Source organism: Ruegeria halocynthiae (assembly GCF_900106805.1).
GTDB classification, from domain to species: Bacteria; Pseudomonadota; Alphaproteobacteria; order Rhodobacterales; family Rhodobacteraceae; genus Ruegeria; species Ruegeria halocynthiae.
Genome location: NZ_FNNP01000001.1, coordinates 1,019,810 through 1,076,101, shown reverse-complemented (window position 1 = coordinate 1,076,101; position 56,292 = coordinate 1,019,810). Strand labels below are relative to the sequence as shown.

The window sequence follows — 56,292 nt, the reverse complement described above, 5'->3', positions numbered from 1 at the left end:
AGCTGATACCGGCGCATCCGGGTCTGGATGCCGAAGAGGTAGAGGCAGACACCCACGAGGATGATGGCGAACATGGCCCCGGCGATGGCTGATCCCATATGCGGATCACCCAGTTGCAGCTGGAAGCCAAAGAAGGTGCGGTACATAAAGGTGCCAAGGATGTCGGTTGAGAAATCCGGCCCGGCCAGCGCGCCTTGGGACACGTAGATTAGGTCAAACGCGTTGAAATTACCCACAAAAGTCAGGATCGAGATGATCCCGATCGAAGGAATAATGAGCGGTAGTTTGATCTTCCAGAACGCCGAGGCCCCGGTGATGCCGTCGATCTCTCCGGCCTCAAGGATTTCTTCGGGGATCGATAGCAGCGCGGCATAGATCAGCATCATCGGAATGCCGACGAATTGCCAGACCGACACCAGCGCCAGCGTTGTCAGAGCGTGTTCTTCCTTGCCCAGCCACGGTGCAAACAGCGACTTCAGTCCAATGGCGTCCAGCATCGACGGGGCGATGCCCCAAAGCGGTGACAGGATCAGCTTCCACGCGAAACCGACGATCACGAAACTCATGATCGTAGGGATGAAAATCGCAGACCGATAGAGCGCGGCAAACCGCAGGCGTGGATGTGACAGAAGCGCTGCCAAGGCGATGCCGATGGGGTTCTGCACCAGCATGTGGATCAGGAAGAACCAGAAGTTGTTGCCAAGCGCGTTCCAGAACTGTTCGGACCAGATAGGGTCAAAGAACAGGGTGCGGAAATTCTGCAGGCCCACGTAGATGCGCGTCTGATCGACCTCGGTGAACAATGCGAGGCGCAGTGTGTTGAACAAAGGGAAGATCATCACTGCCGTGTAGACCAGGACCGCAGGGGCGAGGAATACGGCAATGTGCCAGCGAATGCGGCGGGTTTGCATGTGAATCTCCGGGGAAAGGTGCCGGACGCGGCGCGATTGGCCGCGTCCGGAGTGAGTGGCCTAGGTGTTACTGATGCGGTGCGTACCAGGTGGCCAGACCGTCCTGCAGTTGCTGACCCAGTGCTTCGGGGGTTTCAGCGCCCTTGATGGCGGCGACAGATGCGCCCCAGGTCTCGTTTTCAAGGTTCGGTGTGCCGCGCGACAGGATCTGATAAGTTGAACGGATCGTGCTTTCACACTCATCGCGCCAGCCAACGATTTCTTTGGCAAGCGGATCTTCCAACTCGACCGGAGTGCTGGACAGCGGGAAGAACCCGGGCAGGGCGTTGCCGAAGATGCTGGCGAATTCTGGGCTTGCAACCCAGGCCAGGAAAGTGCGCGCCGCTTCTTGATTTTCGCTGGCGGCATTCAAGCCGATGCCGATATCTGTGTGGTCCGAGATATAGCAGGTGTCGCCCGCATTCTGGACAGGCGGCTTAAAGGCGCCCATTTCGAAATCGGCTTGCGTGTTGAAGCCCGAAATTTCCCAGCTACCAGCAGGATAGACCGCCGCGCGACCCAGTGTGAACAGGTTCTGACTGTCAGGATAGGTCTGTGCCTCGTACCCGTCACCCAGATAGTCCGCCCATTTGGCCAACGTCGCATAAGGGGCAACCCACTGTGGGTCAGTCAGCTTCTGCTCGCCCTTGATCAGCGCCTGTCGGCCTTCTTCACCTTTCCAGTAGTTCGGGCCGATGTTGTTATAGCCCATTGTGGCGGCTTCCCACTGGTCGTTGGTGCCCATCGCCATCGGGATATAGGTGCCGTCCTCCTTGATCTTGTCGAGGGCGGCAAAGAACTCGGCCTCGGTGGTTGGGGCGTCGATGCCCAACTCGTTGAACGCATCCTTGTTGTAGATGAAGCCATGAATCACCGATGCCATCGGAACGCAGAAACTGGCTGATCCATCGTCGGTCTGCCAAGCAGATTTCGCAACGTCCGAGAAGTTGCCCATGGCGTCCAGATCGGACAGGTCGGTCAGGTGCCCGTTTTCGTACAATGCCAGTGAAGCATCGAACGGACGGCACGTGATCAGGTCGCCCGCCGATCCGGCCTCAAGCTTAGAGTTCAGTACAGCATTGTATTCAGCCGGGGCGGAGGGTGAAAAAATTACTTTGATGCCCGGATGTTCGGCCTCGAAAGCCGGAATGATCTTTTCCTGCCACAGGGCCAGATCATCATTGCGCCAGCTTTCGATGTTCAGCGTCGCGTCTTGCGCATAGGCGCTTGTGACCAGCGCTGTGCTCATCAGAGCAAGGCTCAGAACTTTGCGTGTCATTTGGTGTCTCCCAGATTGATGGTTTCTTGGTTTTGTTTAAGCCGCTCCAGTGCGGGGCGGAGGTGATCATCCGTACTGCGCAACATCGCCTGCGCCTCTTCCAGCACTAAAGCGCCTGCCGCCATCAGGGCAGCGCATTTAAGATTTCCGTCTGCTGCATTCAGCGCTGATGCGGCTTGTTCGGGTGCTACGCCTGTCAGCTGGCAAACAATGCCCTTAGCGCGGGCGCGCAGTTTCTCGTTGTCGGCGCGCAGGTTGATCATCATCCCGTCCTGAATATGCCCCAGCTCCATCGCCATAAGGGTGGACAGCATGTTCAGCGCGATTTTCTGTGCGGTACCCGCACCCATGCGGGTCGAGCCCGATATCAGCTCGGGCGGAGTGGATAGCAGGATGGAGTGGTCGGATAGCTGTAACAGTTCTGTTTCGCCATTGTTTGCTATGCCGATAACCGTAGCACCTTTTGCTCGGGCAATCCGGGCTGCAGCGACTGTGTAGGGCGTAGTTCCGCTGGCGGAAACGGTGATCAGAGTGTCTTTGGTCGACAGGCCGGCAAGTTCGCGGTCGAGATTGTCGGTGGCGTCTTCAACATCGCCGGGCATCTCGACGCTGGAAGGTAATCCGCCCGCCATGTGAATGCGAATTTGGTTTGCGGATATCGAATAAGTGCCGCCCAGTTCCAGCGCGTCCGAGGCGGCCATCAAGCCGGATGAGCCTGCCGCAAGATAGCGCAGGACACCGCCGGAGCGGATCGTTTGCGCCATTGCTTTCGCCCCTGTGCAAATAGGGGAGAGCGAGGAGAGGGGGGTGGTTGCAGCTTCGGATTGTGACCGGGCCAGAAGTTCGGCGACTTCGTTCAGCGGCCGGGCATCAAGCCCGATCGCATCCTGATGCAGCTGTTCTGTTACTGGCGCGGCCACGTGATTCTCTCCCTTGGTTCCGGGTATCATACCTTTTAGATACCATTAGTCTACCATTTTATTTTTATGTCAGTATGTTTCAGTATTTGGGTCGATATGGTTTGTTGTGGTCGTAATTAGGTCTTCAAAAACGATAATAGGTATTATAAAGGTATCTGCATGAGTCGTCCTTTAGATCCCATTGTTCTGGCTGTTGATGGCGGTGGTACGCGCTGTCGTATTGCTGTTTCAGATGACTCTCTTGTTCAGCAAGTTGAAGTTGGGTCGGCAAATGTCTCGACCGATTTCGAAGCGGCCTGTGTCGAACTGAAACGTGGAATTGCCTCTTTGGCAGAGCGTCTCGGATTGGATGCATCTCGGATCGCTCGGGTGCCAGCGTATCTGGGGTTGGCAGGAATCACAGGAAAAACACTGGCAGAACGACTGGCTGGTGTGCTGCCGTTTGATCATGTTCGGATCGAAGATGACAGGCCCGCCGCCTTGCGCGGTGCGTTGGGGCCGAAGGATGGGTTTGTCGCGCATTGCGGCACCGGGTCTTTCCTGGCGGCACAGAGAGGCGGGCAGAGCGTTTTTGCAGGCGGATGGGGCCCGGTCCTTGGGGATCAGGCCTCGGCGCAATGGGTGGGGCGGCGGGCACTGTCACGCACGCTTGATTGTATTGACGACCTGCAACCAGTGTCCGAGATGGCGGAAGTCCTGTTGTCTCGTTTTGGTGGCGCCGCGGGTGTTGTCAGAGCTGCGTCCGGGATGTCGCCGACTGATTTTGGCGCGCTGGCTCCTGTCGTAACGCTCCATGCAGGGCGGGGGGATGAACTTGCAGTTTCGATCATGCAGGCTGGCGCTCAGTATCTGGCGGGTCGGATGGAAGCAATGGGCTGGGCACCTGGCCTTTCGATCTGCCTGACCGGGGGCATCGGCCCGCACTATGCGGCGTATTTACCAAAAATCATGCAGCAGGGACTGGCCAATCCACTGGGTGATCCGCTGACTGGTGCAATCGCGCTGGCCCGCGCGTTTCAAGAGGAGATCGAACATGAGCGTTGCTGACTTCCTGCGACCCGAGGGTTGGCTGGGTCAGACTGCCGGGCCGCGTTATGTGCAATTGCGCCAACGGCTTGAGAAGGGGATAGAGGAGGGCATACTGCCTCCCAACAGTTCACTTCCGCCTGAGCGCGAGATTGCAGAGCTTACCGATCTGTCGCGGGTCACGGTTCGCAAGGCTATTCAGGAGCTGGTGCGTAAGGGAACGATTGAACAAAGGCAGGGGTCGGGTTCGTTCGTACGCCAGCCTGTGGCGCGCGTTGAGCAGTCACTGTCGCACCTGACCTCGTTTACCGAGGATATGGAGCGGCGTGGATTCGAGACGACCTCGACCTGGTTAGAGCGTGGTGTGTTTCTGCCGTCGCCGGATGAGATGCTGGCGCTGGGCCTGTCGGCCAATGATCAAGTCGCCCGCATTCACCGTTTGCGCGCCGCTGGGGGGCGGCCAATGGCGTTGGAACGTGCAGCATTGCCGCTGGATATTCTGCCAAATCCAACCGAAGTCACCGGGTCGCTCTATGCGTTCCTGGAACAATCCGGAAACCGTCCGGTGCGTGCGATCCAGAAGATCTCGGCCATCAACCTTGAGGCCACCGAGGCCCGCTTGCTGGATGTTGCCGAAGGCACAGCAGGTCTGCGTATTCAGCGCACCTCATACCTTGAAAGCGGGCGCGTTGCTGAACTCACCCGATCCATCTATCACGGCGATGCCTACGACTTCGTGGCAGAGCTGCGTTTGTCAACCTGAAAGGCGGGGCTCATGTCCAGCGGAACAACTCAAATGCGGCGGGAAATCAATGAGATACCCTTTGCCGTTGATCGACTTCTGACCAATGGGGCTAATGCTGTCGCAAAGACAGCGAACGCAATCCGCGAACATGATCCCGGTTTTCTGATCTCAGTCGCGCGCGGATCGTCAGATCATGCCTGCAGCTATCTGAAATACGCGTCTGAACTGCTGCTGGGCCTGCCCATGGCTTCGGTTGGGCCGAGCGTTAAATCGATCTACGGGGTGGGTATGCGTTGCCCTAACGCTCTGTGTATATCGGTGTCGCAATCGGGCCAAAGCCCCGACATCGTTCAATTGACGCAATCCCTGACAGAAGGTGGCTCTTACTCGGTTGCGATTACGAATGATACGGCGTCGGCACTGGCCAAGGTCACCTCATCAGCGCTGTCGCTCCACGCGGGTGCAGAACTGAGCGTGGCAGCCACCAAGACCTTCGTCACCTCTCTGGTAGCGGGGCTTTGGTTGTTGGCCGAGGTTAAGGGCGATGATGAATTGCTGTCTGCAATCCACAATCTGCCAGAGGTTTTGTCGCGCGCGATCACTTGTGATTGGGGGGCGGTCGTGGAGGCCGTCGATGGGCAATCCCTGTTCACGCTCGGGCGTGGGATGTCCTGGGCGATTTCAAATGAAGCGGCGTTGAAATTCAAGGAAACCTGTCAGATTCACGCCGAAAGCTATTCCTCGGCCGAGGTGCTGCATGGCCCGGTTTCGATTGTCGAACAGGGCTTTCCTGTGATTGCCTTCGCATCCAACGATGCGGCAGAAGCCAACATTGCCGAGGTCGCAGATGCACTTGCAGCCAAAGGCGCAAAGGTTTTTGCGACGACGAACCGCGTAAAGGATGCTGTTGCTTTACCTCATGTGCGCACATCGCACTGGATGACGGACCCCGTGGCCTCGATCGCGGCGTTTTATGGTATGGTTGAAACGGTTGCCACGCACCGCGGTATCAACCCCGATGCCCCGCGCCATCTTCGGAAAGTGACGGAAACGGTATGAGTGATACCTCTATCACTTTTGCCGGAGGACCGATCTTTGACGGCGAGGTTATGCTGAACGGCTATGCCGCGCGCTTCATTGACGGCGCGCTGGATAGTCTCGTGCCAGAGGTTCAGGTGCCCTCGGGGGAACCGGTCGAGGATCTGTCGGGCGATATCCTCAGCCCTGGCTATGTTGATTTGCAGGTCAACGGCGGCGGAGGCGTCATGTTCAATGATGATCCATCTATCGAGACCTTGCATCGTATCGCAAAGGCGCACCGCCAGCTTGGGGCAACCTCGATTCTGCCAACTCTGATCACGGACACGCCGGAAAAGACAACTGCTGCCATATCGGCGGCGACACAGGCGGTGCGGGACAAAACACCGGGGATCGTTGGCCTGCATCTTGAGGGGCCGCATCTGTGCCAGCGGCGCAAAGGTGCCCATGATGGTGCGCTGATCCGGTCGATGGAGGATGCCGATCTGCAGCAATTGACAGCAGCGGCAAAGGCACTGCCCGTGCTGATGGTCACGCTTGCGCCCGAGAGTGTCACGATCGCGCAGGTCGAAACGCTTGTACATGCAGGTGCGGTCGTGTCGCTGGGGCACAGTGATGCTCCGTTTGAGACCTGCGTTGCCTACGCACGGGCCGGCGCGCAGTGTGCTACCCATCTGTTCAACGCCATGAGTCAGCTCGGCAACCGCGAGCCGGGGCTGGTCGGCGCGGTTTTGTCCTGCGGTGCGATGTCAGCCGGGTTGATTGCGGATGCGATCCATGTTCACCCGGAAACGATGCGCACGGCCTTTGCCGCCAAACAGGGGCCCGGGCACCTGTTTCTGGTCAGCGATGCGATGGCGGTTGCGGGAACCGAACTGAGTGAATTCACGCTGGAAGGTCGGATCATTCAGCGCAAAAACGGCAGGCTGACACTGCAGGATGGAACGTTGGCCGGGGCTGATCTTGACCTGACCACGGCCTTGCGGGTGCTGACGGCAGACGTGGGTGTTTCATTGCCCGACGCGTTGGCGGCGGCCACGCGCATTCCCGCAGGTCTCATCTCACAAGGCGCGATCTGCCGTTTGAACTCGATCTCGCAAGCAATACGAATTTCTGCGGATTTGTCGCAAGTCCGCCCGGTGGTGGCGCTCTGATACCCAAATGCGATGAATTCTGATCTCTGCGAATTTCACATCTCGCCGCCGTAGTCACGGTTGTGTAAGACGTTAGGTGAACGCGGTTTGGGAATTTCCTAATGTTTCAGGTTATTGGCATATTCGGCATTGGGCCGACCGCCCGGGTTTCGCGATGACCCGAAAGCCCGGCGTTTTCATTGGTCAGCGCAAGGATCGGATGGGTGCGCGCCTGCTGATGATCCTGACCTGTATCCGTCTGGCCGAAGATTTCAATACTGACTACCGGGTGAATTGGTTTCCGCAAGGCGCGGATGCGCCAGAACTGGATCAGCCGGAGGAACTGTTTACCTCTGACTGGATGGACGCGCATTTCCTCAATCAAGCAGAGTTTGATGCGCTCGAAAAAAACGCCCTGCCGATTTGGGCCTTTCAGAACGACCTTTCGCCCGAGCGGTTGGTTGCTCATCTGGCATCGGGTCGGTCGGTTCTGGTCGAGGAAGGGTTCGAGGTGCTGGCGTTCCCGTGGGAGGATATTGAAGCCATCCGCCCCCGTTATCGCGACTTTATCCGCAGCGTTGGCTTTGTTGATGAGATCCTTCAAATCATGAACCGCGCGGATGACGCCCTTTCAGGGCAGGGGGTTTCGGCCTATCACATCCGACGCGGCGATATCCTGAATGGGTTGCCGTGGAAGCATTCGACATGGCCCGCTAAGATCGAGCCGGAAGAGTTTTACGAGGCTCATCTGGAGAAATCCAAAGGCCAGACTTCCATCATGTTCTCGGATCAGCCTGAACTGATTATTCGTTTCAAAAAGCGGTATCCGAAACTCATGCAAATGTCGGATATCGCGGACCTGTCGGGCCTGACTCGCGCGCAGCGGGATTTCCTGGAACTCTACACGATGTCGCGTGCTGATCAGGTGATTGCGCCTTACATATCTGCCTTCTCAATGGCGGCGGCGCGGATTTCAGGACATCAGCGCAAAGTGTTTCGCGATGTCCTGACCGAAGAGGAACTGCAAGCGGCCAACGACCGGGTTATCGAACGTGTGGCGCGGGGACCATCAGAGTTTCTGAACCCGTCGGAGGCGGCGCATATTTACGCGAAGGCGGCGCAATACCTGTCAGCCAATGACCGCTGCGAAGAGGCGTATGACAGCGCAAAGCCAATTCTGGACGCTGGCGCCGACAACGCCTTTATGCCGTTGTTGCAATCGTTGAACTGCTTTTATCTGGATAAGTGGCAGGAAAGTGAGACGCTCGCCAAGGAAGGGTTGCAGAACCCGCATCTTTGGCCCGAGGACTACGCCGTCATGTGCGCCTTGCGCGGTGCCATTTTGGGCGTGCAGGGTAAACGCTGGGCCGCAACGCGCCATTTCGCAAAAGCGTTCTGGGCCAAGCCGTTACGGCCGGATGTTGTGGTGCTTGGGTCCAGAATGCTCTACCGATCACATCTGGCACACAGACTGCTGCCGCCAGTCGACTGGTCATTGCAGCGCGTCGTCCGTCAGCGCCGGTTTCCGCCGTTCAACAACCTGTATCTGGTTCAGCACAAGGTTGTGTCGTGGCGGCCGTGCAACTTCGATTTTGTTTTGCTGGATTGGGCAGAATTGGCGTTGGATCAACGTGCAAGACGCTTGTTTGATCAGCGTAAAAGGCTCGAAACATTGAATGCGGCTCTGGATGAATTGCCCGACGTGCCAACTGATGATCCCCGGTTGTTCGGGGCCAAAGTCATTCTGCAAAAACATCTGGGCGAAATTTCAGGTGCGCAGGCCATCGACAAAACCCGCCAGATCGTCGCCGAGGTGCCTGAAAGTACGTTGTATCAAAAGCGTCTGGCCGAGCTTTGTGAAGCGGAAGGCGATATCAGGGCAGCTCACCGAACGATGACCGAGGCGTTGGACTGCGACCCGGAAAGCCCGTTTCTTCTGTTCGCTATGGGCCGCTTGCTGGAGCGGACGGGCCAAACAGGGAAAGGTGAAAAATTGATCTTGCAAGCCGCAGATCACGATGAAGTCACCGTCGCCATTCAGGGCATGGCGGGCCAGATCCACATGCGACGTGGGAACAAGAACAAGGCGCGTCCTTATCTTGAAAAAGCGCGTGACCTCTACCCACCCTACCAGCGGTTTACCAATCAGTTGAACAGGCTTGCAGGCAATAAGTAACGCTAGTCCAATGCAATCTCTTGCCGCAGTTTTCCCGTCGTCTTGTCGAATATCAATATGCGGTTGTCATCAGTAACCACCGCATACCAGTTGTTGCCTATGGTCAGCGCCTGCGCCTTTGCACCATCCGGCAGCTCTATCTGATCAGGTAAGGTTGGGGTGCGGTCCGATAGGCGGATGACAATCAGGGCGAATGTCACTAGAACCCCGCCAATCATCACCGCGGTCAATAACATGACCATGCGCCGCAGCAGCCGAAGTTGTGGTGTTTCCTGCGGTTCCTGAGGTTCGGAAGGGACAGTCATGGGCACCCGCCTGATAGAGTTTCACATCGCGGCCACGCCGCCATCCCGTCTTGATAAGGCGCTTGCGCGGGATGTGCCAGCGGAAGAGAACCTGTCGCGCACCCGTCTGGCCCGCTTGATCGCCGATGGGTCTGTTTCCATCAATGGCATCACCGCAGGCGATCCCAAGGCGAAGATTGCCGAAGGCGCATATGTCGCCATCACCGTGGCCGAAGCCGAGGACAGCCATATCGGCCCCGAGGATATCCCGTTGGTCGTTGTCTATGAGGATGACGATCTAATCGTGATCAACAAGCCTGCGGGCATGGTGGTGCACCCGGCGCCGGGTTCTCCGAATGGGACGCTGGTAAACGCGCTGCTGCATCATTGCGGGGATGATCTATCGGGTGTTGGCGGCGTCAAACGGCCCGGTATTGTGCATCGGATCGACAAGGAAACCAGTGGCCTGCTGGTCGTGGCCAAATCGGATGCAGCGCATCACGGGTTGGCGGCTCAGTTCGAGGCGCATAGTGTTGAGCGTTATTATCGCGCCGTTTGCTATGGTGTGCCGGATGCCAATGATCCCCGACTGCGCGGGATCAAGGGCGTAAGTTTCGAGCCCGGCAATATCATGCGCCTGACAACTCAGTTAGCGCGACACAAGACAGATCGGCAAAAGCAGGCCGTTCTGTTTCACGGCGGCCGCCATGCAGTAACGCGGACGCGGATTGTCGAGGTTTTTGGGATGCCCGGCGGTCTGTCGTTGATCGAATGCTGGCTCGAGACGGGCCGCACACATCAGATTCGTGTACACATGGCCCATGCCGGTCACGGTCTTGTCGGCGACCCGGTATATGGGGGTAAGCGCAAACTTGCAGCGCGCGCGTTCACGCCTGAGGCTATTGAGGCCGTGCGAGCTTTTCCTCGGCAAGCATTGCACGCGGCAGTGCTTGGGTTCAAACATCCGGTCTCGGGCGAGATGTTGCGTTTTGAGGCACCTCTGCCGAAAGACATGGCCACACTGCTTGAATCTGTCAGAAAACAGCTGAAATAATCTGCAAAGGCTTGTGAAAACGGCATTTTCAGCTTTCCTTTACATAGGGTTAATTTCAGACTGGTATCAGATCCTCTTGAATGTACCGGGTCTGGTACCCATATCCCATGTTAAGGGCTTAAACATTTGTCCAAGGGGCAGAAATAAATGGCAAATTACACAACTCTTCCAGCGCCGACACCAGAAGGTGGGCTGAACCGCTATATGCAGGAGATTCGTAAGTTTCCTCTGCTTGAGCCAGAGGAAGAATATATGCTGGCCAAGCGTTGGGTCGAGGAACAGGATACCGAAGCCGCGCATAAAATGGTCACGTCGCACCTGCGTTTGGCGGCCAAGATCGCCATGGGATATCGCGGCTACGGTCTGCCGCAGGCCGAGGTGATTTCCGAGGCCAATGTGGGCCTGATGCAGGCGGTCAAGAAATTCGACCCGGAAAAAGGGTTCCGGCTGGCGACCTATGCCATGTGGTGGATTCGCGCCTCGATCCAGGAATATGTCCTGCGGTCGTGGTCGATGGTGAAACTCGGCACCACTTCGGCGCAGAAGAAGCTGTTTTTCAATCTGCGCAAAGCCAAGGCCCGAATCGGCGCGTTGGAAGAGGGCGACATGCGCCCGGAAAATGTCACCAGGATCGCCACCGATCTGGGCGTAACCGAAGCCGAAGTTATCAGCATGAACCGCCGGATGTCCGGTGGAGATGCCTCGCTGAACGCGACCGTCGGGTCCGAAGGCGAAGGTACCATGCAATGGCAGGATTGGCTGGAAGATGAAGATGCCGATCAGGCCAGTGATTATGAGGCCCGCGATGAGCTGGAAGCCCGACGCGAGCTGCTCGCCGCTGCGTTGGATGTCTTGAACGACCGTGAGAAGGATATTCTGACACAACGCCGCCTGATGGATCAGGCCGTCACGCTGGAAGAACTGAGTACGCAATACAATGTCAGCCGCGAACGCATTCGTCAGATCGAAGTGCGCGCGTTTGAAAAGCTGCAAAAGAAAATGCGCGAGCTTGCACGCGAAAAAGGCATGCTGGGATCAAGCTGATCCAATCTTTCTATTCCGAAAACCGGCCCGACCATTGTCAGGCCGGTTTTTTCTTGTCCCGGGGGTATGACAGGTTGGTCCTGCGCTGCTAAAGGTCTGCTTGCGCTAACAATGCGGAAAGAAAGCGATCATGCACAAACCGGTTCAGTGGGGCATTCTGGGTGCTTCGAAATTCGCGCGTCAGCAAATGGGGCCAGCCATCCATGCCGCTGATGGTGCCAGACTAGCTGGGCTTGCCACGTCTGATCCGGCCAATGCCGAACCGTTTATGAGGTATTGCCCGGATCTGTACGTTTTCGACAACTATGATGCGCTGCTGACCGATCCAGAGATAGAGGCGGTCTATATCCCGTTGCCCAACCATCTGCATGTTGAATGGAGCCTGAAGGCGCTGGATGCGGGTAAGCACGTTCTGTGTGAAAAGCCGATGACGATGCGGGCGGTCGAATTTGACACTCTGATCGCAAAACGGGATCAAACCGGGTTGCTGGCTGCCGAAGCCTACATGATCGTGCATCATCCGCAGTGGCAGTTGACCCGCAAACTGATCGCTGACGGGGCGATCGGTAAGCTGGTCCATATCACCGGAGCTTTCAGCTATGACAATCGGGCAGACACCGGCAATATTCGCAACCGCGCGGAAACCGGTGGCGGTGGGCTGCGCGACATCGGCGTTTATGTCATAGGCGGTGCACGGTTTGCGACCGGACAAGAGCCGGTATCGGTCAGCGGAGCGATCCGATGGGAGAATGACGTGGACGTCTTCACCGAAATTCGCGCGCAATTTCCTGGCTTTACCTATTCCACTTACGTCTCAACTCGAATGCACCCACATCAGGAGATGGTGTTTCACGGCGAAACTGGAGTAATCCGTCTGACTGCTCCGTTCAATGCCCGCGTTTTTGGCGAGGCGCGGGTTGAGATGCATCGACCGGGGTTTGAGGTTCAAGTAACGCGGTTTCCAGCGGACGATCACTATAAGCTGCAGGTGGAGGCGTTTTGCCGAACCATCCGCGAGGGAGTTGTCTATCCCTGTCCGCTCGAATTCGTGCGCGGCACGCAGGATGTAATTGATAGCGTGTTTGACGGCGCAATCGCGCTGTAGCTTGCCACGACTACCGTGTCTCGATTAACTTGCACAGACCGGATCAGGAGGGTGCAATGGCGGGCGGTTGGGCGCGCGACGGCGCGGTGAGTGAACAGATTGAAGCGTCAATCTCGGACGAGTTGGCACGGATGCGGGCGCAAAAGCGTCCAGTAGGTGAAAGCCTGACCCATTGCGTTGAATGCGAAGAGCCGATCCCAGAGAAACGCCGCCTTGCCTTGCCGGGTGTAAAGCTGTGTTTGGAGTGTCAGCAAGACCGCGACAGCAGCTTCAAGACCCGCGGCGGTATCAATCGGCGCGGCTCGAAGGACAGTCAGTTGAAATAGCACGAGGGGCAGGGACAACTGGTGCAGGATCAATCGCAGAAGACATCAGTGCTGCAAAATGGTCTGTTCCTTGGCTTTCTGGCCGCGTTTTTGTGGGGCACGCACAGTGTCATCGTGCGGTACCTGACCAGCGATCTGGGCGGGTTACAGATTGCCGTGTCGCGCTTGTTCATAGCCGCATTTGCGATCTACTGCATGTTGCGGGTGATGGGCGCGCGGGTCTCGGTCCAGCACAGAGATTGGAATTTCCGGCTGGCGGTATTGTCGACGGTGGTGAACTATATCCTGTTCCACATAGGCCTGGAACATACTGGCGCCGCGAATGCGATGGTGCTTGAGAATACCGCGCCGTTCTTCGTGTTGATATTCCTATATTTCTTCGCGGATACCACTGTTGGCCGTACCGATGTACTGGCGACGCTACTGGCGATCCTTGGTGTGTTTCTGACCGTCTATCGGGATTTTCAAGGCGGGGGAGAGCCCCTGCTGGGCGATCTGATGGAAATCGGGGCGGGGCTCAGCTGGGCGGTGTTCCTGATTTCCAGCAGCCGCGCGATGCAGTCGTCGGAAACCACCGCCGAAAGGCTGAACTTCCTGTTTGGCATCTTTTTGTGTTCGGGTGTTTTACTGGTGCCGCTGGCGGCTTTCTCGTTCCAGATACCAACCGCAAATGATGTGATCTTCTTGATCCTTTTGGGCGTTTTGCCGACCGCGCTTGCCTACTATCTTTGGTATGAAGCCGCCGCGCGTGTGTCGACATTGACGGCGACGCTGCTATTCGCCGGCTCTGTTGTGTTTACCTTTGTCAACTCGGCACTTTTTCTGGGCGCATCGATCACACCGCTTGCGATCGTCGGCGCAGTGTTGATCGTGACGGCCATTTTCGTGACGACGATGAAATCAACCAAAGAAAAATGAGGCAGCCTGAACAGGCTGCCTCTCAACTTTAGCTTTCCATCGCTTCCAACTCGTCGATGAAGCCTGAGATCATCGACAGGCCTTTGGCCCAGAATTCCGGATCGCTGGCATCCAACCCGAATGGTTCCAAAAGTTCCTTGTGGTGCTTGGAACCACCGGCGCGCAGCATTTCGAAATACTTGTCTTCGAACCCGTTCGCACCGCTTTCATAGACCGAATACAGCGCATTCACGAGGCCATCACCAAAGGCATAAGCGTAAACGTAGAAGGGCGAGTGGACGAAGTGGGGTATATAGGCCCAGAAGGTTTCATACCCGTCCATGAATTCGAATGCGGGGCCAAGGCTTTCGGCCTGAACGCTCATCCACAGTGCGTTGATGTCATCCGGGGTCAGTTCGCCTTCGCGGCGGGCGGCGTGCAGTTTGCACTCGAAGTCATAGAACGCGATCTGGCGAACGACCGTGTTGATCATGTCCTCGACTTTGCCTGCCAGCAGTACCTTGCGCTGCTCAGGTGTCTCAGCCTGATCCAGCATTTTACGGAAGGTCAGCATTTCACCAAAGACCGAGGCTGTTTCGGCCAAGGTCAACGGGGTCGATGACAGCATCTCGCCCTGATCGGCAGCCAGTACCTGATGCACGCCGTGGCCAAGCTCGTGGGCCAGGGTCATCACGTCGCGTGGTTTGCCCAGGTAGTTGAGCATCACGTATGGATGGACTTCGGTTACGGTGGGATGGGCAAAAGCACCGGGTGCTTTGCCGGGTTTCACGGCCGCGTCGATCCAACCTTTTGAGAAGAAGGGTGCTGCGATTTCACCCATGCGAGGATCGAAGGCGTTGTAAGCATCCATCACTGTCTTCTCAGCCTCGGACCAATCAACGATGCGGGTGTCTTCCATCGGCAACGGCGCGTTGCGGTCCCAGACCTGCATCACATCGAGGCCCAGCCATTTGCGTTTCAGCTCGTAATACCGGTGGCTCAGCTTGGGATAGGCGGCCACGACCGCCTCGCGCAGGGCTTCGACCACCCCAGGCTCAACGTCGTTCGACAGGTGGCGACCGGTTTGAGCGGTCGGCATATTACGCCAACGATCGACGATCTCTTTTTCCTTGGCTTGCGTGTTATGAACGCGGGCGAAGGTCTTGATGTTGCTCTGGAAAACGGTCGCTAGTTCATGCGCGGCGGCTTCACGCTTGGTGCGATCCTGTTCGGTCAACAGGTTCAGGACGCCTTCGATATTCAGTTCTTCGCCGTCGACAGTGAATGTCAGGCCCGCGATGGTCTCGTCGAACAGGCGTTCCCATGCGTCACCAACAACGCCGAGGTCGTGCAGAAACTTTTCCAGCTCATCAGACAGCTGATAGGGCTTCATCGCGCGGACGCGACGGAAGACGGGCTCGTACCTTGCCAGATCGGCATTGGCTGCGAAATGCGCGGTCAGCGCGTCATCATCAATGCGATTTAGTTCCAGCGTGAAGAAGACCAGCGGAGTCGTAAAAACGGTGATCTTCTCCTGCATGTCCGACAGGAATTTGGCACGGTCCGCGTCTGTGGTTAGTTGGTAATAACGCAATCCTGCAAAGGACATGATCCGCCCGGCGATGGCGTTGATCTTTTCGTTGCGTTGTACACAGGTCCGCAGACCCGCGGCATCCAGTTCGGCCAGTTTGCCCGCATAATCCGCGGCAAAAGACGCGCATTCACCTTCCAGCCAGTCAAGATCGCGGGACAGTTCGGGCGCGTCTTCGGAGGCATAGAGATCCGTCAAATCCCATTCCGGCAGGTTGCCCAGATCATCGGCACCGCCGCCAGCATTTGCGTCACGGACGGGAAAGGGAAGGTCGCGCATGGATCACCTCGAATAAACTGTGTTGGCAAACATTTAGGCGCGGCGCATCTGGATCACAAGCAAACTGTCTGGATCAGCTCGACATCACGGTCTCTTTTTCGGATAAGATCTGAGCTGTGAGGAAATGGGCTGCCAGTTGATCAAAAACTGGTCCACGAACCTCGGGCGCTTCCATCAGGACTTCGTGCTCACCATCGGGAATCTCGACCAATGTACCGCTAGGCCAGTTCGCCATACGGGCACGGATCGCCTTACGGTCCACAATCTGTTCGTGACTGCCAAGGAAGGTCAAGGTTGGGTTATCAGGCGCGGTCTGCTCCATCAGCCAGGTACACTCATCCAGCGCCTCGCGCAGCCAGATCGTCGAAGGGGCGCCCAACGCCAGTTCAGGGTGCGCGACCAGTTGATCCCGCATCATCTGGTACATGTCGCGATCACGGGTCAGCACGTTTCCCTCGAAAGGTTGCGAGAGCACGTAGCTGTCCAGTGAGGTCGTTGGGGGTGTTTTTTCACCTAACCCAAGACGCGGGCCCCAATACGCGGTCAACTGGCTGAGCGGTTTCATGATCGGAGAAAAGTAGATCCCCCACATCGGCCCGGTGAAGGCGGAAGCGGCAAAATCAGCGCCTTCCAGTACAGCGCGCATTCCAATGGCTCCACCCATTGAATGGCCTATTACGTACCAAGGCTTGGGTAGGTTTAGTTGCCGTGCCAGATCCAATGTGGCACGGACATCATGCTGATAATCTGTGAAACGTTCGACATGCCCGATACGCACATCCGGCAGTAGACGATCCGCCAACCCCTGGCCACGCCAGTCGACGGAAAGGCTCGCAAAACTGCGGCTTACGAACTCTTTGGCCGCGTTGCCGTATTTCTCGATGTATTCGGTGCGACCGGGGAACAGCATCACTGTACCGTGCGCATCGCCTTCGGGCAGCCAATGCGCGATGCGAATGCGTTTGCCGTCCTGAGTGGTCAGCCAATGGGCCGAACCACCGGCAGGGCCGCCGGCCACGTCTTCAAAAAAGGGGGCCGGCGAGAACTCCATCAGGCCAACACCGAAGCAAGTTTCATGGCAATACCCATGTCTCCATCCACACTCAGCTTACCCGACATGAACGCACCGGTCGGGTTCAGGTCACCGCTGAGGATTTGTTCGAACGTATCTGCATCGGCGCTGAGGGTTACATCAGCGTCTTCGTCGCTGACGCGCGCACCGCTTGCATCCAGAACGATAGAGCCCAGATCGGCGATGGCAAATTTTGCTGACGCGTCGAAATCACCGCCCGACAGTTTCTCATTCAATGCCGCCGCGGCTTTTTCCAGAATATCGCTCATGGTCTTCCTCATATTGTTCATGCGCCGTGAATGGACTTCCCCGGTCGCAACGCTACACTGACCATTGTTATGGGTATTGCAATCAACAATCTCAAAGGTACCGTTGCGGCATTTGCAGCGATAGTCATGTTTTCCACCAGTTGTTTTGCGCAACAGGCGGATTTAAGGGACGAGGCCTCACTGCTTGAGCAACTGGCGCAAGCAACACCCGAGCAGGCCGTCGGCCTGGACCGGCAATTGCAGGCGCTGTGGTCTCTGTCAGGTTCAGCATCTGCTGATTTGCTGTTGGAGCGGGGGCGAGAAGCGCTGAATGACGGGGATGTCAAAGCCGCGCTGGATCACTTGACGGCGCTTACCGATCATGCCCCTGACTTTGCCGAAGGCTGGCATGTGCGTGCATCGGCCTTTTTCGGTGTAGAACGGTTTGGTCTGGCCGCTGCTGATCTTGAGCACGCCTTGACCTTAAACCCCAACAACTACGAAGCTATTTACGGTCTTGGACTGATCTTCGAGATTGTGGGCAAGCCCGAACAGGCGTTCGAAGCCTATTCGCGCGCACTGGCTATACATCCCCATCACGAAGAAGTAACCAATGCCGTGAATCGGCTGAAGCCTCAGGTTGAAGGCAAGGCGCTGTAAGTCTCAGGGCGCAGGGGGCAAAGGTGAGCGGGTCATCCCGAATCGTGGCTGTACTTGGCCCAACGAATACAGGCAAAACCCATTACGCGATCGAACGTATGCTGGGGTACCGAACCGGTGTCATTGGGCTGCCGTTACGGCTGCTTGCACGCGAGGTCTATGACAAGATTGTCGCCATTCGCGGCCCCTCGGTCGTTGCACTGGTGACAGGTGAAGAGCGGATCGTGCCACCCCGCACAAAATATTGGGTCTGCACTGTTGAAGCGATGCCCGAAGCCTTGGGCGCGGACTTTGTCGCAATTGACGAGATACAGCTCTGCGCTGACCCCGAGCGGGGCCATGTGTTTACAGACCGTCTGCTGCGCGCGCGTGGTACAAACGAGACGCTGTTTCTGGGGGCCGATACTGTGCGTGGTACAATTGCTGCGCTTGTCCCTGAGGCTCAGTTTGTTCGGCGCGAGCGGATGTCTCAACTGGTTTACTCCGGAAGCAAAAAGATCAGCCGGATGCCGGCGCGTAGTGCGATCGTCGGATTTTCGGTTGAAAACGTCTATGCCATTGCCGAGTTGCTCCGCCGTCAAAAAGGTGGGGCGGCTGTGGTCATGGGTGCTCTTAGCCCACGCACGAGGAATGCGCAGGTCGACCTCTACCAGAACGGTGAGGTTGATTATCTGGTTGCGACGGATGCCATCGGTATGGGGCTGAACCTTGATGTGAACCATGTGGCTTTCTCATCTCTTTCCAAATTCGACGGACGCCGAATGCGTCCATTAGCGCCCAACGAACTGGCCCAAATCGCAGGCCGGGCAGGGCGCGGCATGTCCGACGGCACCTTTGGCGTCACCGGCGAGGCACCACCGCTGGATGATGGCGTGGCGCAAGCGATCATGGACAGCCGCTTTACGCCGATGAAAAAGCTGAACTGGCGGAATGCTGCTTTGCGGTTTGGCTCTATCGATGCGCTGATCGACTCGCTTGAGGTCGGTCCAGACAATGAACATCTCGTAAAGGCGCGGCCAGCCGACGATCTGAACGCGCTAAAATCTCTGTCGCAGGTCACGGAAGTCATGGCGCGCGCCAGTGACGGCCCATCCGTCCGATTGCTGTGGGATGTCTGTCGAATCCCCGATTTTCGCGGTATCAGCCATGCCGAACATGCCAGTTTGCTTGAGGTGATCTATGGCCACCTGCACGAACGCGGATCGATCCCAGATGACTTCATGGCGCAGCAAATCCGCCGAATCGACCGTACGGATGGGGATATTGATGCGCTCTCCAAAAGGTTGGCATATATTCGCACTTGGACATATGTTGCGCAACGAAACGGATGGGTGCGTGACGAATCCCATTGGCGTGAGGAAACACGCACTGTAGAAGACAGGCTGTCAGACGCTCTTCACGATCGTTTGACCCAACGATTTGTGGACCGGCGCACGTCAGTGTTGCTGCGCCGGCTCAAACAGAAGGAGGCCCTTTTGGCCGAAGTAAATGACAAGGGTGAAGTGACCGTCGAAGGCGAATTCGTCGGTCGTCTGGAAGGGTTCCGGTTCACACCGGACAAAAGCGCGCAGGGAACCGAGGCGAAAGCTTTGAAATCGGCCTCTTTGCAAGCACTCGCGCCGCAATTCCATCTGCGTGCCGACCGCTTCTACAATGCGCCCGATACCGAAATTGATTTCACTGATCAGGGTGGCCTGATGTGGGGCGAATACGCTGTCGGCAAACTGGTTGCCGGGGCAGATTCGCTCAAGCCTATGGTCGAGGTTTTTGTGGATGAGGCCGCAGGTCCGGACGTCGAACAGAAAGTGCAGCGCCGTCTGCAGCATTTCATCGACCGCAAAGTGGCTGCGCTGTTTGAACCGCTGCTGAACTTGTCGCGCGACGAGGAATTGACGGGCCTTGCAAAGGGTTTTGCATTCCGCATGGTCGAGGCGCTGGGTGTGCTGCCCCGCGCGCAGATTGCGCAAGAGGTCAAGGATCTGGATCAGGACGCCCGTGGCGCGCTGCGCAAGCATGGCATCCGCTTTGGCCAATTCACCATCTTCATGCCGCTGCTTCTGAAACCTGCTCCGACGCGCCTGCGATTGGTGTTGTGGGCCCTCTCCAGCGGTCTGCAGGAGTTCCCCGACGCACCGCCTCCGGGATTGGTCACTGTGCCTGTCGCCAAGGATGCGCCGCAGGGCTATGACACCATGTGTGGCTACCGTGACGCGGGCGAACGCTCGATCCGGATCGATATGCTGGAACGTCTGGCCGATATGTTGCGCGCTGAAGACAGCCGGGGTGGCTTTGAGGCCAAGCCCGATATGCTCTCGATCACTGGCATGACGCTGGATCAGTTCGCCGACCTGATGCAAGGTCTCGGCTACAAGGCTGAACGCGGCGAGCGGGAAAAGGTCAAAGCGGCCCCCGTGGAGCAACCTGCAGCCGAGGCGGAGGAGCAACCAACCGGCGAAGAAACCCCCTCAGTACCAGAGGTCACACCGGAAGAGGTCAGCGCAACCACCGAGGCGCCAGCCGAGGCCACCGAAAGCACCGAGGCGGTAGCCGAGGCTCCTGCCACGGAACCCGCATCGGATGAGCCTGAGGTCGAGGTATTCTACACCTTCACCTGGGGCCGTCAGCGCCAGCAAAACCGTGGCCCGCGCCGCGAGCAGGGGCAGGGCAAAGGTAAGCCGCGCGGCAAACCTCAGGACGGTCGCAAGCCGCAGGGCAAGAAGGGTGGCAAGCCTCAGGGCGCCAAGAGCTTCTCGTCGCGCCCTCCTAAGAAGGAAAAGGCCATCGATCCTGATAACCCATTCGCCGCAGCGCTGATGGGTCTGAAGGATGGCAACTGAGTCTCGATGACCGAGGCTCAGGCCAAGCTGCGAATCGACAAATGGCTGTGGCAGGCGCGGTTCTTCAAGACCCGCAGCCTGGCCGCCAAGCAAGTGAGTGGCGGCCATGTCCGGTTAAATGCAAGCCGGGTCCTGAAACCGGCGCAAGCGGTGAGCCCCGGTGATGTTCTGACCTTTCCGCAGGGGCGGATTGTCCGGGTAGTAAGGATCGAAAAACTGGGTGATCGCAGAGGCCCGGCACCAGAGGCGCAAACACTGTACTTCGATATGACCGAAAAGCAGGACGCCCCGCCCAGAAATCCGGGATTCGAAGGAAAAGGTCGTCCAACCAAGAAATATCGCCGCGCGCTTGATCTTTCTCGCAAGCAAGATGACTGATCCCATCTTGAAGAGAGGGCCAGACTGAACTAGCTAGACGCCCAAACCGCAAACGGGATTCCAACCATGACCTATGTCGTCACCGAAAACTGCATCGCCTGCAAATACACCGATTGTGTCGAGGTGTGCCCGGTGGATTGTTTTTATGAAGGTGAGAACACTCTGGTTATCCATCCCGATGAATGCATCGACTGCGGCGTGTGCGAACCTGAATGCCCCGCCGACGCCATTCGTCCGGATACTGAGCCAGGAATGGAGCAGTGGGTCGAGTTCAACCGCAAGTTCTCGGAGCAGTGGCCGGTGATCGTGACCAAGAAAGACCCTCTGCCCGATGCCGAGGAACGCGACGGCGAAGAAGGTAAAATGGAGAAGTATTTCTCGGAAGCGCCAGGCGAGGGCGGCTGAGCGATTCGGTTGATCCCCAGCATATTCCCGATCCAGCCTACCCGTGTATATCTTTGAATTGGATAGATATTTCATTGACTACAAGGGGGCGGGCTTTTGAGTGTCGCAATTTTGTGATATACTCACTACCTGAATGATGACTGAGATTGGGATTTGCTCCGTAAGTATGCTCGCTTTGGAGTTCTAACTTTGTGAAAACGCAGCCACCTGACGGGGCCGATCCAGGCCGCGGATGGTGTGTTTTGTCGTTTCGTAACCCGGTCTCATAACCAAGGAAGAATCTGAATGTCGAAATCGAAAAAGCTTGAGTTCCGCCCGAACGATTATGTTGTCTACCCGGCGCATGGCGTAGGACAGATCGTATCGATCGAAGAGCAGGAAGTCGCTGGCTTCTCGCTTGAGCTGTTCGTGATCTCCTTTGAAAAAGACAAGATGACACTGCGTGTGCCGACCAACAAAGCAACCGAATCCGGTCTGCGTTCGCTCAGCTCGCCCGATGTGATCAGCCAGGCAATGAAAACCCTGAAGGGTAAGGCCAAGGTCAAACGCGCCATGTGGTCGCGCCGGGCGCAGGAATATGAACAAAAGATCAATTCGGGTGATCTGATCTCGATCGCCGAAGTGGTCCGCGACCTGCACCGCACCGATGACCAGCGCGAGCAGAGCTATTCCGAGCGTCAGCTATATGAGGCCGCGCTTGAGCGTCTGACCCGCGAAGTTGCTGCGGTATCTGGCGCAGATGAAATCTCGGCCGCCAAGCAGGTTGATGAGGTTCTGACCTCTCGCGCTGCCGCTGCTGCCTGATTAAAGGCGCGACCAATTCTAAAGCCGCTCCGTTGCCGGGGCGGCTTTTTTCGTGAGCCAACACTTGGTGCGGCAACAGTTTAGGGGTATTTCTTATTCATTAATAAGGGGATGTGAAATCAGGATGAAGCAGGCTGTAAAGTTCTTATACATCAGCCACGATCCGATTTCGGTCTGGTTTCGGTATGGCCTGATCCTGTTCGACATCGTGACCATCGTCTTCTTTGTTGCAACCGCGCATATCCCCCATGGCCCGGGAATCACCGCAGCCAGTATTGGTGTCGGTGTGCTCATTCTTATGGATTTTTCGGCCCGGCTTTGGATATCGAAAGATCGTTGGAAGCTATTGCGCCAGACTTACACGCTGGCAGACATCGTTGTTATCGTGTCACTTTTCCTCGATCCGTTCCTGACCGGCAACTTTGCTTTTCTGCGCATTCTGCGCGCCTTACGTCTGATCCACTCGTACCACCTGCTAAGAGATTTGCGGCGGGACAGCAGGTTTTTTCGCACGCATGAAGACGCAGTGATTGCCGCGATCAACCTGTTGGTCTTTGTCTTTGCGACCTCAACCGCTGTGCTTGTGTTCTTTATGCCCGAGGACACTCAGACGCCCTATATCGACGCATTATATTTCACGATGGCGACTCTGACGACCACCGGGTTTGGCGACATCACTCTGACAACGCCAGGCGGAAAGCTGTTTTCGGTTTTCATTATGGTCGTTGGAGTGGCGCTGTTTGTGCGGTTGGCACAAGCGATCTTCATGCCGCAGAAAGTGCGTTACAAATGCTCCAGCTGCGGTCTGTTTCGCCACGATCCGGATGCTGTGCATTGCAAACACTGTGGTGCAACATTGCGGATCGAGACGGGTGGCGCCAGTTAGATCAGAGTTATCAGCGTCAGCAAAAATACGATCTCAGATACTTGCTGCGTGGCCCCCAGAATGTCGCCAGTTTGACCTCCGATCTTGGCTTTTGCGATCTTGGCCACAATCAAACAGGAGATCATCGCAAAAAGCATTGGGGCCAACGCGAGAGACCCCAATAAACCCAAGGCTAATAGGGCCGCCAATACCAACCCAGCCAAAACGGCAGATATCGGCGGCGCGCCGACCGAATGGCTAAGCCCCGAGTGCCGGGCATTTTTGAGCAAGGTCATCAAAGCGGGCATAAGAGACCGGGAAAACACACATGCAGCCAGCACACCTGTCATCATCTCAGCACCAACAAGGGCTGCTATGGCAGTGACTCGCAGAAGCTGAGATAGCAGCAAAGCAAGCACACCGTAGGTACCGATATGGCTGTCTTTCATGATCTCGAGCCGCCGTTCTGCCGTGAACCCTCCCCAAAGACCGTCAAACGTATCAGCCAACCCGTCTTCGTGCATGGCACCCGTGGTTGCGATCAGCATGACAACAATCAGGCTCGCAATCGCAAAGGCGGGCAACTGCGCCCAGATAGCGATCCATGCGGTACCACACGCGAGGGCACCAACGATCAGTCCTGCCAGCGGAAACGCCCAAGCGGCGCGCGACTGGCGGGTAAACGTCTCTTCTGGCAAGCGCGGCAAGGGCAATCGGGTCAGCAAGACCAGAGCTAGCGGAATATCCCACACGGAAAATGGGGCGGTGTCGTTTTTGGTCACTCCCAGGCCTTTCAAGGTCTTGTTGCTTTGCCAAGTTTGGTTAAACACGCAGGACCACTCTGATGCAACGAGGCTTTCAATGCTGCCCGAACTCACCGACCTGAACAGTTTCCGCAATGCGCTGAGCGATGCACCCGGACCAGACCTGTCTGCGCTAAAAGGTGCTGAAGAGCGTAATGGCCAGTTGACCAAACCACCCGGAGCGCTGGGGCGGCTTGAGGATCTGGCGATTTGGTACGCAGGTTGGCGTGGGGACGCGCGGCCTCAGATCACTGCGCCTCAGGTCATTGTGTTCGCTGGTAACCATGGGGTAACGGCGCAAGGTGTTTCGGCTTTCCCGCCCGAAGTAACCGTGCAGATGGTCATGAATTTCGAGCATGGCGGCGCGGCGATCAACCAACTGGCCCAAGCAGCGGGTGCGAAGATGGACGTGCACGCGCTGGAACTGGATCGGCCAACTGCCGATTTTACTCAAGCCGCGGCGATGAGCGAAGAGGACTTGCTGAACGCTCTTCGCACGGGCTGGCAAGCGGTCGATCCGCAGGCCGATCTGCTGGTTGTGGGAGAGATGGGCATCGGCAACACCACCCCGGCAGCCGCCATCGCCTGCGCGTTGTTCGGCGGGGACGCCGCCGACTGGACCGGGCGCGGCACCGGCGTGGATGATGCAGGGCTTGCCAACAAAACCCGTGTGGTTGCCGAAGGGGTTGCCCTGCATGGTTCAGGCGATGGGATACACGTCTTGCGCTGCCTCGGCGGGCGCGAAATTGCAGCCATGGCGGGGGCGATTGCAGCCGCGCGCATTTTGCGTATCCCGGTCATTCTTGACGGATTCATCTGTACCGCTGCAGCAGCCTGCCTGGCGCAGCTTTCGGGCACCGCGCTCGACCACACCATCGCAGGCCACCAAAGTGCCGAAGGCGCGCATCCGGCGATGCTGCGACAGCTGGGCAAGGAACCCTTGCTGAGTCTCGACTTACGTCTGGGCGAGGGCTCTGGCGGGACGCTGGCGATCAACATCCTGAAAAGCGCCGTGACCTGCCACTCCGGTATGGCGACCTTTGCCGAGGCGGGTGTTTCGGACGGTTGAGCTTTGCGCGCAAAGGGATCAGGCTGATTTCTTTGCGTGTTCCTCTGCCAGTTCCAGCAGCGCAGTTTCAAGATCTTTCTGCAGTTTCCGCGCTCGCTCGATATATTTTTTGTTTTCGGCTGTCGGCATACCCGGTATCCACAGCTCGGCCAATTCGCGTACGGATGCCCGATCGTGGTGGTAGAAGGTCTGCTCGGCCTGCGCAGCCTCGTATTCGCTGAGACCGATGTTCTCCAGAACATAGCGACCCGCACGCAGCGATGCATCGAACATCTCTCGTATGATGTCATTCGCACCAGCCTGGTACAGCTCGTAGACATGATTGCGGTCTCTGGCGCGCGCGATGATATGCAGGTCAGGCCGCTGGCGCCGGGCATATCCGACCAGACGGGTGACTTGTTTGTAATCATCCATCGCCACGACCAGAACGGTGGCTTTTTCAATTCCAGCAGCGCGCAGCAACTCGGGACGGGTCGGATCGCCCAGGAACCCTTTGACACCGAACCGCCGCATCAACTGGATGGTTTCGATGTCATGATCCAGAACCACGGTTTTGAAGCCACTGGCCTGTACCAACCGATTGACGATCTGACCAAAGCGACCAATTCCTGCGATGATGACCGGGCCTCTTTCATCGATCTGGTCCGGTTCGATCTGCGGTTTGCTGTCTCTGGCAAAGCGGGAAAGTAGATCGTAGAGAATAAACAGAAGCGGTGTGATCAACATGGTCAAGGCAATGATCATCAGCAGTTTCTGTGACAGGCCCGGAGGGATCACATTCTGCTGCGTTGAGAATGCCAGCAGCACAAATCCGAACTCACCGGCCTGAGCCAGCCCCAGCGTAAACAGCCAGTGATCGCGCCCGCGCAGATTGAATGCCCGCCCGACGATGAACAATATGATCCCCTTGGCCAGGATCACCAGCAGGGCCAGACCGATCAGGTCAAACGGATCGGCGAAGAAGTACCCCACATCTATCCCGGCGCCGACGGTGATGAAGAAGAGACCCAGCAGCAACCCCTTGAAGGGCTCAAGGTCGCTTTCCATCTCGTGCCGGAATTCCGAGCTTGCCAGAACGACACCGGCCAGAAACGCGCCAAGGGCCGGGGACAGCCCCACCAGCGTCATCAGGAATGAGATGCCAACAACGATCATAAGTGCCAGCGCCGTATACATCTCGCGCAGGCGGGTGGCGTGGATAAAGCGAAACAGGGGGCGGGTCAGGTAGATGCCCGCCAGCACGACAAAGGCGACTGCTCCGATCGTGACCAGGGTGACGGCCCAGCCTGGCAGCCCTTCGACCAGCGACAGCGCGGCATGGTGGTCTGCGCCATGGGCGGCGTCAGAGGCCCGCTGGATTGAACCGTCATCTTCGATGTGGATGCTTGCCGGCAAAGCCAGAAGCGGAAGGAAAGCCAGGATTGGGATGACGGCGATGTCCTGCGTCAGCAGAACAGAAAAGGTTGCCCTGCCGCCATTGGTTTGCATCAGCCCTTTTTCGGATAGGGTTTGCAACACGATCGCTGTAGAAGACAGTGACAGTGTTAATCCCACGGCCAGAGATACCGACCAGGGTTGCCCCGTATAAAACGCCACTGCCGCGATTGCGACGGTGGACAGGCCAACCTGCAGCCCCCCAAGGCCCAGCAATTTGTCGCGCATGTCCCACAAGGCGCGGGGTTCCAGTTCAAGCCCGATCAGGAACAGCATCATGACGACGCCAAATTCGGCGACGTGCTGCAGGCTTTCTGTTTCGGCGCCGACAAGGCCCAGAACTGGCCCGATCGCAATTCCGGCGGCCAGATATCCCAGCACCGATCCCAACCCCAGACGCGCGGATAACGGGACCGCAATCACCGCAGCTGCCAAATAGATCGAAGCCTGATAAAGGAACTCGTTCATGAATGCTCTCTCTCGTGCGCTCAGGTCGGGAGCGGCGCATCGCGCTTTAGTTGGTCCATCACGATCTGGCTTTGCACCCGTGCAACAGCAGGATGCGGCAGGATCACTTCATGAAGCAAGCTGTTGAGTGCGGATAAGTCGTCACAATAGACATGAAGCAGGTAATCTGCCTCTCCGGTCATTGTCCAGGCGCTGGTAATCTCAGGTCGGGTATTGACCATGCGGGCAAAGCTTGCGGATTGTTCGGGGCCATGGGTGCCCAGATGCACCTGAATAAAGCCTTGCACCTGCAGACCCAGTTTCAATGGGTCCAGTCGGGCAGTGTATCCTGTGATATAACCCTCGGCCTCAAGCCTTTGTCGGCGACGACCCGCCTGACTGGCCGACAAGTTCAGCATCTCGCCCAACTGGTGTGCCGTCAGATGAGCGTCTTTCTGCAAAGCTGACAACAGCCGTGTGTCTGTTGCATCCAGCATGTGCGGAGATTCTCCAATTTTTGTCCGGTACGTGCGGCATCTCCGCACTTAAGATAAGTTTATAGGAAAACAACGCGCAGAAACAGCGCTGATTAAGGCGTATTTTTGAATCAGCAAAGAAATTCCTGTTTTCCGAGGAGACGCGCCATGGGTCCTTTCCCACATAACGCCCCGAAATCTGTGATCAGTGATGAAAACCCTGCCGGAACCGATGGGTTCGAATTTGTCGAATTCGCCCATCCCGAACCGCAGGAACTGCGCGATCTGTTTGCGCGAATGGGGTTCGAATATGTCGGCTATCATCGCGATACGCCCAAGGTCGAGCTGTGGCAGCAAGGCGATGTCACATACATCCTGAATGCAGACCCCGACAGTTTTGCAGCCAAATTTGTGGCCGAGCATGGCCCCTGCGCCCCGTCGATGGGCTGGCGCGTCGTGGATGCGCAAAAGGCCTATGAACACGCAATTGCCAAAGGGGCCGAGCCCTATAATGGCGCCGACAAGACAATGAATGCCCCGGCCATCAAGGGCATCGGTGGCTCATTGTTGTATTTCATCGATCAGTATTACGACACCTCTCCCTACAACGAAGAGTTCGAGTGGCTGAAGCAGTCTAAACCGCGCGGTGACGGGTTCTATTACCTCGACCACCTGACCCATAACGTATTCAAGGGCAATATGGACAAATGGTTCAAGTTCTATTGCGATCTGTTCAACTTCCGCGAAATCCGCTTTTTCGACATTCAGGGTAAGCATACCGGCCTATTCAGCCGGGCGCTGACTTCTCCCTGCGGTCGTATCCGAATCCCGATCAACGAAGATCGCGGCGAGACAGGGCAGATCGTATCTTACCTGAAGAAGTACAAAGGCGAGGGCATCCAGCATATCGCGGTCGGCAGCGACGACATCTATAGCTCGACCGATGCGATTGCCCAGAAAGGGCTGAAGTTCATGCCGGGCCCGAACGAGGCGTATTACGACATGTCCTATGACCGCGTGACCGGCCATGATGAACCTAAAGACCGGATGATGAAACACGGTATCCTTATCGACGGTGAAGGCGTCGTGGATGGGGGCGAGACTAAGATCCTGCTGCAGATTTTCTCAAAAACCGTTATTGGGCCGATCTTTTTTGAGTTCATTCAACGCAAGGGCGATGACGGGTTTGGTGAAGGTAATTTCAAAGCCCTGTTTGAATCGATTGAACGCGAGCAGATTGAATCGGGCGAGATATCGGCTGCCTGATCGCAGATCAATGCAAACACCAGAGCGCCCGGTTCACTGAACAGGGCGCTCTGACTCTATCCGCGCGGCATTTTGAGCGTGATGTTCTTGCCGCGTTTCTGATAACGTAACTCGCTGTCGCCGATGGCGATGACGTTTCCACCGTCGATGCGGTCCCCCACTTTCAGCTTCTTATAGCGGCCGCTGGGCAGGCGCACCAACGCGCGGCGATTGGCCGGCGTGCCGTAAACGCCGATCAGGTTGAGCTTACGCAGGTTGATCGCATTGTCGATGGTCGCCTGACGCGCAACCGAGGCGGTTGTCGGTATCTTCGGCTTCACCGCTTTCGGCTGGAACGATCCGGCCTCGTCAGCTTTGGTGGCCACATTTGCGGTTGACCCAAGCGGAGCACTTCCCGCATCGGGTTTCTTTGCAACCAATGCGGCGATATTTGCAGGGCGCGCTTTGGGTCGTGGTACGCGAACAACAGCCAGAGCGGTTGGCGTTTCGTCAACCTGCGGTTTGGTCTGCAGGCTTTCGGGCCGCAACTTGGGCCGAACAGATGCGAGCTCTTCCCGTGAGCGGCCGCCCAATTGCTGCCGTTCAAACAGGTCGACAAGGTTGTCAGGACGTGGGCGCGGGCGCCGGCCCGCCAGCCGGTCGTCGATCTGTTCCACTACGGGTTCAGTCTCGAACCGCGTTGGCGGTTCAGGAGGCACCGAGGACGGACGCCCCAGATACACCATGACACCAGCCGGGTTCAGCGTGCCCTCGGCGCTGGGTGTCACCAGTCCGCGCTCATCCAGTTCAAATCTCTGCCCCGCAGCACCTGGCAGGGCGGTCGTCTCGAATGGCTCGTCGGTATTGAGGCTGTCGACCGAAGGCAGCGCGATGGTGTCGGTTGAAAGATCAGCACGATCGACCGAGGTCAAATAGATGTCGGTGTCCTGTTGCTTTGGCGGTTCGGTCAACCCGTTTGGTTCGATAGGAGCGGTCCCGGTGAATTCCCGAAACGCCGTTTTGGAATCCGGCAAATCAGCTATCTCTTCAACCGGTTCCGGTGCGACTTTCAAGGCTTCTAGAATCGCGGCATCCGTTGCTGACAGCTCTGGTTCATCATCAGAGGGAGTGACAGCCGTCGTATCAGCAATCTTGGGCGCGTTGGGCTCAATCGTTGTTGCGACCTCGGGTTGGGGCTCGGGTTCGGGTGCTTCGGTGACCTGTGGCTCGGGCGTCTCGATCGTTGGCGCATCACGGTTCAGGGACCAGAGACCAACTACCATGCCCAAAAGGACAGAGGCTGCAACTGCCGGAATGACATATCGTTTTACGTCCACTTCGGCCGAAACAGTTGATGGCGCAGCGCTTTGAACGGGTCGGAATGCAGCAGGATCAGCCGCTTCTGCAATGGCATGAACCGGCACATCCGGTGATTCATCTGGCGCCTCTTTCGGCGCTTCTGTCATCGGTGCGGGGGTATCCATGACCGGTATTGTGTCCGGCTCGGACGTGGGCAGCTCGTGAACCGGGCCATTCAAGGCGTCGTCACCGGTTGCGCTGACCCAGAACGCCTCGGGGATGAAACCGTGTTCAATGGCGAATGAGTGTGCTTCATCCATTGTCCGTTTTGCGATGGCGGCGACATGCGTATTCGGTCCATCGGGAACCGCGACATAGGTCAGCTCGGACAGGTCATAAGGCGTGGCCGAATCCAGCGTGGTTCGTACTGTCTGTTCTACTGCGTCCAAATCCATCCCGTCGGTGTCGATCGTCAACAGGCGCACCTGATCCGGGGGGATGACAAGCTTGCAGCTCAGATCATTTTCCAGCGCGAATCCCTGATCCCGAAGGGCCTGCATCTGGTCTGCGAAATCCGGCGCATCCAGAGGAACGGTTCCAATGCAGTACCAGTCTCCATCCGACTGGTGATGCAAGGAAATGCCGTTTTCAGAAAATGACAGCGCAAAGGCGGGTTTCATAATCCGGATGAACCATAATTGTCAGGTTTGATGCAAACGCTCTGATGTCTGCCCAGCGAGATTAGAGCAGGAACCCGCCGAGGGAAAGAAAAAGGCACGTTTCCCCCTTGCCGTGTGTGGTGGCAACAACCCATCTTGTGTCCAAGCAAACAGGAGGGATCACCTTGAAGACACTTGCTTTTCTGGCTGCCATGACGGCAGCAGTCGCGGCGTTGCCTGCCCATGCGGAAGAACGTCGCATCACCGTCAGTGGGACCGGGACGGCGCTGGCAGCGCCTGATATGGCAACGATAACGCTTGGTGTGACCAATCAGGACGCGCAGGCCTCGGCGGCGATGCAGGCGACCTCGGATGCGGTGACGCAAATTCTGAAGCGACTGGATGAGATGGGTTTGGAAGCACGTGATGTGCAAACCCGTGATCTGTCGCTGTCCCCGGTTTGGTCCGGACGCAATATCTCGAGCAGCGAAGCGCCGAAGATTACCGGCTTTACGGCCTCGAATCGGGTTTCGGTCCGGGTGCGGGATTTGGGTAACCTCGGGCAAATCATGGATGCGGTCATCAAGGATGGCGCCAATGATTTCGGCGGCCTGAGTTTTGGCGTGCAGGAACCCAAGCCGCTTGAGGCGGAGGCACGTGCCAAGGCCGTGGCCGACGCGACCGAAAAGGCACAGCAACTGGCGCAGGCGTCCGGGGTTACCTTGGGCCCTGTGATATCGATCAACGATCATGGTGGCGGCGTCCGTCCGATGGCCCAGATGCGCGAGATGGCGATGTCGGATGCCGGTGGCGTTCCGGTCGCTGGTGGAGAGATTTCCGTATCCGTCAATATCGCGATGGAGTTCGAAATCTCGGATTAAGCTATGATCCCACGCGGGCTTGCAACGATTGGCGCTGCTGGCCCGCTGCATCGAAATTTCCCGGCGCGAGCCAGTTCTCGAACGCGGCCCGAATACGCGGCCATTCGCTGTCGATAATCGAGAACCAAGCCGTATCCCGGTTGCGCCCTTTATAATGCGTCGCCTGCCGGAATATGCCTTCGAACGTAAAGCCCAAACGCTCAGCAGCCTGCCGTGAAGGCGCATTCAGCGCATCACATTTCCATTCATAGCGGCGATAGCCCAATTCGTCGAACACGCGGCGCATCATCAGGTACATGACCTCGGTCGATTGCGGCTTGCGCTGGAGCAGGGGCGAGAAATGGATATGCCCCACTTCGATTGCACCCGCCGCTGGTTCGACCCGCAGGTAGGAGGCCATTCCGACCGGGATTTCATCCGCGTCAAGCACGGTATGAAACATCGGATCGGCATCCATGCAATTGGCCTGCGCCCAAGCGGTGAAATCGGCCTCGGACCCGAAAGGGCCGTAGGGCAGGTAAGTCCAGTTGTGGCCGTCGGTGTCATTGGCAAACGCCCGGTACAATCCGGGCGCATGGCGGTTAACATCAAGCGGCACGACCGAGCAGAACCGGCCCTGCATCGGCGTATAGGGCGGGGTAGGGCGAGGAAACTCGCCCCTAACTGGAAGGCCAATTGGCTGACCCAGTTGGTTTGTATCGTGTTCTGCCATCAGATCAGATGTTGGCTTTGGACAGGGCCTGATCCAGATCGGCGATCAGGTCGTCCGCATCCTCGATCCCGATTGAGACACGTACGACACCGGGTCCGGCCCCTGCGGCCTCTTGTTGCTCGGGGGTCAGTTGCCGGTGCGTAGTCGAGGCCGAGTGAATGATCAGCGACCGTGCATCGCCCAGATTGGCCACATGGCTAAATATTTCGAGCGCGTTAACCAGCTTGATGCAGGCGTCATAGCCGCCCTTGACCGCGAAGGTGAACAAGGCACCGGCCCCGCGCGGGTAGTGCTTTTTCACCCTGTCGCTATAGGGCGAAGAGGGCAGGCCAGCATAGGTCACATAATCCACGCGATCATCCGCTTCCAGCCATGCCGCAATCTTTTGCGCATTCTCAACGTGGCGTTCCATCCTCAAGGACAGGGTTTCGATCCCCATCAGCGTGTAGTGCGCCGCCTGAGGGTTCATCGTCATGCCCAGATCGCGCAGGCCGATTGCGATGCCGTGGAAGGTGAAAGCCAGCGGGCCGAAGGTTTCGTGGAACTTCAGGCCATGATAGGCGGGCTCGGGTTCGCTGAGCGACGGGAACTTGCCATTCGCCGACCAGTCAAACTTGCCTGAATCCACGATGCACCCGCCAGTGACGGTTCCGTTGCCGGTCAGGTATTTAGTGGTCGAATGTACGACCAGAGTCGCACCGTACTCGATTGGACGGCACAGGTATGGGGTTGCCGAGGTGTTGTCTACGATGAGCGGAATACCTGCCGCATCTGACACATCCGCCAGAGCGCGGATATCAGTGACATAGCCACCGGGGTTGGCAATGGATTCGCAGAACACCGCGCGGGTGTTTTCGTCGATCGCGTCCTTCACGGCGTCCAGATCATCGGTGTCGACGAACTTGGCCGACCAGCCAAAGCGTTTGATGGTCTGACTGAATTGCGTGACCGTGCCGCCGTAGAGCCGGGTTGAGGCGACCACGTTGCAGCCCGGCCCCATCAATGGGAACAGCGCCATGATCTGCGCCGCGTGACCGGACGAGCAGCACACCGCGCCAACGCCGCCTTCTAGCGTGGCGACCCGTTCCTGCAGCACCGCGACGGTCGGGTTGGTCAGGCGTGAATAGATAAATCCCACCTCCTGCAGGTTGAACAACGCGGCTGCGTGATCGGCGTCGCGGAACACATATGCGGTAGTCTGATAAATCGGTGTCTGGCGTGCGCCTGTGGCGGGGTCGGGGCGAGCGCCGGCGTGAATTTGCAGCGTGTCGAAACCATAGGTGGGGCCGTCAGACATCTTAGATATCTCCTGTTGGAACTATTGTTGCAGACTGTCTAGGACATTGATCCGTCACGCACAACGTTCGCGTCACCGCAGCCAGAGGCCCTTGGACTTGATCATTTTGCGAATGACCTGCTCGCGCGCTGGCAGGTTGTCGCGGTCAAACAGTGCCCGGATTTTTGCTCCCTTGCGCTGGATGACCAGCTTTTTGAGCGGCTCATACGCTTTGAGCACCTTTTTGATTTTGTTCGGGGTTACAACGGTTTCCAGCACCTCGACCACATGATCGCTTTCGCGTGCGTAGAGCATGGGGAACAGATGATAATGACAGCTGACAGATCCATCCAACAGGCCTTTGGGTAAAGCATCCCGGCCACCGCCAAAGGAATGGATGACCAACGGCAGGGCCACCTGATCCAGCCAGGGGTTCAGTACCTGCCCGGTCAGTTCGGGAATTTCCTCGTCCCGGATGGCGCGGGCATAGTCCAGATACCTCTCGCCGAATTGGCGGGGGCATTTGTAGAAAAAGTATCCGGCGTTGAAGTACAGGTAATGACGCCAATACCCCGTCGGCTGACCGGGATCGAGGGAGCTTTCGAAATCCAGTCCAAACCGATCATAGAGCGCGCGCCAGATACCTTCATGTCCGGGACCATAGAGCGTGGGTTTGGGCCATGTACCTTCAACCCGAAGTGAGGCTCCGGGCCGTTCGAAATCGAATGGTACATCAGCCAATTCGCCGGTGATCAGCGTGTCGGTGTCGAAAAAGACGAAGGGTTCGCCCTCGGGCATGGCCAGCAAGGCTTCGATCTTGTTTCCGATCGGGTAGTTTGCGCCAAAGGTATTACATTCGAACGGCAGTATCTCGGCGCCCAACTGCTGTAGGGCATGTAGCACATCGGCGTCGTGAATGCTTGGGTCTTGTGGCCACAGCGGGCCTTTTTGCGGCACGCCGACAAACAGTCGTCCGCTGAACTGCGGGGCGCTGTGGCGCAATGAGGCCGCGAACAAAAGCGCCTCATATTGTAGGCGGTTGTTTTGCCCGATGATGAGGATGTTGAATGTCGCCGGACTTGCCTGCATATTGTCGCACTTCCTGATCGGGCCTGAAATAGGCACCTGCCTGAACCGGAACTACAACAAGCTGTGAAGGGCGTCAAAACCCGAAATACCCGCAGTTTGAAAAACCGGTTCCAAAACCCATCTAAAGTGACAGCAAAGCAGGAGGATTGCAGATGCGTGTCAATGCAGATTTCACCCAGCGGGTCGCCGTTCACTTTGATCAGACCGAATGGGTCACGACCCCGGCTGCCGGGGTCGAACGCAAGATGCTGGACCGCATAGGCAACGAGGTGGCGCGGGCCACCACGATTGTACGCTTCGCACCCGGCAGCGCCTTTGCGGCGCATACTCATGAAGGGGGCGAGGAATATTTGGTGCTTGATGGCGTATTTCAGGATGAAACCGGAGATTTCCCGGTGGGCAGCTATGTGCGCAATCCTCCGACTTCATCCCATACTCCTTCGGCCAGTGAGGGCGCGACCATTCTCGTCAAATTGCACCAGTTTGACCCCGATGACCGAACCGAGGTGCGCCGCTCGATCAACGGCGGCGGGGATATCGATTTGTTCACGGATGCGCATGAGAATGTTCAGGTCCAAAGCTGGGCTGCGGGTGAGCGTATTGAACTGGACGCCAGCAACGGGATTGAGGTCTTTGTGATCGAGGGCAACTTTTCCGAGGCTGATGAGAAATTCGGCGTCTGGGACTGGCTGCGATTGCCGCCCGGCTCAAGCTTAACTGCCGTCGCTGGTGAAGGCGGAGCCCGCATTTGGATCAAATCCGATCACCTTGGCAGTATGATCTGACGTAGAACCTGCTGCAAAAATGCGCAGTTTCCACTGAAATCCGGGCCCATCTGCCCGGATTTTTCATTTTTTGACCAATTAATAAATTTTACCAATTGATAAAAAATCAGAATATGGCAAGCTGGAACGCATAACATATATATCTACAGGGAGTAGAGTGATGGCACAGGGCCAGATGGCACCCGGGATCGTCTCTGGGCGGCTTTCCAGCGATGAGCTGACCTCGAATTTCACCGATTTGCATCCGCCGCTGGCCCCGCATGAGGCAGCCGTGGCCGCAGATCGCTGTTATTTCTGCTATGACGCGCCATGTGTGACGGCCTGTCCGACGGATATCGATATTCCGTTGTTCATTCGTCAGATTCAGGCGGGGCAACCTCGGGCAGCTGGGCAGACCATATTCGAACAGAATATTCTGGGCGGTATGTGTGCCCGCGTGTGCCCGACCGAGACATTGTGCGAAGAGGCCTGTGTGCGCGAAGCTGCCGAAGGCAAGCCGGTTGAGATTGGGCGTTTGCAGCGTTTTGCCACCGATGACGTGATGACAAGCGGAGAGCATCCCTTTGAACGTGCCGGGCTAACGGGCAAGACAGTCGCCGTTGTCGGCGCGGGCCCAGCTGGGTTGGCTTGTGCCCACCGTTTGGCGATGTTGGGCCATGATGTGGTTATCCACGAAACCAAGCCCAAGCCCGGCGGTCTAAACGAATATGGGATCGCTGCCTACAAATCGACCAACAACTTCGCGCAGGCCGAAGTCGACTGGCTGCTGAAAATTGGTGGCATCTCGATTGAAACAGGGTCGGTTCTGGGTGAGACGGTCTCGCTTGACGGATTGCTTGAGGCTTATGATGCGGTGTTTCTTTCGATCGGACTGGCTGGCGTAAACGCGCTGCGCGCGCAGGGGGCCGAAACGGATGGTGTGCGCCATGCGGTAGATTTTATTTCGGATGTGCGACAGGCCGATGACCTTTCGCATCTGCCGGTTGGTCGCAATGTGGTGGTGATTGGTGGTGGCATGACCGCGGTGGATGCTGCTGTGAAATCCAAGCTGTTGGGCGCTGAACATGTCACCATCGCCTATCGCCGGGACCGCGAGGCGATGGGGGCCAGCCGGTACGAACAAGATCTGGCGGCTTCGCACGGTGTTCGGATCATGTGTAATGTCCAGCCGGTTGCCGTTCTTGGAAAAGGTGCAGCCGCAGAGATCGAACTGGAGTATACTGCCAGTCATGATGGGCAATTGAGTGGTGCGGGCGACACTGTTCGCGTCCCGGCCGATCAGGTCCTGAAAGCGATTGGTCAAACACTGGAAGGCGCACCCGAGGGGCTGGAGCTGGATGGCAACAAGATAGCGGTCAGCGCAGCAGGGCGAACGTCGTTGAACGGGGTTTGGGCCGGCGGGGACTGTGCCGCAGGTGGTGATGACCTGACCGTGACAGCTGTTGCCGAAGGGCGCGACGCGGCGATGGATATCCACGCGACCCTTTCGGTGTGATGGCTCAGGCTGAGAACTGGGTATTTAGGAAAAGATGAAGATGCAGGATTGCATCAGGGAGGCCGGACAAATGGCTGATTTAACGACAAACTTTCTAGGAATTTCAAGCCCGAATCCGTATTGGCTGGCGTCAGCGCCGCCAACGGACAAGGAATACAACGTACGCCGAGCCTTCGAGGCTGGCTGGGGTGGTGTAGTCTGGAAAACGCTGGGGGCTGAGGGGCCTCCGGTCGTAAATGTGAACGGGCCGCGATATGGTGCAATTTACGGAGCGGATCGTCGCTTGCTGGGCTTGAACAATATCGAACTGATCACTGACCGCCCACTTGAGGTCAACCTCGAGGAAATGGCGCGGGTCAAAGCCGACTATCCTGACCGCGCGCTGATTGCTTCGATCATGGTACCTTGCGAAGAAGCGGCCTGGAAAGCCATTCTGCCACGTGTGGCCGAGACCGACGCTGACGGGATTGAGCTGAACTTTGGCTGCCCGCATGGGATGAGCGAGCGTGGAATGGGCGCTGCGGTGGGTCAGGTGCCGGAATATATCGAGATGGTAACCCGCTGGTGCAAGCAGTATTACGACCGCCCTGTGATCGTGAAGCTGACACCGAATATCACCGATGTTCGCAAACCGGCGGCGGCGGCCAAGAATGGTGGCGCGGATGCGGTGTCGCTGATCAATACGATCAACTCGATCACCAGCGTCGATCTGGATACGTTCAGCCCTGAGCCCTCAATCGACGGCAAAGGCAGCCACGGAGGGTATTGTGGACCAGCAGTGAAGCCAATCGCGTTGTCGATGGTTTCCGAGATCGCGCGGGCTGAGGCCACACATGGTTTACCCATCTCGGGCATAGGTGGGGTGACCACTTGGCGCGATGCGGCCGAGTTTATCTCGCTGGGTTGCGGGAACGTTCAGGTTTGCACCGCCGCAATGACATATGGGTTCAAGATCATCGACGAACTGACTGCTGGGTTGTCAGAATGGATGGACGAGAAAGGCTATACCAGCATTGATCAAGTGATTGGACGCGCGGTGCCCAATGTCACTGATTGGCAATACCTGAACCTCAACTACATCGCCAAAGCCAAGATCGATCAGGATCAGTGTATCAAATGTGGTCGGTGTTACGCGGCGTGTGAAGATACTAGTCATCAGGCGATTTCGATGTCGTCGGATCGGGTATTCGAGGTGATCGATGAAGAATGCGTAGCCTGCAACCTCTGCGTTGATGTTTGTCCGGTCGATAGCTGTATCTCGATGGTTCCCATGACCGCCGGAGAGATTGATCCGCGCACCGGCAAAGCTGTTGATCCTGAATATGCCAACTGGACAACACATCCCAACAACCCCATGGCGAAGGCGGCTGAATAAGCAGAGGTTTTTCGTCGAAAAATCTTGGGTGAGAAAATTCGCCGAATATTCTCAGACCAAGATGTCGATTGGGCCGTTGTGACAAATCACGATGTATTAGTTGGCGGTGCGGATGAGGTGGTGTCCGCGCCGTTTGATCTCGGTCTGGAACGCACCTTGATCTACTTCCCGCTCAACCCACGCAACTGAACGACGCACGACAGCACCGGTTTGTGCTGACCGGGAAGATAAAAGTTGCGAGATCCAGGGGGCGGGGTTAGGTCTGCGGGTCATCATGACGGCAGCTTTTCCCATCAGGGTTAATCATCCCCTAAGGGGTCAGCAGTTTTCGATAAAGCGTTTCAACAAAGAGAGGGGCACCTTCAAAGGGGTCTTCATCCCCTAGGATGGCGCGAACCTGTACCTCGAAATCCGCATAATGCTGGGTCAGCGCCCAAATCGAGAAAATGAGATGATAGGGGTGAACGCGTGCGATTCTTTCCTGATCCATCCAACGGGTCAGGATTGCTGTTTTTTCATCGACCAGCTTCTTTAGATCTGTCGACAGCGCATCGTGAATGCGCGGTGCGCCCTGTACAAGCTCATTGGCGAACAGACGGCTTTCGCGCGGCAGATCGCGGCTCATCTCAAGCTTGCGCTGGATATAAGCTAGTATTTCTTCCAACGGGTCGCCGTTTTCGTTCAGCGCATGTAGCGGGGCCAGCCAGACTTCAAGCAGGCCCGACAGAAGGGCGGTATGGATCGCCTCTTTTGATGGGAAGTAATACAGCAGGTTTGGTTTACTCAGCCCCGCTTCGGCAGCGATCTGGTCCACGGTTGCACCGCGAAATCCATGAGCAGAGAAAACATTTAACGCCGCCTCTAGAATCACTGCGCGGTTCTTTTGCTGAATCCGGGTCGGGGCGCGGTCTTTGGGCATGTTCACCTGATGTCTCTTTTCCGGCCAGTTGGGTGCCGAATGTGTCGAAAATTCCGGCAGGACGATGCAATTTCTTGACTGATGTTGAACCCGTGATAGCGTGAGTTTGACCAGATGGTCAAATCAAGACACCAAAAGCGAGCCAAATCGCAAGCAATAGGGAAGTACAAGATGGCAGCTTCGGCGCAGAACCTCAGGATCAATGGCGACAGGTTGTGGGATAGCCTGATGGAGATGGCCAAGATCGGACCCGGTGTCGCGGGAGGGAACAACCGTCAGACACTGACCGATGAGGACGCCGAAGGACGCGCACTTTTTCAGAAGTGGTGTGAGGAAGCCAGGTGTTCGATGGGTCTGGATCAGATGGGCAATATGTTTGCCTGGCGGGAGGGGACGGACCCTGAGGCGTTGCCGGTTTATGTCGGTTCGCATCTGGATACACAACCTACGGGTGGAAAGTATGATGGCGTTTTGGGCGTGCTGGGTGGACTGGAGATCATTCGCACCCTGAATGATCTGGGAATCAAGACGAAACATCCCATCGTGGCTACCAACTGGACCAACGAAGAGGGGACACGCTATGCGCCTGCAATGTTGTCTTCGGGTGTGTTTGCCGGAATGCATACGCAGGATTGGGCCTATGATCGTGAAGACGCCGAAGGGAAGAAATTCGGGGATGAACTAAGGCGCATTGGTTGGTGTGGCGAGGAAGAAGTGGGGGCGCGCAAGATGCACGCATTTTTTGAGCTACACATTGAACAGGGTCCCATTCTGGAAGCTGAAGGCAAGGATATTGGCGTCGTCACTCATGGCCAGGGTTTGAGCTGGACCCAGGTGACGGTCACCGGCAAGGATGCACATACCGGGTCGACGCCAATGCCCATGCGCAAGAATGCGGGGCTGGCTATGGCGCGTATTCTTGAAAAAGTGGATGAAATCGCATGGTCACATGCGCCTCATGCGGTGGGTGCAGTAGGGCACATCGATGTGTATCCGAATTCGCGCAACGTGATCCCAGGAAAGGCGGTTTTCACGGTCGATTTCCGTTCGCCCGATCTGGATGTGATTACAGATATGGAAAACCGTCTGCGGGTTGCCGCAGAGGATATTGTCGATGAGATGGGCCTGCAAATCCAATTTGAGAGGGTTGGCGGCTTTGATCCGGTGAAATTTGACGGAGACTGCGTGGCGGCGGTGCGCGGTGCGGCAGAGCGGTTAGGCTATTCTCATACGGATATCATCTCGGGGGCTGGGCATGATGCGTGTTGGATCAATCGGGTGGCTCCGACCGCGATGGTGATGTGCCCTTGTGTCGATGGGTTGAGCCATAACGAAGCCGAAGAGATCAGCAAGGATTGGGCTGCAGCCGGGGCGGATGTTCTGTTTCATGCAGTCATTGAGACGGCTGAGATCGTGGAATAGGGGGCTCTGCCCCCGTCGCCCAATGGGCGACTCCCCCGAGGTATTTTTAGCCAGATGAAGCAAGCGGCACAGACCGCATCAGGGAGTTTGATATGAGCACTGTGATCAAGAACGGGACCGTTGTGACCGCTGATCTGACCTATAGGGCGGATGTGAAGGTTGAGGGTGGTGTGATTACCGAGATCGGCCCGGACCTGCGGGGTGACAAAGAGCTGGATGCAAGTGGCTGTTATGTCATGCCCGGTGGGATCGATCCTCATACGCATTTGGAAATGCCGTTCATGGGCACATATTCCACGGATGATTTCGAAAGTGGCACGCGGGCGGCGCTGGCGGGCGGGACCACGATGGTTGTGGATTTCGCGCTGCCCAACCCCGGCGAAAGCCTGTTGGATGCGCTGAAGCGTTGGGATAACAAATCGACGCGGGCGAACTGTGATTATTCGTTCCACATGGCGGTGACGTGGTGGGGGGAACAGGTGTTTGATGACCTCAAGACGGTCATCGAGACGCGCGGGATCAACACGTTCAAGCATTTCATGGCCTATAAAGGCGCGCTGATGGTGAATGATGATGAGCTGTTCTCGTCATTCAAGCGTTTGGCCGAATTGGGCGGTACCGCGTTGGTTCATGCCGAAAACGGCGATGTGGTGGCTGAGCTAAGTGCGAAGCTTTTAGCCGAAGGCAATGTCGGCCCCGAGGCGCATGCCTATTCCCGGCCGCCGCAAGTGGAGGGTGAAGCAACCAACCGGGCGATCATGATTGCTGATATGGCGGGTGTACCGCTTTACGTGGTTCATACCTCCTGCGAAGAGGCGCATGAAGCCATCAGGCGTGCCAAGATGCAGGGCAAGCGGGTTTGGGGTGAGCCGTTGATCCAGCACCTGACACTGGATGAAAGCGAGTACTTCCATCACGATTGGGAGCACGCGGCGCGGCGGGTCATGAGCCCCCCGTTCCGGAATAAGCAGCATCAAGACAGCTTGTGGAATGGTCTGCAATCGGGAACGTTGAGTGTTGTGGCCACGGACCATTGTGCGTTTACGACCGAACAGAAACGTCATGGTGTGGGTGATTTCACCAAGATCCCGAACGGGACCGGAGGGTTGGAGGATCGGATGCCGATGCTTTGGACCCATGGGGTAAATACCGGGCGGTTGACGCCGAATGAATTTGTGGCAGTTACTTCAACAAACATCGCCAAGATATTGAATTGTTACCCGAAAAAAGGCGCCGTACTTGTGGGCGCGGATGCGGATCTGGTGGTTTGGGATCCAGACAAGGCCAAGGTGATCTCTGCCGAGACGCAGCAGTCATCGATTGACTACAACGTTTTCGAGGGCAAAGAAGTGCGCGGGCTGCCACGTTTCACGCTGACCCGTGGCACCGTGGCTGTGCATGATGGCGAGATCCAGACACAGGAAGGGCATGGGAAGTTCGTAGCGCGCGAGGCCAATACCCATGTGAACAAAGCTCTGAGCACCTGGAAAGAGTTGACCGCGCCACGGCCGGTTGAGCGGACGGGTATTCCGCCGACGGGTGTTTGAGTGCCAATCCTGCGTGGAATGTTGGGCTATCTGGCAGCTATACTAGTCGTATCTTTGTTATTCTGGGGATGGCAAATGAGTGTAATTTCAAAGCCGTGGCCGACGCAACTTGTTTGGGTGGAAATGTCAATTGCAACGTTGCCATTAGCTATAGTGGCATCGGCAATTCCAACTTTTGTTCTGCGAATGGTTGCGGTGACCTTTCACTGGTTCAACGCCATTGCAGCTGTGACAGCAGGGGCGATGACTGGCGTAGCCATCTATCTGTATTTTTTCAGCTCTGAGAACATGTCAGGTCGACCGACTGCGGCAGTCGTTTACGAGCTGCTGGCTTTTATAACGCTGGGTGTGATTGCGGGACTAATATGGTTCTGGATTGAAAGTGTGGGGACAACTAAAGAATGACAACAGGTGATCCGGTGATTGAGGCCAAGCATCTCGATCTCACCTTCCAAACAAACGACGGACCAATCCATGCGCTGAAAGATGTAAATCTATCGATTAGCAAAGGCGAGTTCGTTAGCTTCATCGGTCCCTCTGGCTGCGGAAAGACCACATTTTTGCGCTGCATTGCAGCGCTAGAGACACCAACAGGCGGAACTCTGTCTGTGAACGGCATGACCCCGGACGAGGCGCGGCGGAATCGGGCCTATGGGTATGTGTTTCAGGCGGCGGGTCTCTATCCGTGGCGGACGATTTCTAAGAATATCAAGCTTCCGCTTGAGATTATGGGATTCTCGGCGGCCGAGCAGGAAGAGCGTGTTAACAAGGTTTTGGAACTTGTTGATCTTACTGGATTTGAAGGCAAGTTCCCGTGGCAATTATCAGGCGGCATGCAGCAACGGGCAAGTATCGCGCGGGCCTTGGCGTTTGATGCGGATATTCTGCTGATGGATGAACCATTCGGCGCGCTTGATGAAATCGTGCGCGACCATCTGAACGAACAGCTGTTGGCATTGTGGGCGCGGACCGAGAAGACCATAGGCTTCGTGACGCACTCGATCCCCGAGGCGGTGTATCTCAGCACCAAGATCGTTGTGATGAGCCCGCGGCCAGGTCGGATTACGGATGTGATCGACAGCCCTCTGCCAAAAGAACGGCCTTTGGATATCCGCGACAGCACCGAGTTTATCGAGGTGGCCCACCGCGTGCGTGAGGGGCTGAGGGCTGGTCATGGGGATGATGTTTGATGACGAGCGATGGCATCAGACGGGCATCTTTGGATGATATGACAGATTGCGCACGGATCATATGGACCTGGGCGAAGCAGACAGGCTGGATGCCCGATGAATTGCCGCAAGAGGAACTGGCAGGCCTGATCCGTGAGGCGTTTCCCAACCGGGACATCTGGGTCGCAGGAGATCCGCCTGACTGTTACATGTCGATCGATCCGGTCGAGCATAAAGTTGGCGCGCTCTATTGTCTGCGAACGGGGCAGGGTGTCGGCAAACGGTTGTTGGATAAGGCAAAGGAAGGACGCGACCATCTTTGGCTAACTACGCATGTGCCAAATGTGGACGCTCAGCGGTTCTATCGGCGCGAAGGGTTTGTTGAGACGGGACGGGAACCTCCGGTGCCGCCTGAAACAGTTCCCGTCATACGGATGGAGTGGCGCGCATGAAGCAGATCATAGCCGTCCTCACCGTCATCGCCGCAATTGTCGTTGTCTGGTACGCAGCCTGTATCCCGATGAATATCAAAGGAGTTCTGACCGAGCAGGAACGCGCTGGTGCCGAGGTTCTGCCGCCTTCGGCCAAGGATCGACGAGACATGGGTGAGATCGGTCTGACCTTGAACAACAGTTTCGCCATACCGGCTACATGGGAACAAGATCGCCCGCGTCTGCCAGCGCCGCATCAGGTCGCAATTGAAATGTGGGAGACCACGATACAGAAGAAAATCACCTCAAAACGCTCGCTGATCTATCATGGTTGGGTGACGCTGAGTGCCACGATGTTGGGTTTCGCCATCGGGACCGGGTTGGGCATCCTGCTGGCCGTTGGAATTGTGCATAGCCGGGTGATGGACCTGTCGGTGATGCCCTGGGCGATTGTCAGTCAGACCATTCCCATCATCGCGCTGGCCCCCATGATCATCGTCGTCCTGTTTTCGGTTGGCGTTCAGGGGATCATCCCTAAGGCGATCATATCGGCCTATCTCAGTTTTTTCCCGGTGGTCGTCGGCATGGTGAAAGGCTTGCGCAGCCCGGATGCCATGCAACTTGATCTGCTGCGGACTTACAGCGCCAGTCGCGCTCAGGGGTTTTGGAAGCTGCGTCTGCCGGCTTCGATGCCGTATCTGTTTGCGTCTCTGAAAATCGGGGTGGCCGCATCGCTGGTCGGGGCTATCGTCGGTGAATTGCCAACAGGTGCGGTGGCAGGGTTGGGCGCGCGGCTACTGGCGGGCAGTTACTATGGACAGACCGTTCAGATATGGTCAGCGCTTTTTGCAGCGGCTGTTCTCGCCGCCTGCCTGGTTGGTCTTCTGGGACTGATTGAACGGACGGTCCTGAAGCGGATGGGGATGGCGCAATGATACCTATTTTTGGTGCAATCGGCGTCTGGCTGTTAGGGTGGTGGCTGAACAGCCGTTTGGCCAGTGGACCCTATGCTGACACGCGGATGGTCCGGTTTTTGGCTCCTCTTATCTTCGGCCTGACGGTGATTGTCATCTGGGAGTTGGTCGTGCGCGGCCTGGAAGTGTCGATGGTCATCCTGCCCGCACCGTCCGTCATCTGGGACCGTTTCTGGGACAGTTTGCCGACACTTTGGGCGGACTTTGTTCAAACGATCATTAAAGGCGCATTGAGTGGCTATATCATCGGGTGCATCTCGGCCTTGTTGATGGCGATTGCAGTGGATCGATGGGATTTCCTGCGTCTTGGGCTTCTGCCTGTCGGCAACTTCGTCGCGGCGCTTCCCATCGTGGGCACGGCCCCCATTCTGGTGATGTGGTTCGGCTTTGACTGGCACTCTAAGGCCGCCGTGGTCGTGGTGATGGTGTTCTTTCCGATGCTCGTGAACACCGTGGCAGGGCTGCGCGAAGCAACCGCCATGCAGCGCGATCTGATGGAGACCTACGCGGCCACTTATTGGCAAAGCTTCCTAAAGCTGCGTCTGCCTGCAGCGATGCCATTCATTTTTAACGGGTTGAAGATATCTACCACTCTGGCGCTGATCGGCGCTATCGTGGCCGAGTTCTTTGGCTCACCCACCTTGGGTATGGGCTTTCGGATATCAACCAGTGTCGGGCAGCTGTCGCTCGATATGGTCTGGGCCGAAATCGTGGTGGCTGCGCTGGCAGGGACGGCCTTTTATGGTCTTGTGGCGATGATCGAAAAGGCGGTGACCTTCTGGCACCCGTCGCAAAGAAGTTAAAATTCAACAGACCCCATAAACGGGGCAAACATAAGCAACTAGGAGATATGATGATGAATAAGCTACTCAGCGGGGCGGTTGCCGCCTTTGGCCTGGCAGCCAGCGCGGCACTTGCTGCGGATGAGGTGACACTGCAGTTGAAATGGGTCACACAGGCACAGTTTGCGGGTTACTATGTTGCCAAGGACAAAGGCTTCTACGAAGAAGAGGGGCTGGATGTCACTATTCTGCCCGGTGGTCCCGACATTGCGCCCACACAGGTGATCGCAGGTGGCGGTGCAGACGTGACGGTGGAATGGATGCCTGCCGCACTGGCCGCCCGTGAAAAGGGTCTGCCTTTGGTGAATATCGCACAGCCCTTCAAAAGCTCAGGGATGATGCTGACTTGCTGGAAGGATGCTGGAATTGCGGCGCCTGATGATTTGAAGAACCGCACTTTGGGCGTCTGGTTCTTTGGCAACGAGTTCCCGTTCATGAGCTGGATGAGCCAGCTGGGGATCAACACAGATGGCAAAAGCGAAAGTGGTGTCGAGGTTCTCAAACAGGGCTTTAACGTCGATCCGCTGCTGCAACGTCAGGCGGATTGCATCAGCACCATGACCTACAATGAATACTGGCAAGTCATTGACGCCGGTGTCACGCCCGAGGAACTGGTGACTTTCAAGTACGAAGATCAGGGTGTCGCGACGCTAGAAGATGGTCTGTATGTGCTTGAAGAAAACCTGAGCGATGCGGCATTCACCGACAAGATGGAGCGGTTCGTTCGCGCATCCATGAAGGGCTGGAAATACGCCGAAGAGCATCCGGATGAAGCTGCTGAGATCGTTCTGGAAAACGACGCGACCGGTGCCCAGACCGAAGAGCATCAGAAGCGTATGATGGGTGAGATTGCCAAGCTGACCGCAGGATCAAATGGTGCCTTGGATCCGGCTGATTTCAATCGCACGGTTGAAACATTGCTGGCTGGTGGTTCCGATCCGGTTATCACCAAGCAGCCCGATGGTGCCTGGACACACCAGATCACGGACGCCGCGCTGAACTAAGCGCAGCCTAAGCCGATGTTATCTAACGCGGCCCTTACTGGGGCCGCGTTTCTTTTTGCGAGTGTCGGAATTGTGCCTGTACTTGCGGACCAGAGGGATTAGTATTTACCTGTAATTCATAGTATTATGTCACAGTGAACCAAAAAAATAGTAGAATATGCAGGATTTTGCATCAGAATTCACCCGAGCGCTCTCGCTGATCCTTGAGGGGGATTCTGAGCTGTGGGCGATTGTGCTTTTGTCACTCCGGGTCTCGATCTTTGCGGTTCTGATTTCGGCATTGATCGGGATGCCATTCGGGGCTGCATTGGCGGTTGCGCGGTTTCGGGGACGGCGCGCGCTGATCATCCTTGTGAATGCGTTGATGGGCTTGCCACCGGTTGTGGTCGGTTTGCTGGTTTACCTGATGCTGTCCCGATCTGGCCCATTGGGTGTGCTGGAACTGCTCTATACCCCCACCGCCATGATCATCGCGCAGGTGGTGCTGGTGACACCGATCATGGCCGCACTCACGCGGCAGGTGGTTGAGATCCTGGCCGAGGAGTATTCTGAACAGCTTCGCTCGCTTGGTGTTTCGCGGTTGGCTTCAGTTCCAGTGTTGCTTTGGGACGCGCGGTTGGCGCTGGTGACCGCGCTGCTGGCCGGTTTTGGCCGTGCGATCGCCGAGGTCGGAGCAGTGATCATAGTGGGCGGCAACATCAACCATGTGACTCGCGTGATGACGACCACGATCGCTCTTGAAACCTCCAAGGGTAATCTAGCGCTGGCGCTGGCTCTGGGGGTGATCCTGATCGGCTTAGCGATAGCGGTGAACGCGATGGTCAGCGCGTTGGCCCTGCGTGCCGAGCGAGAGGGGCTGAGCCATGCGTGATGCCGTGACCGGAGCACAGGGCATATTGGAAGTGAACAACCTGCGCATCGAACGCGATGGCAAGGCGTTGCTGGATGTCCCACATCTTTGTCTGGGCGGTCCTGGCCCAACATTGATCCTTGGACCAAATGGGGCCGGCAAAAGCCTGCTACTGCGCTGTCTGCACGGTCTGATACATCCAGATCGGGGGCGTGTATGTCAAAACGGAGCCGCGTTGAATGCTGGCCACAAAACACGGCAGGCAATGGTGTTTCAAAGCCCTGTTCTGCTGCGTCGCTCGGTTGCCGCCAATCTGGACTTTGTTCTGAAACGGCGATCCCTGCCGCATGCTGAAAGGAAGCAACGTATCGAGGCCTTGTTGGACGAAGGTGGGTTAGGCGGTAAGGCACGTCAACCCGCGCGTTCGCTTTCAGGGGGTGAGGCGCAACGTCTGGCGATCCTGCGCGCTTTGGCTTTGGGCCCCGAAACGTTGTTTCTGGATGAACCCACCAGCGCACTCGATCCCAGTGCCACTCAGATGATCGAACGGATGATCTTGCGCGCCTCAGAGCGGGGCGTGCGCATCGTGATGGTAACGCACGATATTGGACAAGCGCGGCGCTTGGCATCTGACATCGTAATGATGCAGGCGGGGCGTGTGGTTGAACACGGAAAGGCAATGCAGGTTCTGGAAGCCCCGGAAAGCAACGAGTCTCGCCGATATCTGGATGGTGGCCTCGTTACCTAATTAACAGAGATGGAGATAACGAATGATCCCTGAATTCATTCGTGCATCAATTTTTGCACTTGGACTGACTGCAACAGCAGGCATGGCTGAAGAGCCCTTTATCATTGTGCAATCAACGACCTCGACGCAAAACTCGGGCCTGTTGGATTACATCTTGCCCGGGTTTGAGGCCGAAACTGGAATTGACGTGCGGGTTGTGGCGGTCGGGACCGGTCAGGCGATCCGAAATGCGATTAACGGGGATGGCGACGTTCTTTTGGTTCACTCCAAGCCCGCCGAAGAGCAGTTCGTGACTGATGGCTGGGGGGTCGAGAGGTTCGATGTCATGTATAACGATTTCGTTCTCGTCGGCCCGAAATCTGATCCGGCCAAAGTCAAAGTCGATGCGGATATCGTTGCGGCCCTTGCGGCGGTAGCCAGCTCACAAGCGCCCTTCGTTTCGCGTGGCGATGACAGCGGAACACACAAGGCCGAGATGCGCCATTGGGAGGCGGTGGGTGTTGATCCGACAGAGGCGTCGGGAACATGGTATCGCGAAGCCGGTGCGGGCATGGGCGCATCTCTGAACGTGGCCAGCGGAATGGGTGCGTATATTCTGACGGACCGTGCGACGTGGCTTTCCTTTGGAAACCGAGGCGATCTTGAGATTCTGGTCGAAGGCGACCCTCGATTGTTCAACCAATATGGTGTGACGCTTGTAAACCCAGAGAAGCACCCTGGCGTACGTGCAGCCGCAGGGCAGAGGTTCATTGACTGGTTAATTGGTCCCGATGGTCAGGCCGGGATTGAGTCCTATGAGTTGGATGGGCAGCAGATGTTCTTTCCGAATGCAAATTAGAATTCGCTTCCGGTGAGAGTATTTGGACAAAGAAGAAGGGTTAGCCACTTGCGCCGTTGTGATGAATTTGGCCCAGATGTGTGAGGTCATAGCCGCCCAATTCGGTCGCTCGTTCGGTGAAACGTTCGGATCGCAGGAATTGGATTAGTGTCTGCATGGGTGGCTCGAAGTAGGCACGACGCCAGATGGCGAGGTCTAGCCGTTCGGAGTGCGTTGGCACAAAACTCAGACCGTATGGACGTGCGAGCGCCCCGAGACCGAACCCGGCTTCGGCCTTTCCGTCGCGTAGGGCAATCGCCAGTTCTTCTTCAGTGCGGGCGCAGATTGGGAGGGTATTCAGGTCGCCTCGGCTGAACCCATACTTGTCGAGCTCTGCGTCGAACAGGTGCTGACTGGCGGCACTGTCTTGTCGCAGGATGACACGACGGGCCTTCAAGTCCTGAAATCCTGAAATTTCGGACGCACCGGGCGCAAGCAACAGGCCGCGCTGTCGATGGGCGATCTGGTAGAGGATCACCGGGGCATTACCCACTTTGTCGCGCAGAGACTGGGTATTGAAGCCTTCGGGTTCGTGGATATGCAGCACAGCCGCCTGTGCGGTGCGGTCCGACAGGCGGTTTAGCCCATCGAATGATCCGTCATAGTAGGTGGCCAGCCCCGATCCACTTTCCCTTAGCGCCCAGTCCAACAAGGGATCATGACTGCCGGCAACAATGGGGGGCAGGGGTAGCTCGACCACTTGCGGGCCAGAGCGGGAGGCATTGAGCCATGCAATGATCTCGGCCTTGGGGAACAGCAATTTGCCCATGGCACGCACACAGGGAATTTCGCCGGACGACGCCAGATCATAGGCTTTCCGCTCGCCAATGCGCAGCAAATCCGCCAGTTCGCGGGTGGTCAGGTATTGCGACATTCAGTCGAGACGCACCGAAGATCCGGAACCCGAATCTGCAGCGCTGAATCCGATCTGGTCCAGCACAGTAGGTGCAGCAGCGGTAACGGCGACCATCACAACGACGGCGAAAAGGAAGGCTTTCATGGTCTCCTCCGGCTTAGTTTTTTGATGCCGTCGCGCGTCGTAAGAAGGTGACCAGATCATTACGGTCTTGCGACCCGGTGATCCGCTGCATCGGCATCTTTGATCCCGGAATGTAATGGTCCGGGCCCTCGTCGAAAAGAGCGTTTATTGTCTCTTCATCCCAAATGATATCAGAGTTCTGCAGGGTGTATGAATAAAGATAGTCCGGTAATGTGCCCGCTTTGCGTCCGAAAATTCCATGTAGGGTTGGACCTGCGCGCCGCTGGCCGTTCGGAGCCAGGTTATGACAGATTGAGCATTTACGGGCGAATTGGCGTTCCCCGTTTCCCATATCGTCCGGGTTTTTGAGAAAACTGGGTTCGTTTGCCGCCATCTGTTCGCGATCTTCTGAGGTCGAGACTGGCCAGCTATACATCGCTTCATCAATTCCTCCGGCGTGAATATTCCGCCCATCCGTCGAAAAGGCCAAAGCCCAAACCGGCCCACGCAATGTGGCCCTGAAATCCTGTGCGATACGCCAGTTCAACGTATCGATAACCATGATGTGACCCTCACCGTCACCGACTGCGAGAAGGCTCCGATCAGGACTAAGGGCAAGCGCCAGTATTGGACGCCGGTCCAGCGTAAAATCGCGTACCTGTCTGTTTGTCATATCGAGGATACGGGTGACGCCATCGACGGCACCGTAGGCGATCCAGTTGTCCGCAGAATTCAAGACCAACTCGTTCACGCCGAACCCATGCTCGACGAGTCGATCCACCTCCTGACCGCTTATGACATCCCAGACGCGGACTGAACCATCGACGCCCGCCGAAAAAAGCTGTGATCCGTCAGCAGTGAACTCCACCGCATTTACCCCGCTGCCCGTCGGCCCGAGCAGCTTGGGCTCTGATCCATCGACCGGCCATAACCCGATCGTTCCGTCCCAACTTGCTGTTGCGATATGAGTTTTTGATGCAGCGAGCCCGACTATCTTTCCTTTGTGTTGCCCGACAATTTCGCCTCCGGGCCAGCGGCGAAGCGTGAAATCATCTCCGGCGGAATAGATTGCAGTACCGTTGAATACGACGCTGTTGACGGCAGCCTCATGCCCTTCCAGCCATTCAGGGTTCTGTCTGGTCCAGATGCCAACCGAGTTGTCGAAACTCGCTGTTGCGATACGGCCATCTGGTGCGGTTGCGATGCTCATGATCGGTCCACCGTGGCCTTTGAGTGTGAAGAACTCGGCTGAGGCGGGTAGGGGGGCCAAGGCCAATGCTAGAATTAACCAGCGCATCTATTCCGCAGGCGAGGCCACGCTCTTGCTCGCCTCATTTTCCTGCACCTCATCCAACCACAGCGAGTGATGCTCGCGTGCCCACTGTTCCTCGACCTCGCCTGTGCCCATCGCGTCAAACGCGCCTTCCATCCCGACCGAACCCAGATAGATATGGGCGATGATGATGGCGATGAACACATAAGCCACCATGACGTGCCAGACCTGCGCATACTGCATCTCTTCCTGCGGAGACATCTGTACTGGAAGATCAAGGCCAAGCATCTGCGGAATACCGGTTGTATTCGCAATCGAAAAAGTTTTGGCAAACAAGGGCATCTCGAAGGGAAACAGCAGGGAAAGGCCCGACAGGCTGATGGAAATACCCAGCAGGATACACGCCCAAAAAATGATCTTTTGCCCGGCGTTGAACTTCCATGCGGGCGGGTGACTGCCTTTGGTGAACAGACCTCCTCCGGCGGCCAACCAATTCAGGTCGGTTCTGTTGGGGATGTTATGCGCGATCCAGTTCAAAGTGACGATGATCAGTCCCAGCATGAACGACCACGCAAGGTTGTTATGCAGCCATTTGCACCCCTGTGCGATAGTCGCAAATCCCTCTTTCCCTAAAACGGGGATCAGGAAATCCCGGCCATATAGCGTCAAAATGCCGGTAATTCCGAGTATCAGGAAAGATCCGGCGAACAGCCAATGGCCGAACCGTTCGAAACCGGAAAATCGCGTTACGGTGCGACCTGTTTTTTCCCCGTCGATGCGGATCTTGCCGCGGAGTAGGAAGAACAACAGTATGATCGCCAGCATTCCGGCCAATATGTAAGTGCCGTACTCGCGAAGCGGGCCGGTGCGAAAGTTCAGCCACCACATCCCACCATCCTGGATCAGAACGCTGGCGGCGGGTCCTCGGGATGAAACTGTGACATCGGCTGATCCATATCGAAGTGAGCGATAAACATCGCTGTCTGACGCGATCCCGCGTGTTCCCAACTGCCCCAGCAGCCCCTCGGCATTTCCCTGTCCGGTATTTTCGGACCGATAAGCATTGTTGACCTGCTCTCCGCGCTGACGTGCCAGAATGTCTTCAAGGGTCGTTGCACCCCCGGTGGTCGATCTGTCCGGGGCCTCTTGTGCCAGAGCGGGCACCGTGAGGATTAGAATGCAGAAGATAAGTCGCAGAAATGGCATGTCAGCCTCTGTCGCAGTTTTGCAATCGATCCTCTGCCACTATGCGCGGCAGAGATTTTTCGTCGAAAAATCTTGTGGTGCCCCGGTGCGAAGCAATCGTACCGGGACATTTGTTGACGGGTTTACCCGTCTTTCTGGTCGTAGGCCGTGCCCCAACCCCAAGCGCCCGAGCCGAAGCCGCGCGCCACGACGCGTTCGCGGTAAACAGCAGACACCACGTCGCCATCACCGGCGAGCAGGGCCTTGGTGGAACACATTTCGGCGCAGATGGGCAGTTTGCCCTCGGCGATCCGGTTGCGACCGTATTTGGCGAACTCTGCCGTCGAGTGCGTTTCCTCAGGTCCTCCGGCACAGAAGGTACATTTGTCCATCTTGCCGCGCGATCCGAAGTTGCCCGCCTGTGGGTATTGCGGCGCGCCGAACGGGCACGCGTAAAAGCAATAGCCGCAGCCAATGCACAGGTCCTTGGAGTGCAGGACGACGCCTTCTTCGTTCTGATAGAAGCAGTCGACCGGGCACACCGCCATGCAGGGCGCGTCCGAACAATGCATACAGGCGACCGAGATCGAGCGTTCACCCGGATTGCCGTCATTGATCGTCACCACTCTGCGGCGGTTGATGCCCCACGGCACCTCGTGCTCGTTCTTACACGCGGTTACGCAGGCGTTGCATTCGATGCAGCGTTCAGCGTCGCAGAGAAACTTTGCTCTAGCCATTATCGTTCTCCTTACGCTGACCAGATTTTGCAGAGCGTCACCTTGGACTCCTGCATCTGGGTCACTGAATCATAGCCATAGGTCTGAGCGGTGTTGGAGCTTTCGCCCAACACATATGGATCAGCGCCGGCAGGGTATTTGTGCCGTAGATCCTCACCCTGGAAATGGCCGCCAAAGTGGAAAGGCATAAAGGCAACGCCGGCACCAACCCTATTGGTCAGCAACGCCATCACCTTAACCTTGCCGCCTTCGGGTCCTTCGACCCAGACCTGTGCCCCATCCCGAATACCAAGGTTGTTGGCATCGCGCGGGTTGATCTCGACGAACATGTCCTGCTGCAGCTCAGCCAGCCACGGGTTCGACCGGGTTTCTTCACCACCGCCTTCATATTCGACCAATCGACCTGACGTTAGGATTATTGGATAATCCTTTGAAAAGTCGTTCTTCTGGATCGAAGCATAAAGGGTTGGCAGGCGATAGGCTTGCCGGTCTTCGTAGGTTGGATAATCCGCTACCAAATCGCGACGTGGCGTATATAGCGGCTCACGATGCAGTGGGATCGGATCCGGGAATGTCCAGACAACCGCACGGGCCTTGGCGTTCCCGAAGGGCGCGCAGCCATGCTCGATCGCAACCCGCTGAATGCCGCCCGACAGGTCGGTCTTCCAGTTGGTTTTCGGACCGGCCACGGCGTCGATTGCCGCGCGCTCCTCGTCCGTCAGATCGCCATCCCAGCCAAGGTCCATCAGCATCTGCATCGTGAATTCAGGGTATCCATCCTGAATCTCCGATCCAACGCTATAGACCCCTTCGGCCAGCAGGTTGGCACCATCGCGTTCCACGCCGAAACGGGCGCGGAAGGTCAGGCCGCCTTCGGCCACGGGTTTGGACATGTCATAAAGGTTCGGTGTCCCCGTATGACCCATCTCGGCGGTGCCCCAGCAGGGCCATGGCAGACCGTAGTACTCGCCGTCGTTGGGTCCACCTATGGCTTGCAGTGTGGTTCTGTCGAACGTGTACTGGTTGGCCATATGGCTTTTCAGACGTTCCGGCGACTGACCGGTGTAACCGATGGTCCAGAGGCCCGAGTTGAACTCACGCGTGATGCTTTCAACATTCGGGGTCTCCGGGTCTTCCATCTCGATATTGCGGAAGAGCCGATCTGCCCAGCCAAATTTGTTGGCGAACTTGGCCATGATGACCTCGTCCGGCAAGCTTTCGAACAGGGGCTCGACGATCTTGTCACGCCACTGCAGCGAACGGTTTGACGCCGTGACCGAGCCACGGGTTTCGAACTGCGTACAGGCCGGCAGCAGGTAAACGCCATCGGTGCGGTCATGCAGAACGGCGGAAACGGTGGGGTACGGGTCGATCACGACCAGCATGTCCAGCTTTTCCATCGCCGTTTTCATCTCCGGGCCCCGCGTTTGCGAGTTTGGTGCATGACCCCACAGAACCATGGCGCGGACGTTGTTGTCCTGATCCATGTTGGCCGGGTCTTCCAGAACACCATCGATCCAGCGGGAGACCGGAATGCCGCGTTCGTTCTGCAGCGGCTTGTCCTTGCCTTCCTTGTCTTTGATTGTGGCAAACTGACCTGCCAGCCATTCGGGCTCTTCACCCCAGACACGTGCCCAGTGGCCCCATGCGCCTGCGGACAGACCATAGTAGCCGGGCAGGGTGTGGGACAGAACACCAAGGTCGGTTGCGCCCTGTACGTTGTCATGGCCGCGGAAAATGTTGGTGCCACCACCAGAGGTGCCCATGTTGCCCAAGGCAAGCTGTAGCACGCAATAGGCGCGGGTGTTGTTGTTGCCGTTGGTGTGCTGCGTGCCACCCATGCACCAGACGACCGTACCGGGACGGTTATTCGCCATCGTGCGGGCAACACGCTTGAGCTGCGATCCCGGGGTTCCTGTGACGCGTTCCACCTCGTCCGGGTTCCACTTGGCTACTTCTTCACGGATCTGGTCCATGCCCCAGACACGGGTGCGGATGAACTCTTTGTCTTCCCAGCCGTTGTCGAAGATGTGCCACAGGATACCCCATACCAACGCGACGTCTGTACCGGGGCGGAAGCGAACATATTCATCTGCATGGGCCGCAGTGCGTGTAAAGCGCGGATCACAGACGATTAATGGAGCGTTATTCTGCTCTTTCGCACGCAGTATATGCAACAACGAGACGGGGTGCGCCTCGGCTGGGTTGCCACCGATGATAAAGATCGCCTTGCTGTTGTGCATGTCATTGTACGAATTCGTCATGGCGCCGTAGCCCCATGTATTCGCAACACCCGCAACAGTGGTCGAGTGGCAGATACGGGCCTGATGGTCCACATTGTTCGTGCCCCAGTAGGCGGCGAACTTGCGGAACAGATAGGCCTGTTCGTTGTTATGCTTTGCCGATCCCAGCCAGTATACGCTGTCCGGCCCGGATTCCTCGCGGATGCTCATCATGCCGTCGCCGATCTCGTTGATCGCCTCTTCCCAGCTGATGCGCTTCCACTCGCCGCCTTCCTTTTTCATCGGATATTTCAGGCGGCGTTCGCCGTGGGCGTGCTCGCGAACCGAGGCCCCCTTGGCGCAGTGTGCTCCTAGATTGAATGGGCTGTCCCAGCCGGGTTCCTGCCCGATCCAGACGCCGTTCTGCACTTCGGCAATGACAGTACAGCCGACCGAACAGTGGGTGCATACGGATTTGATGTTTTCTACGGCCTGATTTGCCGCTGTCTGGGCGCTGGCTGGCGTCACGGTTCCACCCGTGGCGCTGATCGCGGCCAATCCGCCGATCGTCAGGCCCGAGCCACGCAGGAATGCGCGGCGATCGACGGTTTTCTCGCCGACCTGGGACAGGATACTTGTCCGCTGGGGGCGTCTCGCAACCCCGTTGGTCTTTTTCCTAAGCATTTCTCTCCTCCCTTGCGCGCCATGTGAGCCATGGCTGGCTTGGTACTTCTCGTGCCGACGTCAGGGCCAATCGCAACCGTCTATCGGGTGTGAAAACGTCCGATCCAATAACCGGGTGCTTTCATCGTGCTAGAAGCGTGTGCTTTCTAGGTATGCGCGGGTATGCGCGGTATCCTGCATCCGGGTATCGTCCGTTGGCATTTCGGCTGCTTCGGCTTTCCCGGTCAGGCTGGCTGCGGCGACTGCTGCGGGCGCTGCGGTTCCGGCC

General features: G+C 57.1%; 55 protein-coding genes (2 of these 55 only partly in view). 33 read left to right on the top strand and 22 right to left on the bottom strand.

All coding sequences use genetic code 11. The features are described from left to right. The 3 genes from BLU89_RS05420 to BLU89_RS05410 form a co-directional block, all read right to left on the bottom strand. Positions 1-911, bottom strand: the 5' portion of a protein-coding gene (locus BLU89_RS05420; RefSeq protein WP_074735074.1) for a carbohydrate ABC transporter permease. The gene continues 4 nt to the left of window position 1, outside the view; 911 of the gene's 915 nt are visible here — the first part of the coding sequence; the start codon lies at positions 909-911; its stop codon lies beyond the left edge, outside the window. Between the two features lie 67 nt (positions 912-978). Then, positions 979-2,229, bottom strand: a complete 1,251-nt coding sequence (locus BLU89_RS05415) for an ABC transporter substrate-binding protein (protein ID WP_074735072.1) — start codon at positions 2,227-2,229, stop codon at positions 979-981. Next, positions 2,226-3,149: an N-acetylmuramic acid 6-phosphate etherase gene (locus tag BLU89_RS05410; protein ID WP_083347676.1), complete on the bottom strand. Its 924-nt coding sequence runs from the start codon at positions 3,147-3,149 to the stop codon at positions 2,226-2,228. Before BLU89_RS05410 ends, BLU89_RS05415 begins: the two co-directional genes overlap by 4 nt. A 159-nt stretch (positions 3,150-3,308) precedes the next feature. Between BLU89_RS05410 and BLU89_RS05405 the strand changes: the two genes are divergently transcribed. From BLU89_RS05405 to BLU89_RS05385, 5 genes are all read left to right on the top strand, one after another. Next, entirely contained in the window at positions 3,309-4,196 is an 888-nt protein-coding gene (locus tag BLU89_RS05405; RefSeq protein WP_074735068.1) for a glucosamine kinase nucleotide-binding domain-containing protein, read from the top strand. After that, positions 4,183-4,938: a GntR family transcriptional regulator gene (locus BLU89_RS05400; protein WP_074735067.1), complete on the top strand. Its 756-nt coding sequence runs from the start codon at positions 4,183-4,185 to the stop codon at positions 4,936-4,938. The genes BLU89_RS05405 and BLU89_RS05400 overlap by 14 nt, the downstream gene beginning before the upstream one ends. Positions 4,939-4,950: 12 nt before the next feature. Continuing rightward, on the top strand, positions 4,951-5,979 hold the full coding sequence (locus BLU89_RS05395) for an SIS domain-containing protein (protein WP_074735065.1): 1,029 nt from the start codon (positions 4,951-4,953) through the stop codon (positions 5,977-5,979). Beyond that, on the top strand, positions 5,976-7,112 hold the full coding sequence (nagA, locus tag BLU89_RS05390) for an N-acetylglucosamine-6-phosphate deacetylase (protein WP_074735063.1): 1,137 nt from the start codon (positions 5,976-5,978) through the stop codon (positions 7,110-7,112). The genes BLU89_RS05395 and nagA overlap by 4 nt, the downstream gene beginning before the upstream one ends. 154 nt (positions 7,113-7,266) lie before the next feature. Next, on the top strand, positions 7,267-9,267 hold the full coding sequence (locus BLU89_RS05385) for a hypothetical protein (protein ID WP_074735061.1): 2,001 nt from the start codon (positions 7,267-7,269) through the stop codon (positions 9,265-9,267). A gap of 2 nt (positions 9,268-9,269) precedes the next feature. On the opposite strand, the gene BLU89_RS05380 is transcribed toward BLU89_RS05385, so the two are convergent. Further along, complete coding sequence (locus BLU89_RS05380) at positions 9,270-9,572, bottom strand: DUF6476 family protein (RefSeq protein ID WP_074735060.1); 303 nt, start codon at positions 9,570-9,572, stop codon at positions 9,270-9,272. Between BLU89_RS05380 and BLU89_RS05375 the strand changes: the two genes are divergently transcribed. From BLU89_RS05375 to BLU89_RS05355, 5 genes are all read left to right on the top strand, one after another. Next, positions 9,571-10,605, top strand: a complete 1,035-nt coding sequence (locus BLU89_RS05375) for an RluA family pseudouridine synthase (RefSeq protein ID WP_074735058.1) — start codon at positions 9,571-9,573, stop codon at positions 10,603-10,605. The two genes, BLU89_RS05380 and BLU89_RS05375, sit on opposite strands and share 2 nt — an antisense overlap. A gap of 147 nt (positions 10,606-10,752) precedes the next feature. Next, positions 10,753-11,649 carry an RNA polymerase sigma factor RpoH gene (rpoH, locus tag BLU89_RS05370; RefSeq protein WP_074735056.1) on the top strand — a complete coding sequence of 299 codons (897 nt, stop codon included), beginning with the start codon at positions 10,753-10,755 and terminating at the stop codon, positions 11,647-11,649. 130 nt (positions 11,650-11,779) lie between these two features. After that, entirely contained in the window at positions 11,780-12,754 is a 975-nt protein-coding gene (locus tag BLU89_RS05365) for a Gfo/Idh/MocA family protein (RefSeq protein WP_074735054.1), read from the top strand. Between the two features lie 56 nt (positions 12,755-12,810). Continuing rightward, a complete protein-coding gene (locus BLU89_RS05360) occupies positions 12,811-13,080 on the top strand; it encodes a DksA/TraR family C4-type zinc finger protein (protein WP_074735053.1) in 270 nt (89 codons plus the stop codon). Positions 13,081-13,101: 21 nt separating this feature from the next. Beyond that, positions 13,102-13,998, top strand: coding sequence for a DMT family transporter (locus BLU89_RS05355; RefSeq protein WP_074735051.1), 897 nt, complete (start codon positions 13,102-13,104; stop codon positions 13,996-13,998). Between the two features lie 28 nt (positions 13,999-14,026). Here BLU89_RS05355 and BLU89_RS05350 read toward each other — a convergent pair whose 3' ends face one another. The 3 genes from BLU89_RS05350 to BLU89_RS05340 form a co-directional block, all read right to left on the bottom strand. After that, positions 14,027-15,847, bottom strand: a complete 1,821-nt coding sequence (locus BLU89_RS05350) for a M3 family oligoendopeptidase (protein ID WP_074735050.1) — start codon at positions 15,845-15,847, stop codon at positions 14,027-14,029. Between the two features lie 73 nt (positions 15,848-15,920). Further along, positions 15,921-16,898 (bottom strand): alpha/beta fold hydrolase, encoded by a 978-nt coding sequence (locus tag BLU89_RS05345; RefSeq protein ID WP_074735048.1) that lies wholly within the window; start codon positions 16,896-16,898, stop codon positions 15,921-15,923. Then, positions 16,898-17,188, bottom strand: coding sequence for an SCP2 sterol-binding domain-containing protein (locus tag BLU89_RS05340; RefSeq protein WP_074735047.1), 291 nt, complete (start codon positions 17,186-17,188; stop codon positions 16,898-16,900). The genes BLU89_RS05345 and BLU89_RS05340 overlap by 1 nt, the downstream gene beginning before the upstream one ends. A 30-nt stretch (positions 17,189-17,218) precedes the next feature. Between BLU89_RS05340 and BLU89_RS05335 the strand changes: the two genes are divergently transcribed. From BLU89_RS05335 to BLU89_RS05310, 6 genes are all read left to right on the top strand, one after another. Continuing rightward, positions 17,219-17,827 (top strand): tetratricopeptide repeat protein, encoded by a 609-nt coding sequence (locus tag BLU89_RS05335; protein ID WP_074735045.1) that lies wholly within the window; start codon positions 17,219-17,221, stop codon positions 17,825-17,827. A gap of 23 nt (positions 17,828-17,850) precedes the next feature. Further along, on the top strand, positions 17,851-20,664 hold the full coding sequence (locus BLU89_RS05330; RefSeq protein WP_074735044.1) for a helicase-related protein: 2,814 nt from the start codon (positions 17,851-17,853) through the stop codon (positions 20,662-20,664). A 6-nt stretch (positions 20,665-20,670) separates the two neighbouring features. Continuing rightward, entirely contained in the window at positions 20,671-21,042 is a 372-nt protein-coding gene (locus BLU89_RS05325) for an RNA-binding S4 domain-containing protein (RefSeq protein WP_074735042.1), read from the top strand. A 66-nt stretch (positions 21,043-21,108) separates the two neighbouring features. Beyond that, on the top strand, positions 21,109-21,447 hold the full coding sequence (gene fdxA, locus BLU89_RS05320; RefSeq protein WP_074735041.1) for a ferredoxin FdxA: 339 nt from the start codon (positions 21,109-21,111) through the stop codon (positions 21,445-21,447). A gap of 285 nt (positions 21,448-21,732) precedes the next feature. Beyond that, positions 21,733-22,251: a CarD family transcriptional regulator gene (locus BLU89_RS05315; protein ID WP_074735039.1), complete on the top strand. Its 519-nt coding sequence runs from the start codon at positions 21,733-21,735 to the stop codon at positions 22,249-22,251. A 124-nt stretch (positions 22,252-22,375) separates the two neighbouring features. Beyond that, positions 22,376-23,137 carry a potassium channel family protein gene (locus tag BLU89_RS05310; RefSeq protein WP_074735038.1) on the top strand — a complete coding sequence of 254 codons (762 nt, stop codon included), beginning with the start codon at positions 22,376-22,378 and terminating at the stop codon, positions 23,135-23,137. Here BLU89_RS05310 and cobS read toward each other — a convergent pair. Continuing rightward, positions 23,134-23,898, bottom strand: a complete 765-nt coding sequence (cobS, locus tag BLU89_RS05305) for an adenosylcobinamide-GDP ribazoletransferase (RefSeq protein WP_074736406.1) — start codon at positions 23,896-23,898, stop codon at positions 23,134-23,136. The genes BLU89_RS05310 and cobS overlap by 4 nt on opposite strands. Positions 23,899-23,977: 79 nt before the next feature. Between cobS and cobT the strand changes: the two genes are divergently transcribed. After that, complete coding sequence (gene cobT / locus BLU89_RS05300) at positions 23,978-24,988, top strand: nicotinate-nucleotide--dimethylbenzimidazole phosphoribosyltransferase (RefSeq protein WP_074735036.1); 1,011 nt, start codon at positions 23,978-23,980, stop codon at positions 24,986-24,988. A gap of 18 nt (positions 24,989-25,006) precedes the next feature. Here the strand turns inward: cobT and BLU89_RS05295 are convergent, their stop codons facing one another. Then, positions 25,007-26,890 carry a monovalent cation:proton antiporter-2 (CPA2) family protein gene (locus tag BLU89_RS05295; RefSeq protein WP_074735035.1) on the bottom strand — a complete coding sequence of 628 codons (1,884 nt, stop codon included), beginning with the start codon at positions 26,888-26,890 and terminating at the stop codon, positions 25,007-25,009. Between the two features lie 20 nt (positions 26,891-26,910). After that, positions 26,911-27,366 carry an Lrp/AsnC family transcriptional regulator gene (locus BLU89_RS05290; RefSeq protein ID WP_074735033.1) on the bottom strand — a complete coding sequence of 152 codons (456 nt, stop codon included), beginning with the start codon at positions 27,364-27,366 and terminating at the stop codon, positions 26,911-26,913. 147 nt (positions 27,367-27,513) lie between these two features. Between BLU89_RS05290 and hppD the strand changes: the two genes are divergently transcribed. Continuing rightward, complete coding sequence (gene hppD, locus BLU89_RS05285) at positions 27,514-28,611, top strand: 4-hydroxyphenylpyruvate dioxygenase (protein WP_074735032.1); 1,098 nt, start codon at positions 27,514-27,516, stop codon at positions 28,609-28,611. Between the two features lie 56 nt (positions 28,612-28,667). Here the strand turns inward: hppD and BLU89_RS05280 are convergent, their stop codons facing one another. Further along, a complete protein-coding gene (locus tag BLU89_RS05280; protein ID WP_074735030.1) occupies positions 28,668-30,569 on the bottom strand; it encodes a hypothetical protein in 1,902 nt (633 codons plus the stop codon). 164 nt (positions 30,570-30,733) lie between these two features. Between BLU89_RS05280 and BLU89_RS05275 the strand changes: the two genes are divergently transcribed. After that, complete coding sequence (locus BLU89_RS05275) at positions 30,734-31,429, top strand: SIMPL domain-containing protein (RefSeq protein ID WP_074736405.1); 696 nt, start codon at positions 30,734-30,736, stop codon at positions 31,427-31,429. Position 31,430: 1 nt separating this feature from the next. Here the strand turns inward: BLU89_RS05275 and BLU89_RS05270 are convergent, their stop codons facing one another. From BLU89_RS05270 to BLU89_RS05260, 3 genes are all read right to left on the bottom strand, one after another. Further along, a complete protein-coding gene (locus BLU89_RS05270) occupies positions 31,431-32,141 on the bottom strand; it encodes a GNAT family N-acetyltransferase (protein ID WP_074735029.1) in 711 nt (236 codons plus the stop codon). A 4-nt stretch (positions 32,142-32,145) separates the two neighbouring features. Continuing rightward, the gene (locus tag BLU89_RS05265) at positions 32,146-33,438 is read right to left on the bottom strand and encodes an O-acetylhomoserine aminocarboxypropyltransferase/cysteine synthase family protein (protein WP_074735027.1); all 1,293 of its coding nucleotides are present in this window, start codon (positions 33,436-33,438) and stop codon (positions 32,146-32,148) included. A gap of 72 nt (positions 33,439-33,510) precedes the next feature. After that, entirely contained in the window at positions 33,511-34,506 is a 996-nt protein-coding gene (locus BLU89_RS05260; protein WP_074735026.1) for a hypothetical protein, read from the bottom strand. A gap of 152 nt (positions 34,507-34,658) precedes the next feature. Between BLU89_RS05260 and BLU89_RS05255 the strand changes: the two genes are divergently transcribed. The 3 genes from BLU89_RS05255 (at position 34,659) to preA (ending at position 38,161) form a co-directional block, all read left to right on the top strand. Then, on the top strand, positions 34,659-35,291 hold the full coding sequence (locus tag BLU89_RS05255; RefSeq protein ID WP_074735024.1) for a cupin domain-containing protein: 633 nt from the start codon (positions 34,659-34,661) through the stop codon (positions 35,289-35,291). Positions 35,292-35,451: 160 nt separating this feature from the next. Beyond that, complete coding sequence (locus BLU89_RS05250) at positions 35,452-36,786, top strand: NAD(P)-dependent oxidoreductase (protein ID WP_074735023.1); 1,335 nt, start codon at positions 35,452-35,454, stop codon at positions 36,784-36,786. Positions 36,787-36,856: 70 nt separating this feature from the next. After that, positions 36,857-38,161, top strand: a complete 1,305-nt coding sequence (preA, locus tag BLU89_RS05245) for an NAD-dependent dihydropyrimidine dehydrogenase subunit PreA (protein WP_074736403.1) — start codon at positions 36,857-36,859, stop codon at positions 38,159-38,161. A gap of 310 nt (positions 38,162-38,471) precedes the next feature. Here preA and BLU89_RS05235 read toward each other — a convergent pair whose 3' ends face one another. After that, on the bottom strand, positions 38,472-39,080 hold the full coding sequence (locus BLU89_RS05235; protein ID WP_074735019.1) for a TetR family transcriptional regulator C-terminal domain-containing protein: 609 nt from the start codon (positions 39,078-39,080) through the stop codon (positions 38,472-38,474). Positions 39,081-39,251: 171 nt separating this feature from the next. On the opposite strand from BLU89_RS05235, the gene BLU89_RS05230 reads away from it, so the two are divergent. The 11 genes from BLU89_RS05230 (at position 39,252) to BLU89_RS05180 (ending at position 48,905) form a co-directional block, all read left to right on the top strand. Continuing rightward, positions 39,252-40,502: a Zn-dependent hydrolase gene (locus BLU89_RS05230; protein ID WP_074735018.1), complete on the top strand. Its 1,251-nt coding sequence runs from the start codon at positions 39,252-39,254 to the stop codon at positions 40,500-40,502. A 92-nt stretch (positions 40,503-40,594) separates the two neighbouring features. Then, entirely contained in the window at positions 40,595-42,049 is a 1,455-nt protein-coding gene (gene hydA, locus BLU89_RS05225; protein ID WP_074735016.1) for a dihydropyrimidinase, read from the top strand. A gap of 75 nt (positions 42,050-42,124) precedes the next feature. Further along, positions 42,125-42,454 (top strand): hypothetical protein, encoded by a 330-nt coding sequence (locus tag BLU89_RS05220; RefSeq protein WP_143030515.1) that lies wholly within the window; start codon positions 42,125-42,127, stop codon positions 42,452-42,454. Continuing rightward, positions 42,451-43,239 (top strand): ABC transporter ATP-binding protein, encoded by a 789-nt coding sequence (locus BLU89_RS05215; RefSeq protein ID WP_074735013.1) that lies wholly within the window; start codon positions 42,451-42,453, stop codon positions 43,237-43,239. Before BLU89_RS05220 ends, BLU89_RS05215 begins: the two co-directional genes overlap by 4 nt. After that, complete coding sequence (locus BLU89_RS05210) at positions 43,239-43,670, top strand: GNAT family N-acetyltransferase (RefSeq protein ID WP_074735012.1); 432 nt, start codon at positions 43,239-43,241, stop codon at positions 43,668-43,670. The genes BLU89_RS05215 and BLU89_RS05210 overlap by 1 nt, the downstream gene beginning before the upstream one ends. Continuing rightward, a complete protein-coding gene (locus BLU89_RS05205; protein WP_074735010.1) occupies positions 43,667-44,584 on the top strand; it encodes an ABC transporter permease in 918 nt (305 codons plus the stop codon). Before BLU89_RS05210 ends, BLU89_RS05205 begins: the two co-directional genes overlap by 4 nt. Next, positions 44,581-45,426: an ABC transporter permease gene (locus BLU89_RS05200; RefSeq protein WP_074735009.1), complete on the top strand. Its 846-nt coding sequence runs from the start codon at positions 44,581-44,583 to the stop codon at positions 45,424-45,426. Before BLU89_RS05205 ends, BLU89_RS05200 begins: the two co-directional genes overlap by 4 nt. 53 nt (positions 45,427-45,479) lie before the next feature. Beyond that, positions 45,480-46,469, top strand: coding sequence for an ABC transporter substrate-binding protein (locus BLU89_RS05195; RefSeq protein ID WP_074736401.1), 990 nt, complete (start codon positions 45,480-45,482; stop codon positions 46,467-46,469). A 157-nt stretch (positions 46,470-46,626) separates the two neighbouring features. After that, a complete protein-coding gene (locus BLU89_RS05190; RefSeq protein WP_074735007.1) occupies positions 46,627-47,340 on the top strand; it encodes an ABC transporter permease in 714 nt (237 codons plus the stop codon). Next, on the top strand, positions 47,333-48,067 hold the full coding sequence (locus BLU89_RS05185) for an ATP-binding cassette domain-containing protein (RefSeq protein ID WP_074735006.1): 735 nt from the start codon (positions 47,333-47,335) through the stop codon (positions 48,065-48,067). The genes BLU89_RS05190 and BLU89_RS05185 overlap by 8 nt, the downstream gene beginning before the upstream one ends. Before the next feature lie 22 nt (positions 48,068-48,089). Continuing rightward, positions 48,090-48,905, top strand: a complete 816-nt coding sequence (locus tag BLU89_RS05180) for an ABC transporter substrate-binding protein (protein ID WP_074735004.1) — start codon at positions 48,090-48,092, stop codon at positions 48,903-48,905. 40 nt (positions 48,906-48,945) lie between these two features. Here BLU89_RS05180 and BLU89_RS05175 read toward each other — a convergent pair whose 3' ends face one another. The 7 genes from BLU89_RS05175 to BLU89_RS05150 form a co-directional block, all read right to left on the bottom strand. Continuing rightward, on the bottom strand, positions 48,946-49,818 hold the full coding sequence (locus tag BLU89_RS05175) for a helix-turn-helix transcriptional regulator (protein ID WP_074735003.1): 873 nt from the start codon (positions 49,816-49,818) through the stop codon (positions 48,946-48,948). Then, positions 49,819-49,944 (bottom strand): hypothetical protein, encoded by a 126-nt coding sequence (locus tag BLU89_RS21880; protein ID WP_281241183.1) that lies wholly within the window; start codon positions 49,942-49,944, stop codon positions 49,819-49,821. A gap of 13 nt (positions 49,945-49,957) precedes the next feature. Then, entirely contained in the window at positions 49,958-51,220 is a 1,263-nt protein-coding gene (locus BLU89_RS05170; protein WP_074735001.1) for a c-type cytochrome, read from the bottom strand. Next, the gene (locus BLU89_RS05165; protein WP_074735000.1) at positions 51,221-52,402 is read right to left on the bottom strand and encodes a formate dehydrogenase subunit gamma; all 1,182 of its coding nucleotides are present in this window, start codon (positions 52,400-52,402) and stop codon (positions 51,221-51,223) included. A gap of 122 nt (positions 52,403-52,524) precedes the next feature. Continuing rightward, positions 52,525-53,118 carry a formate dehydrogenase FDH3 subunit beta gene (gene fdh3B, locus BLU89_RS05160; protein WP_010439472.1) on the bottom strand — a complete coding sequence of 198 codons (594 nt, stop codon included), beginning with the start codon at positions 53,116-53,118 and terminating at the stop codon, positions 52,525-52,527. 11 nt (positions 53,119-53,129) lie between these two features. After that, the gene (locus BLU89_RS05155) at positions 53,130-56,024 is read right to left on the bottom strand and encodes a formate dehydrogenase subunit alpha (protein ID WP_074734998.1); all 2,895 of its coding nucleotides are present in this window, start codon (positions 56,022-56,024) and stop codon (positions 53,130-53,132) included. Between the two features lie 129 nt (positions 56,025-56,153). Continuing rightward, positions 56,154-56,292 carry the 3' portion of a ubiquinol-cytochrome c reductase iron-sulfur subunit N-terminal domain-containing protein gene (locus BLU89_RS05150; RefSeq protein WP_074734997.1) on the bottom strand. Its footprint extends 50 nt past the window's final position, so 139 of the gene's 189 nt are visible here — the last part of the coding sequence; the start codon falls outside the window, past its right edge — the gene reads right to left on this strand; its stop codon occupies positions 56,154-56,156.

What these genes read in the sequence shown, in the direction of transcription:
- BLU89_RS05415 (WP_074735072.1), bottom strand. Translation starts at nt 2,229, where the DNA reads ATGACACGCAAAGTTCTGAGCCTTGCTCTGATGAGCACAGCGCTGGTC.
- BLU89_RS05405 (WP_074735068.1), top strand. Translation starts at nt 3,309, where the DNA reads ATGAGTCGTCCTTTAGATCCCATTGTTCTGGCTGTTGATGGCGGTGGT.
- BLU89_RS05400 (WP_074735067.1), top strand. Translation starts at nt 4,183, where the DNA reads ATGAGCGTTGCTGACTTCCTGCGACCCGAGGGTTGGCTGGGTCAGACT.
- BLU89_RS05395 (WP_074735065.1), top strand. Translation starts at nt 4,951, where the DNA reads ATGTCCAGCGGAACAACTCAAATGCGGCGGGAAATCAATGAGATACCC.
- nagA (WP_074735063.1), top strand. Translation starts at nt 5,976, where the DNA reads ATGAGTGATACCTCTATCACTTTTGCCGGAGGACCGATCTTTGACGGC.
- BLU89_RS05385 (WP_074735061.1), top strand. Translation starts at nt 7,267, where the DNA reads ATGACCCGAAAGCCCGGCGTTTTCATTGGTCAGCGCAAGGATCGGATG.
- BLU89_RS05375 (WP_074735058.1), top strand. Translation starts at nt 9,571, where the DNA reads ATGGGCACCCGCCTGATAGAGTTTCACATCGCGGCCACGCCGCCATCC.
- BLU89_RS05380 (WP_074735060.1), bottom strand. Translation starts at nt 9,572, where the DNA reads ATGACTGTCCCTTCCGAACCTCAGGAACCGCAGGAAACACCACAACTT.
- rpoH (WP_074735056.1), top strand. Translation starts at nt 10,753, where the DNA reads ATGGCAAATTACACAACTCTTCCAGCGCCGACACCAGAAGGTGGGCTG.
- BLU89_RS05365 (WP_074735054.1), top strand. Translation starts at nt 11,780, where the DNA reads ATGCACAAACCGGTTCAGTGGGGCATTCTGGGTGCTTCGAAATTCGCG.
- BLU89_RS05360 (WP_074735053.1), top strand. Translation starts at nt 12,811, where the DNA reads ATGGCGGGCGGTTGGGCGCGCGACGGCGCGGTGAGTGAACAGATTGAA.
- BLU89_RS05350 (WP_074735050.1), bottom strand. Translation starts at nt 15,847, where the DNA reads ATGCGCGACCTTCCCTTTCCCGTCCGTGACGCAAATGCTGGCGGCGGT.
- BLU89_RS05345 (WP_074735048.1), bottom strand. Translation starts at nt 16,898, where the DNA reads ATGGAGTTCTCGCCGGCCCCCTTTTTTGAAGACGTGGCCGGCGGCCCT.
- BLU89_RS05340 (WP_074735047.1), bottom strand. Translation starts at nt 17,188, where the DNA reads ATGAGCGATATTCTGGAAAAAGCCGCGGCGGCATTGAATGAGAAACTG.
- BLU89_RS05335 (WP_074735045.1), top strand. Translation starts at nt 17,219, where the DNA reads ATGGACTTCCCCGGTCGCAACGCTACACTGACCATTGTTATGGGTATT.
- BLU89_RS05325 (WP_074735042.1), top strand. Translation starts at nt 20,671, where the DNA reads ATGACCGAGGCTCAGGCCAAGCTGCGAATCGACAAATGGCTGTGGCAG.
- fdxA (WP_074735041.1), top strand. Translation starts at nt 21,109, where the DNA reads ATGACCTATGTCGTCACCGAAAACTGCATCGCCTGCAAATACACCGAT.
- BLU89_RS05315 (WP_074735039.1), top strand. Translation starts at nt 21,733, where the DNA reads ATGTCGAAATCGAAAAAGCTTGAGTTCCGCCCGAACGATTATGTTGTC.
- BLU89_RS05310 (WP_074735038.1), top strand. Translation starts at nt 22,376, where the DNA reads ATGAAGCAGGCTGTAAAGTTCTTATACATCAGCCACGATCCGATTTCG.
- cobT (WP_074735036.1), top strand. Translation starts at nt 23,978, where the DNA reads ATGCTGCCCGAACTCACCGACCTGAACAGTTTCCGCAATGCGCTGAGC.
- BLU89_RS05295 (WP_074735035.1), bottom strand. Translation starts at nt 26,890, where the DNA reads ATGAACGAGTTCCTTTATCAGGCTTCGATCTATTTGGCAGCTGCGGTG.
- BLU89_RS05290 (WP_074735033.1), bottom strand. Translation starts at nt 27,366, where the DNA reads ATGCTGGATGCAACAGACACACGGCTGTTGTCAGCTTTGCAGAAAGAC.
- hppD (WP_074735032.1), top strand. Translation starts at nt 27,514, where the DNA reads ATGGGTCCTTTCCCACATAACGCCCCGAAATCTGTGATCAGTGATGAA.
- BLU89_RS05280 (WP_074735030.1), bottom strand. Translation starts at nt 30,569, where the DNA reads ATGAAACCCGCCTTTGCGCTGTCATTTTCTGAAAACGGCATTTCCTTG.
- BLU89_RS05270 (WP_074735029.1), bottom strand. Translation starts at nt 32,141, where the DNA reads ATGGCAGAACACGATACAAACCAACTGGGTCAGCCAATTGGCCTTCCA.
- BLU89_RS05265 (WP_074735027.1), bottom strand. Translation starts at nt 33,438, where the DNA reads ATGTCTGACGGCCCCACCTATGGTTTCGACACGCTGCAAATTCACGCC.
- BLU89_RS05260 (WP_074735026.1), bottom strand. Translation starts at nt 34,506, where the DNA reads ATGCAGGCAAGTCCGGCGACATTCAACATCCTCATCATCGGGCAAAAC.
- BLU89_RS05255 (WP_074735024.1), top strand. Translation starts at nt 34,659, where the DNA reads ATGCGTGTCAATGCAGATTTCACCCAGCGGGTCGCCGTTCACTTTGAT.
- BLU89_RS05250 (WP_074735023.1), top strand. Translation starts at nt 35,452, where the DNA reads ATGGCACAGGGCCAGATGGCACCCGGGATCGTCTCTGGGCGGCTTTCC.
- preA (WP_074736403.1), top strand. Translation starts at nt 36,857, where the DNA reads ATGGCTGATTTAACGACAAACTTTCTAGGAATTTCAAGCCCGAATCCG.
- BLU89_RS05235 (WP_074735019.1), bottom strand. Translation starts at nt 39,080, where the DNA reads ATGCCCAAAGACCGCGCCCCGACCCGGATTCAGCAAAAGAACCGCGCA.
- BLU89_RS05230 (WP_074735018.1), top strand. Translation starts at nt 39,252, where the DNA reads ATGGCAGCTTCGGCGCAGAACCTCAGGATCAATGGCGACAGGTTGTGG.
- hydA (WP_074735016.1), top strand. Translation starts at nt 40,595, where the DNA reads ATGAGCACTGTGATCAAGAACGGGACCGTTGTGACCGCTGATCTGACC.
- BLU89_RS05220 (WP_143030515.1), top strand. Translation starts at nt 42,125, where the DNA reads ATGAGTGTAATTTCAAAGCCGTGGCCGACGCAACTTGTTTGGGTGGAA.
- BLU89_RS05215 (WP_074735013.1), top strand. Translation starts at nt 42,451, where the DNA reads ATGACAACAGGTGATCCGGTGATTGAGGCCAAGCATCTCGATCTCACC.
- BLU89_RS05210 (WP_074735012.1), top strand. Translation starts at nt 43,239, where the DNA reads ATGACGAGCGATGGCATCAGACGGGCATCTTTGGATGATATGACAGAT.
- BLU89_RS05205 (WP_074735010.1), top strand. Translation starts at nt 43,667, where the DNA reads ATGAAGCAGATCATAGCCGTCCTCACCGTCATCGCCGCAATTGTCGTT.
- BLU89_RS05200 (WP_074735009.1), top strand. Translation starts at nt 44,581, where the DNA reads ATGATACCTATTTTTGGTGCAATCGGCGTCTGGCTGTTAGGGTGGTGG.
- BLU89_RS05195 (WP_074736401.1), top strand. Translation starts at nt 45,480, where the DNA reads ATGAATAAGCTACTCAGCGGGGCGGTTGCCGCCTTTGGCCTGGCAGCC.
- BLU89_RS05190 (WP_074735007.1), top strand. Translation starts at nt 46,627, where the DNA reads ATGCAGGATTTTGCATCAGAATTCACCCGAGCGCTCTCGCTGATCCTT.
- BLU89_RS05185 (WP_074735006.1), top strand. Translation starts at nt 47,333, where the DNA reads ATGCGTGATGCCGTGACCGGAGCACAGGGCATATTGGAAGTGAACAAC.
- BLU89_RS05180 (WP_074735004.1), top strand. Translation starts at nt 48,090, where the DNA reads ATGATCCCTGAATTCATTCGTGCATCAATTTTTGCACTTGGACTGACT.
- BLU89_RS05175 (WP_074735003.1), bottom strand. Translation starts at nt 49,818, where the DNA reads ATGTCGCAATACCTGACCACCCGCGAACTGGCGGATTTGCTGCGCATT.
- BLU89_RS21880 (WP_281241183.1), bottom strand. Translation starts at nt 49,944, where the DNA reads ATGAAAGCCTTCCTTTTCGCCGTCGTTGTGATGGTCGCCGTTACCGCT.
- BLU89_RS05170 (WP_074735001.1), bottom strand. Translation starts at nt 51,220, where the DNA reads ATGCGCTGGTTAATTCTAGCATTGGCCTTGGCCCCCCTACCCGCCTCA.
- BLU89_RS05165 (WP_074735000.1), bottom strand. Translation starts at nt 52,402, where the DNA reads ATGCCATTTCTGCGACTTATCTTCTGCATTCTAATCCTCACGGTGCCC.
- fdh3B (WP_010439472.1), bottom strand. Translation starts at nt 53,118, where the DNA reads ATGGCTAGAGCAAAGTTTCTCTGCGACGCTGAACGCTGCATCGAATGC.
- BLU89_RS05155 (WP_074734998.1), bottom strand. Translation starts at nt 56,024, where the DNA reads ATGCTTAGGAAAAAGACCAACGGGGTTGCGAGACGCCCCCAGCGGACA.